At 68.8% G+C, this 56,131-nt stretch carries 54 protein-coding genes, 3 pseudogenes and 1 riboswitch (1 of these 58 cut by a window edge); of the genes and pseudogenes, 33 read left to right on the forward strand and 24 right to left on the reverse strand.

Annotation, left to right across the window (positions count from 1 at the left end; all coding sequences use genetic code 11):
• Window positions 1–173: pseudogene (locus AB0M48_RS22375) on the forward strand (IS630 family transposase); the annotation flags it as partial.
• Here the strand turns inward: AB0M48_RS22375 and AB0M48_RS22380 are convergent.
• The 5 genes from AB0M48_RS22380 to AB0M48_RS22400 all read right to left on the reverse strand — a co-directional run bounded on the left by AB0M48_RS22380 (window position 170) and on the right by AB0M48_RS22400 (window position 5,651).
• Window positions 170–766, reverse strand: a complete 597-nt coding sequence (locus AB0M48_RS22380) for an NAD(P)-binding oxidoreductase (protein WP_363845208.1) — start codon at window positions 764–766, stop codon at window positions 170–172. The pseudogene AB0M48_RS22375 and the gene AB0M48_RS22380 overlap by 4 nt on opposite strands.
• A gap of 73 nt (window positions 767–839) precedes the next feature.
• Window positions 840–1,724 carry an RluA family pseudouridine synthase gene (locus tag AB0M48_RS22385; RefSeq protein WP_363845965.1) on the reverse strand — a complete coding sequence of 295 codons (885 nt, stop codon included), beginning with the start codon at window positions 1,722–1,724 and terminating at the stop codon, window positions 840–842.
• A 99-nt stretch (window positions 1,725–1,823) separates the two neighbouring features.
• Window positions 1,824–2,573, reverse strand: a complete 750-nt coding sequence (gene lspA, locus AB0M48_RS22390) for a signal peptidase II (protein WP_363845211.1) — start codon at window positions 2,571–2,573, stop codon at window positions 1,824–1,826.
• A 23-nt stretch (window positions 2,574–2,596) separates the two neighbouring features.
• The gene (locus AB0M48_RS22395) at window positions 2,597–3,952 is read right to left on the reverse strand and encodes an aminotransferase class V-fold PLP-dependent enzyme (RefSeq protein WP_363845214.1); all 1,356 of its coding nucleotides are present in this window, start codon (window positions 3,950–3,952) and stop codon (window positions 2,597–2,599) included.
• Window positions 3,953–3,985: 33 nt separating this feature from the next.
• Window positions 3,986–4,100: riboswitch (SAM riboswitch) on the reverse strand.
• 72 nt (window positions 4,101–4,172) lie between these two features.
• Window positions 4,173–5,651, reverse strand: a complete 1,479-nt coding sequence (locus AB0M48_RS22400) for a potassium/proton antiporter (RefSeq protein ID WP_363845217.1) — start codon at window positions 5,649–5,651, stop codon at window positions 4,173–4,175.
• A gap of 122 nt (window positions 5,652–5,773) precedes the next feature.
• On the opposite strand from AB0M48_RS22400, the gene AB0M48_RS22405 reads away from it, so the two are divergent.
• Window positions 5,774–6,709 (forward strand): M28 family metallopeptidase, encoded by a 936-nt coding sequence (locus AB0M48_RS22405; RefSeq protein ID WP_363845220.1) that lies wholly within the window; start codon window positions 5,774–5,776, stop codon window positions 6,707–6,709.
• On the opposite strand, the gene AB0M48_RS22410 is transcribed toward AB0M48_RS22405, so the two are convergent.
• Complete coding sequence (locus AB0M48_RS22410; protein ID WP_363845223.1) at window positions 6,682–7,245, reverse strand: TetR/AcrR family transcriptional regulator; 564 nt, start codon at window positions 7,243–7,245, stop codon at window positions 6,682–6,684. The genes AB0M48_RS22405 and AB0M48_RS22410 overlap by 28 nt on opposite strands.
• A 61-nt stretch (window positions 7,246–7,306) precedes the next feature.
• On the opposite strand from AB0M48_RS22410, the gene AB0M48_RS22415 reads away from it, so the two are divergent.
• Window positions 7,307–7,801, forward strand: a complete 495-nt coding sequence (locus AB0M48_RS22415; protein ID WP_363845226.1) for an SRPBCC family protein — start codon at window positions 7,307–7,309, stop codon at window positions 7,799–7,801.
• Here the strand turns inward: AB0M48_RS22415 and AB0M48_RS22420 are convergent.
• The 4 genes from AB0M48_RS22420 to ileS all read right to left on the reverse strand — a co-directional run bounded on the left by AB0M48_RS22420 (window position 7,783) and on the right by ileS (window position 12,906).
• Window positions 7,783–8,226, reverse strand: coding sequence for a hypothetical protein (locus AB0M48_RS22420; RefSeq protein WP_363845229.1), 444 nt, complete (start codon window positions 8,224–8,226; stop codon window positions 7,783–7,785). The genes AB0M48_RS22415 and AB0M48_RS22420 overlap by 19 nt on opposite strands.
• Before the next feature lie 70 nt (window positions 8,227–8,296).
• Entirely contained in the window at window positions 8,297–8,737 is a 441-nt protein-coding gene (locus AB0M48_RS22425; RefSeq protein ID WP_363845232.1) for a hypothetical protein, read from the reverse strand.
• Window positions 8,737–9,681 (reverse strand): hypothetical protein, encoded by a 945-nt coding sequence (locus AB0M48_RS22430; protein ID WP_363845235.1) that lies wholly within the window; start codon window positions 9,679–9,681, stop codon window positions 8,737–8,739. The genes AB0M48_RS22425 and AB0M48_RS22430 overlap by 1 nt, the downstream gene beginning before the upstream one ends.
• Window positions 9,682–9,801: 120 nt before the next feature.
• A complete protein-coding gene (gene ileS, locus AB0M48_RS22435) occupies window positions 9,802–12,906 on the reverse strand; it encodes an isoleucine--tRNA ligase (protein ID WP_363845238.1) in 3,105 nt (1,034 codons plus the stop codon).
• A gap of 247 nt (window positions 12,907–13,153) precedes the next feature.
• On the opposite strand from ileS, the gene AB0M48_RS22440 reads away from it, so the two are divergent.
• The gene (locus AB0M48_RS22440) at window positions 13,154–13,498 is read left to right on the forward strand and encodes a DoxX family protein (protein WP_363845241.1); all 345 of its coding nucleotides are present in this window, start codon (window positions 13,154–13,156) and stop codon (window positions 13,496–13,498) included.
• Entirely contained in the window at window positions 13,495–15,177 is a 1,683-nt protein-coding gene (locus AB0M48_RS22445; protein WP_363845244.1) for a BTAD domain-containing putative transcriptional regulator, read from the forward strand. Before AB0M48_RS22440 ends, AB0M48_RS22445 begins: the two co-directional genes overlap by 4 nt.
• On the opposite strand, the gene AB0M48_RS22450 is transcribed toward AB0M48_RS22445, so the two are convergent.
• The 7 genes from AB0M48_RS22450 to pgeF all read right to left on the reverse strand — a co-directional run bounded on the left by AB0M48_RS22450 (window position 15,161) and on the right by pgeF (window position 19,823).
• Window positions 15,161–15,994 (reverse strand): hypothetical protein, encoded by an 834-nt coding sequence (locus tag AB0M48_RS22450; RefSeq protein ID WP_363845247.1) that lies wholly within the window; start codon window positions 15,992–15,994, stop codon window positions 15,161–15,163. The two genes, AB0M48_RS22445 and AB0M48_RS22450, sit on opposite strands and share 17 nt — an antisense overlap.
• A 46-nt stretch (window positions 15,995–16,040) precedes the next feature.
• Window positions 16,041–16,529 (reverse strand): hypothetical protein, encoded by a 489-nt coding sequence (locus AB0M48_RS22455; protein WP_363845250.1) that lies wholly within the window; start codon window positions 16,527–16,529, stop codon window positions 16,041–16,043.
• A gap of 15 nt (window positions 16,530–16,544) precedes the next feature.
• Complete coding sequence (locus AB0M48_RS22460) at window positions 16,545–17,360, reverse strand: DivIVA domain-containing protein (RefSeq protein ID WP_363845253.1); 816 nt, start codon at window positions 17,358–17,360, stop codon at window positions 16,545–16,547.
• 48 nt (window positions 17,361–17,408) lie between these two features.
• Window positions 17,409–17,684: a YggT family protein gene (locus AB0M48_RS22465; RefSeq protein WP_319977848.1), complete on the reverse strand. Its 276-nt coding sequence runs from the start codon at window positions 17,682–17,684 to the stop codon at window positions 17,409–17,411.
• 18 nt (window positions 17,685–17,702) lie between these two features.
• Window positions 17,703–18,356, reverse strand: coding sequence for a cell division protein SepF (locus AB0M48_RS22470; RefSeq protein ID WP_363845256.1), 654 nt, complete (start codon window positions 18,354–18,356; stop codon window positions 17,703–17,705).
• A gap of 67 nt (window positions 18,357–18,423) precedes the next feature.
• Window positions 18,424–19,122, reverse strand: a complete 699-nt coding sequence (locus AB0M48_RS22475) for a YggS family pyridoxal phosphate-dependent enzyme (protein WP_363845259.1) — start codon at window positions 19,120–19,122, stop codon at window positions 18,424–18,426.
• Window positions 19,119–19,823 carry a peptidoglycan editing factor PgeF gene (gene pgeF, locus AB0M48_RS22480; RefSeq protein WP_363845263.1) on the reverse strand — a complete coding sequence of 235 codons (705 nt, stop codon included), beginning with the start codon at window positions 19,821–19,823 and terminating at the stop codon, window positions 19,119–19,121. Before pgeF ends, AB0M48_RS22475 begins: the two co-directional genes overlap by 4 nt.
• Window positions 19,824–20,421: 598 nt before the next feature.
• Here pgeF and AB0M48_RS22485 point away from each other — a divergent pair.
• The 3 genes from AB0M48_RS22485 to AB0M48_RS22495 are packed head-to-tail and all read left to right on the forward strand — an operon-like array spanning window position 20,422 to window position 21,856.
• Entirely contained in the window at window positions 20,422–20,724 is a 303-nt protein-coding gene (locus AB0M48_RS22485) for a YbaB/EbfC family nucleoid-associated protein (protein WP_258947624.1), read from the forward strand.
• A gap of 5 nt (window positions 20,725–20,729) precedes the next feature.
• On the forward strand, window positions 20,730–21,338 hold the full coding sequence (recR, locus tag AB0M48_RS22490; protein ID WP_363845266.1) for a recombination mediator RecR: 609 nt from the start codon (window positions 20,730–20,732) through the stop codon (window positions 21,336–21,338).
• A 41-nt stretch (window positions 21,339–21,379) separates the two neighbouring features.
• Window positions 21,380–21,856: an AAA family ATPase gene (locus AB0M48_RS22495; RefSeq protein ID WP_363845270.1), complete on the forward strand. Its 477-nt coding sequence runs from the start codon at window positions 21,380–21,382 to the stop codon at window positions 21,854–21,856.
• Here AB0M48_RS22495 and AB0M48_RS22500 read toward each other — a convergent pair.
• Entirely contained in the window at window positions 21,832–25,110 is a 3,279-nt protein-coding gene (locus AB0M48_RS22500; protein WP_363845273.1) for a BTAD domain-containing putative transcriptional regulator, read from the reverse strand. The two genes, AB0M48_RS22495 and AB0M48_RS22500, sit on opposite strands and share 25 nt — an antisense overlap.
• Window positions 25,111–25,326: 216 nt before the next feature.
• On the opposite strand from AB0M48_RS22500, the gene AB0M48_RS22505 reads away from it, so the two are divergent.
• The 6 genes from AB0M48_RS22505 to AB0M48_RS22530 all read left to right on the forward strand — a co-directional run bounded on the left by AB0M48_RS22505 (window position 25,327) and on the right by AB0M48_RS22530 (window position 31,774).
• Complete coding sequence (locus AB0M48_RS22505) at window positions 25,327–27,006, forward strand: ABC transporter substrate-binding protein (protein WP_363845276.1); 1,680 nt, start codon at window positions 25,327–25,329, stop codon at window positions 27,004–27,006.
• Window positions 27,007–27,048: 42 nt separating this feature from the next.
• Window positions 27,049–28,053 carry an ABC transporter permease gene (locus tag AB0M48_RS22510; RefSeq protein WP_363845279.1) on the forward strand — a complete coding sequence of 335 codons (1,005 nt, stop codon included), beginning with the start codon at window positions 27,049–27,051 and terminating at the stop codon, window positions 28,051–28,053.
• Between the two features lie 5 nt (window positions 28,054–28,058).
• Complete coding sequence (locus tag AB0M48_RS22515; RefSeq protein ID WP_363845282.1) at window positions 28,059–28,982, forward strand: ABC transporter permease; 924 nt, start codon at window positions 28,059–28,061, stop codon at window positions 28,980–28,982.
• A gap of 6 nt (window positions 28,983–28,988) precedes the next feature.
• Window positions 28,989–29,987, forward strand: coding sequence for an ABC transporter ATP-binding protein (locus tag AB0M48_RS22520; RefSeq protein WP_363845285.1), 999 nt, complete (start codon window positions 28,989–28,991; stop codon window positions 29,985–29,987).
• Window positions 29,984–31,090 (forward strand): oligopeptide/dipeptide ABC transporter ATP-binding protein, encoded by a 1,107-nt coding sequence (locus tag AB0M48_RS22525; protein WP_363845288.1) that lies wholly within the window; start codon window positions 29,984–29,986, stop codon window positions 31,088–31,090. The genes AB0M48_RS22520 and AB0M48_RS22525 overlap by 4 nt, the downstream gene beginning before the upstream one ends.
• 102 nt (window positions 31,091–31,192) lie before the next feature.
• Window positions 31,193–31,774 carry a helix-turn-helix domain-containing protein gene (locus tag AB0M48_RS22530; RefSeq protein WP_363845291.1) on the forward strand — a complete coding sequence of 194 codons (582 nt, stop codon included), beginning with the start codon at window positions 31,193–31,195 and terminating at the stop codon, window positions 31,772–31,774.
• A gap of 20 nt (window positions 31,775–31,794) precedes the next feature.
• Here the strand turns inward: AB0M48_RS22530 and AB0M48_RS22535 are convergent.
• Window positions 31,795–32,214, reverse strand: a pseudogene (locus tag AB0M48_RS22535) (VTT domain-containing protein); the annotation flags it as partial.
• A 329-nt stretch (window positions 32,215–32,543) separates the two neighbouring features.
• Here AB0M48_RS22535 and AB0M48_RS22540 point away from each other — a divergent pair.
• From AB0M48_RS22540 to AB0M48_RS22550, 3 genes and pseudogenes are all read left to right on the forward strand, one after another.
• Window positions 32,544–34,112, forward strand: coding sequence for a discoidin domain-containing protein (locus AB0M48_RS22540; protein ID WP_363845294.1), 1,569 nt, complete (start codon window positions 32,544–32,546; stop codon window positions 34,110–34,112).
• Window positions 34,113–34,141: 29 nt separating this feature from the next.
• Window positions 34,142–35,301: pseudogene (locus tag AB0M48_RS22545) on the forward strand (MFS transporter); the annotation flags it as partial.
• Entirely contained in the window at window positions 35,278–36,219 is a 942-nt protein-coding gene (locus AB0M48_RS22550) for a hypothetical protein (protein WP_363845968.1), read from the forward strand. The pseudogene AB0M48_RS22545 and the gene AB0M48_RS22550, both read left to right, overlap by 24 nt.
• On the opposite strand, the gene leuA is transcribed toward AB0M48_RS22550, so the two are convergent.
• Entirely contained in the window at window positions 36,220–38,043 is a 1,824-nt protein-coding gene (gene leuA / locus AB0M48_RS22555) for a 2-isopropylmalate synthase (protein ID WP_363845297.1), read from the reverse strand.
• A gap of 288 nt (window positions 38,044–38,331) precedes the next feature.
• Here leuA and AB0M48_RS22560 point away from each other — a divergent pair, with 288 nt between their 5' ends.
• From AB0M48_RS22560 to AB0M48_RS22570, 3 genes are read left to right on the forward strand one after another with little or no spacing between them, the layout of a single operon-like run.
• Window positions 38,332–38,628, forward strand: coding sequence for a hypothetical protein (locus AB0M48_RS22560; RefSeq protein ID WP_363845300.1), 297 nt, complete (start codon window positions 38,332–38,334; stop codon window positions 38,626–38,628).
• A gap of 18 nt (window positions 38,629–38,646) precedes the next feature.
• A complete protein-coding gene (locus tag AB0M48_RS22565) occupies window positions 38,647–38,934 on the forward strand; it encodes a hypothetical protein (protein WP_319985418.1) in 288 nt (95 codons plus the stop codon).
• Between the two features lie 10 nt (window positions 38,935–38,944).
• Complete coding sequence (locus AB0M48_RS22570; protein ID WP_266041173.1) at window positions 38,945–39,445, forward strand: NUDIX domain-containing protein; 501 nt, start codon at window positions 38,945–38,947, stop codon at window positions 39,443–39,445.
• Here the strand turns inward: AB0M48_RS22570 and AB0M48_RS22575 are convergent.
• Window positions 39,431–39,991, reverse strand: a complete 561-nt coding sequence (locus AB0M48_RS22575) for a nitroreductase family protein (protein WP_363845305.1) — start codon at window positions 39,989–39,991, stop codon at window positions 39,431–39,433. The two genes, AB0M48_RS22570 and AB0M48_RS22575, sit on opposite strands and share 15 nt — an antisense overlap.
• Window positions 39,991–41,175, reverse strand: coding sequence for a hypothetical protein (locus tag AB0M48_RS22580; protein ID WP_363845308.1), 1,185 nt, complete (start codon window positions 41,173–41,175; stop codon window positions 39,991–39,993). The genes AB0M48_RS22575 and AB0M48_RS22580 overlap by 1 nt, the downstream gene beginning before the upstream one ends.
• A 143-nt stretch (window positions 41,176–41,318) precedes the next feature.
• Between AB0M48_RS22580 and AB0M48_RS22585 the strand changes: the two genes are divergently transcribed.
• The 8 genes from AB0M48_RS22585 to AB0M48_RS22620 all read left to right on the forward strand — a co-directional run bounded on the left by AB0M48_RS22585 (window position 41,319) and on the right by AB0M48_RS22620 (window position 50,440).
• Window positions 41,319–42,584, forward strand: a complete 1,266-nt coding sequence (locus tag AB0M48_RS22585; RefSeq protein ID WP_090069762.1) for an aspartate kinase — start codon at window positions 41,319–41,321, stop codon at window positions 42,582–42,584.
• Window positions 42,581–43,645: an aspartate-semialdehyde dehydrogenase gene (locus AB0M48_RS22590; protein ID WP_363845312.1), complete on the forward strand. Its 1,065-nt coding sequence runs from the start codon at window positions 42,581–42,583 to the stop codon at window positions 43,643–43,645. Before AB0M48_RS22585 ends, AB0M48_RS22590 begins: the two co-directional genes overlap by 4 nt.
• A gap of 43 nt (window positions 43,646–43,688) precedes the next feature.
• On the forward strand, window positions 43,689–44,252 hold the full coding sequence (locus AB0M48_RS22595; RefSeq protein WP_363845315.1) for a hypothetical protein: 564 nt from the start codon (window positions 43,689–43,691) through the stop codon (window positions 44,250–44,252).
• Window positions 44,249–45,721 carry an ADP-ribosylglycohydrolase family protein gene (locus tag AB0M48_RS22600; protein ID WP_363845318.1) on the forward strand — a complete coding sequence of 491 codons (1,473 nt, stop codon included), beginning with the start codon at window positions 44,249–44,251 and terminating at the stop codon, window positions 45,719–45,721. The genes AB0M48_RS22595 and AB0M48_RS22600 overlap by 4 nt, the downstream gene beginning before the upstream one ends.
• A 177-nt stretch (window positions 45,722–45,898) precedes the next feature.
• Window positions 45,899–46,636, forward strand: a complete 738-nt coding sequence (locus AB0M48_RS22605) for a class I SAM-dependent methyltransferase (RefSeq protein WP_363845322.1) — start codon at window positions 45,899–45,901, stop codon at window positions 46,634–46,636.
• Window positions 46,633–48,039 (forward strand): gluconokinase, encoded by a 1,407-nt coding sequence (locus AB0M48_RS22610; protein ID WP_363845325.1) that lies wholly within the window; start codon window positions 46,633–46,635, stop codon window positions 48,037–48,039. The genes AB0M48_RS22605 and AB0M48_RS22610 overlap by 4 nt, the downstream gene beginning before the upstream one ends.
• 38 nt (window positions 48,040–48,077) lie before the next feature.
• Window positions 48,078–49,268: an MFS transporter gene (locus AB0M48_RS22615; protein WP_363845328.1), complete on the forward strand. Its 1,191-nt coding sequence runs from the start codon at window positions 48,078–48,080 to the stop codon at window positions 49,266–49,268.
• Entirely contained in the window at window positions 49,265–50,440 is a 1,176-nt protein-coding gene (locus AB0M48_RS22620) for an MFS transporter (RefSeq protein WP_363845331.1), read from the forward strand. The genes AB0M48_RS22615 and AB0M48_RS22620 overlap by 4 nt, the downstream gene beginning before the upstream one ends.
• Here the strand turns inward: AB0M48_RS22620 and AB0M48_RS22625 are convergent.
• Window positions 50,416–51,468: an alpha/beta hydrolase gene (locus AB0M48_RS22625; protein WP_363845334.1), complete on the reverse strand. Its 1,053-nt coding sequence runs from the start codon at window positions 51,466–51,468 to the stop codon at window positions 50,416–50,418. The two genes, AB0M48_RS22620 and AB0M48_RS22625, sit on opposite strands and share 25 nt — an antisense overlap.
• Before the next feature lie 65 nt (window positions 51,469–51,533).
• Here AB0M48_RS22625 and AB0M48_RS22630 point away from each other — a divergent pair, with 65 nt between their 5' ends.
• From AB0M48_RS22630 to AB0M48_RS22640, 3 genes are all read left to right on the forward strand, one after another.
• A complete protein-coding gene (locus AB0M48_RS22630) occupies window positions 51,534–52,106 on the forward strand; it encodes an NADPH-dependent FMN reductase (RefSeq protein WP_319985405.1) in 573 nt (190 codons plus the stop codon).
• An 81-nt stretch (window positions 52,107–52,187) separates the two neighbouring features.
• On the forward strand, window positions 52,188–52,610 hold the full coding sequence (locus tag AB0M48_RS22635) for an organic hydroperoxide resistance protein (protein WP_319985404.1): 423 nt from the start codon (window positions 52,188–52,190) through the stop codon (window positions 52,608–52,610).
• A 16-nt stretch (window positions 52,611–52,626) separates the two neighbouring features.
• Window positions 52,627–53,103, forward strand: a complete 477-nt coding sequence (locus AB0M48_RS22640) for a DNA starvation/stationary phase protection protein (protein WP_363845339.1) — start codon at window positions 52,627–52,629, stop codon at window positions 53,101–53,103.
• Window positions 53,104–53,215: 112 nt separating this feature from the next.
• On the opposite strand, the gene AB0M48_RS22645 is transcribed toward AB0M48_RS22640, so the two are convergent.
• Window positions 53,216–55,030 carry a prolyl oligopeptidase family serine peptidase gene (locus tag AB0M48_RS22645; RefSeq protein ID WP_363845342.1) on the reverse strand — a complete coding sequence of 605 codons (1,815 nt, stop codon included), beginning with the start codon at window positions 55,028–55,030 and terminating at the stop codon, window positions 53,216–53,218.
• Window positions 55,031–55,073: 43 nt separating this feature from the next.
• On the opposite strand from AB0M48_RS22645, the gene AB0M48_RS22650 reads away from it, so the two are divergent.
• Together AB0M48_RS22650 and AB0M48_RS22655 are read left to right on the forward strand one after the other, a co-directional pair.
• On the forward strand, window positions 55,074–55,706 hold the full coding sequence (locus tag AB0M48_RS22650) for a hypothetical protein (protein ID WP_363845344.1): 633 nt from the start codon (window positions 55,074–55,076) through the stop codon (window positions 55,704–55,706).
• A gap of 59 nt (window positions 55,707–55,765) precedes the next feature.
• Window positions 55,766–56,131, forward strand: the 5' portion of a protein-coding gene (locus AB0M48_RS22655) for a GAF domain-containing protein (protein WP_363845347.1). It continues 114 nt past the right edge of the window; only the first 366 of its 480 coding nucleotides appear in the window; it begins with the start codon at window positions 55,766–55,768; its stop codon lies off the right edge, out of view.

The raw sequence follows: 56,131 nt of genomic DNA on the forward strand, positions 1-56,131 counted from the left end.
AGAAACTCCAACGCTCGAGCCACACCAGCGTTCGCATGCTCAACCGAGACATCCGCGCCTGGATCGAGACCTGGAACGACGACCCACGGCCCTATATCTGGACCAAGACCGCCGACCAGATCCTCGACTCCATCGCACGCTACTGCACACGAATTAACAACTCAGGACACTAGCCCGCTAGCGGCAGGGCGACCGCGCCGGCGAAGCGCGGTTGCTCGGCCTCGTCGAGCATCGCGGCGGCGACGGTCTCCCTGCTGACCTTGGCCCCGAGGTCGAACGGCGGTGCGGCGTCCAGGCCGACGGTGCGGCCGGGGCCTGCCGGTTCGTCGGTGAGCACCCCGGCGTGGAAGACGGTGCCCCCGGCGGCGAGCACGGCGTTGTCGGCCTCGACCTTGTCCGGGATGCGGTCGCCGAAGAACTTCCACAGCACGGCGGCGCCCTCACCCGCCGCCTCGGCCGAGGCGCCCGTTCCGTAGGTGCCGAGCCAGATGATCCGGCGCGGCCCGGCGGCGATCACCGCCTTGGCGCCGTCCGTGAGCACACCGGGGCGGTCCGCGCCCAGGCCGGACAGGACGACGGTGTCCGGGTCGACGGCGATCGAGGCCGGATCGCCCACGTCGCCCGAGACCTTGCGCAGGTTCGGGTGGTCGAGGGTGATCCGCAGCGGATCGCGGGCGATCGCGGTGACGGTGTGGCCGCGCTCCACCGCCTGGCGGGTGAGGGCGAGACCGGTCCGGCCGGAGGCCGCGAGAATTGTCAGGTGCATGCCGAAAACGCTATTGAGCACACCGGTTAACATCAAGTGCAACGTCGTCAACCGGTGATTTACCCAGACGCAATCAGCCTTCTTCGCGCAGCTTCTCCAGCGAGATGGCCAGGTCGTCCGGGTACTCCGCCGTGTACGAGACCCACTGCCCGTCCGCCGGGTGGTGGAACCCGAGCTGACGCGCGTGCAGCCACTGCCGCGTCACGCCGAGCCGCTTGGCCAGCGTCGGGTCGGCCCCGTACGTCAGGTCGCCCACGCACGGGTGGTGCAGCGCCGAGAAGTGCACACGGATCTGGTGCGTGCGCCCGGTCTCCAGGTGCACCTCGACGAACGACGCCGCGCGGAACGCCTCGATGACCTCGTAGTGGGTGATGGACGGCTTGCCGTCCTGCATCACGGCGAACTTGTAGTCGTGCTTGGGGTGACGGTCGATCGGCGCGTCGATGGTGCCCTTGATCGGGTCCGGGTGGCCCTGCACGATCGCGTGGTAGACCTTGTCGACGGTCCGCTCTTTGAAGGCGTGCTTCAGCGCCGAGTACGCGGACTCGGACTTCGCGACCACCATCACGCCGGTCGTGCCGACGTCGAGCCGGTGCACGACACCCTGACGCTCGGCGGCTCCGGACGTGGCGACGCGGTGGCCACCGGCGAGGAGCCCGCCGACCACGGTCGGCCCGGTCCAGCCCGGCGACGGGTGCACGGCGACCCCGACGGGCTTGTCGACGACGATGATGTCGTCGTCCTCGTGGATGATCTTCAGACCTTCGACGGGGATCGCCTGGACGGTGACCGGCTGCGGCGGCGCCGGCAGCGTGATCTCCAGCATCGACCCGGCCGTGAGCCGGTCGGACTTGCCGACGACCCGGCCGTCGACCAGCACGTCGTCGGCGTCGGCGATGGACGCGATGACGGTGCGGGACAAGCCGAGCAGCTTCGCGAGACCGGCGTCGACGCGCATGCCGTCCAGACCGTCGGGAATGGGCAGCGTTCGGTATCCGCTCACGCGGGGCCTCGACCTTCTTCTTCTTGCAGAACCTGCTGAAACTACCAGGAGCGGCTACTTCGACTCCTGCAGACCGTCCTGCTCCACGAGCGGCTCGGCGTTCTTGTGGACGGTGCCGTCGTAGTCGTGCTGCAGCAGCGACAGGACGATGATCGTCACGCCACCGCCGACGATCGCCATGTCGGCGACGTTGAACACCGGCCACACCTGGCCGTACGGGTCGAACAGCGACAGGAAGTCGACCACGTGGCCGCGCATCGGGCCCGGCTCGCGGAAGAGCCGGTCGGCGAGGTTGCCGACGGCACCGCCCAGCACCAGGCCGAGGCCGACGGCCCACTTCGGGGAGCGGAGGTTGCGCGAGATCCAGACGATGAACCCGGCGACGCCGAACGCGATCAGCGCGAGGATCCACGTCATGCTCTCCGCCATGCCGAACGCGGCGCCGGGGTTGCGGACGAACGTCAGGTAGAGCACGCCGCCGAACAGCTTGATCGGGTCGGCGCCCTCGAGGAACGCGACGGACACGACCTTGGTGAGCACGTCGAGGGCCAGCACGCCGGCCGCCAGGATCGCGAGGATCTTCGTCCTCGGTTCCGGCAGCGAGCCGGAGATCGAACCGGAGATCGAGAACTCGTCCTCGTCCTCCGCCTTCGCGGCGGAGGCCGCGGGTTTCTCCCCCGCGTCCGGCTCCTCGGCCACGATCGCGGGCGTCGCGACCGTCTCCGGGTCGCTGACCTGCGCTTCCGCCGGCTTGTCAGCGACCTTCCCGGAGGCTTTCTCCTCGGCCTTGGACTCGTCACTCACCAGGTCATTGTCCACTACAGGGACTACGCGAGGAACGGCGGCAGGGTTCGGTTGTCGTCCTGCGGCACCCAGCGGCCGTCTCGCTGCTCGTAGGTCCACTTCGGACCTTCGGTCACCAGGGTGCGCAGCGCCGCGATCAGACGATCGACGTGCTCCGCCGTCGTGCCGAGGCCGATCGACGCGCGCACGGCACGTTCCTCGTGCGATCCGGCCTGCTTGACCAGACGCCCCACGATCACGTGCGCGCAGAACGCGCCGTCGCGCACACCGATGCCGTACTCGGCGGACAGCGCCGCCGCGAGGAAGCCCGCGTCGAAGCCGGAGATCGTGAAGCTCACGACGCCGACCTTGTCCGCGTCGGCCAGGATCGCCAGCTCGCGGAAGCCGGGGATGGTGCGCAGGCCGTTCTGCAGGCGCGTCAGCAGTTCCTGCTCGTGCGCGACGGTCTGCTCCCAGTGCCGCGACAGGATCTCGCAGGCCGCGGCCAGCGCGTGCACGCCGACGACGTTCGGGCTGCCTGCCTCGTGCCGCTCGGGCACAGCGGACCAGGCCACGCCGAGACGGTCGCCGTGGTCTGTCACCTTCGACGTGGCACCGCCGCCGACCAGGTACGGCTGGGCCTGCTGCAGCCAGTCCGCGCGGCCGACCAGCACACCCGCGCCGAACGGCGCGTAGATCTTGTGACCGGAGAACGCGATGTAGTCGACGCCCAGCTCACGGGCGTTGATCGGGCGGTGCGGGGCGAGCTGCGCGGCGTCGAGCGCGATGCGCGCGCCGTGGCGGCGGGCGACCTTCGCGAGCTCGGCGACGGGCCACAGCTCCCCCGTGACGTTGGACGCCCCGGTGACGATCACGAGCCGAGGGCCGACCGGGGCGGCGGCCAGAGCCCGGTCCAGTGCGACAACAAAAGCGGCAGCAGCACCAGACGCAGTATTTGATTCTTCGGCGAGAGCGGAAACGCGCTGGACGTGGGGACCGCGCCACGGCAGCAGCGCCGCGTGGTGCTCGCTGTCGAACAGCACGACGGCGGTGTTCTTGGGAACGCTGCGCGCCAACAGGTTCAGCGAGTCCGTGGTGTTGCGGGTGAAGACGACGGCGTCGGAGGAGTGCGCGCCGACGAACCTGCGGATGCGGTCGCGGGCCTGCTCGTAGACGCGGGTCGAGACCTGCGAGGCGAACCCGGCGCCGCGGTGCACGCTGGCGTACCAGGGCAGCAGCTCGTCGACGGCGTCGCGGACCTCCTGAAGACAGGGCGCCGACGCCGCGTGGTCGAGGTTGGCGTAGGTGACGCGCTCTCCGGTGACCAGGGGAACACGCAGGTCGGTGCCGACGACAGCCGGAACGGAAGTGGTGGTTCCAGGGGTGATCGCGAGCGTCATCGAGCTGCCTCCGAGGCCAGGGGCCCCAGCGAAGGCCCGCGCTTGACCGGCGCCCCACGCGCCGGACCAGGTCCTCACCAAGGGCACCCCACCGCGGTTGGAGGGTTGCCGGCCAGCAAGCTTGGGCTTGACGCTGGCTCTCATGACCTGCCGACGACGTTAGCGGAGGGTGACACTTCCGTCGACACCCGATCACATGGTGAGAAGCCTCGGAGACCGACTAATCGCCGGTCTCGCCCTTCCACCTGGCGTAGCGGCCGGCCCTGTCGACGGCCCGTACACGCCGCTCAGCAGCGTCACGCGCCTCTTCGGTGGTGACGATGAGCAACTGGTCCTCCGTCTGCAGCCTGGTCGTTGGTTGTGGCGTGAAACTCTTCCCCGAGCGCACCACGAGGCTGACCGTGGCCCCGGTCGGCAGCCGCAGTTCGGACATGTAGACGCCGTGCAGCTTCGACCCGCGCTGGATGTGCACCTGCAGCAGTTCTGCCCCCAGCTCGTCGAGCGGCGAGGCGTCGACCTGGACCTCCTGCGCCTCCCCTGCCTTCACCAGCCCGAGCCGCCGCGCGAGGAACGGCAGCGTCGTGCCCTGCACCACCGTCAGCACGATGACCAGCAGGAACACCACGTCGACCAGCTCGCGGGCGCCCTCGACGCCCTGGATCAGCGGGATCAGCGCGAACACGATCGGCACCGCGCCGCGCAGCCCCGACCAGGAGAGGAACGCCTGTTCGCGCCAGGGCACCTTGAACGGCAGCGAGGCGAGGACCACCGACAGCGGCCGGGCCACGAACGTCAGCACCACGCCCGCGACCAGCGCGGGGAACAGCACGTCGAGCAGGCGCGACGGCGAGGCGTAGAGGCCGAGCAGGACGAAGAGCCCGATCTGGGCGAGCCAGCCCAGGCCTTCGGCGAACGAGAGGGTGTCGGCGCGGTGCGGCAGGCGGGCGTTGCCCAGGACCAGCGCGGCGACGTACGTGGCGAGGAATCCGGAGGCGTGCAGGAGGTCGCCGGCCGTGTAGGCCATGACGCACACCGCCACCGTGGCGAGCGGGTACAGACCGGTGGAGGGCAGCGCCGCGCGTCTGAGCCCGGCCCCGCCGAGATAGCCGAGGGCCACGCCGATGAGCGCGCCCGCGCCCAGTTCGTAGATCACCAGCAGTGGCGCGGTCCAGGAGATCTGGTCCGAGGAGGCCAGCAGCACCACGGCGATGTAGACCGGCGCGTCGTTGAGGCCGGACTCCAGTTCGAGTGCGCCCGTGAGCCGTGCGCCGACACCCAACGAGCGCAGGACGCTGAAGACGGCGGCCGCGTCGGTGGACGACAGGACCGCGCCCCACAGCAACGCCATCCGCCAGTCGAGGCCCAGCAGGAAGTGCAACGCCGTTCCGGTCACCGCCACGCTCACCGCGACGGCCACTGTGGACAGTGCGACGCCCAGCCGCAGCGAGGACTTCACCGCGCTCCAGCGGGTGGTGATGCCGCCCTCGGTCAGGATCAGCACCAGCGCCGCGATGCCGAGGGACTGGGTGAGGTCGGCGTCGTCGAACCTGATGCCGACGACGGACTCGCCGAGGACCACGCCGATGCCCAGGTACAGCAGAAGTGAGGGCAGCCCGAGCCGGGTCGACACCCGCACCGCGATCACGGAGATCAGCAGTACGGCCGCGCCGATGCCCAGAACGACCGTGACGTCACCCACCTGGACCATTCTGGTTGATCACCACCGATTCCGACGAATCCGACGATCGCCTCTACCGGGCTCATGCACGGAGGAGCATGTTGATCAGTGGCTCAATCCCTAACCCTGCACGGAGTTGAACCATGAGGATCCTGATCGCGCTGGCGGCCGCCTTGATGGTGACCGGAGCGACCACCGCACAGGCGGCGGCACCCGCGGCTCTCGTCGCACCGAACATCAACGTCGCGAACGTCCAAGCACACCTGAACCAGTTCCAGTCGATCGCCAACTCCAACGGCGGCAACCGCGCCCACGGACGACCGGGGTACCTGGCCTCGATCAACTGGGTGAAGAGCAAGCTCGACGCGGCCGGCTTCACGACGCGCGTCCAGTCGTTCACCTACAACGGCGCCACCGGCTACAACCTGATCGCGGACTACCCCGGCGGCGACCTGAACAACGTCGTCATGCTGGGCGGCCACCTCGACAGCGTCACGGCGGGCCCCGGCATCAACGACAACGGCACGGGCTCCGCGTCGATCCTGGAGGTCGCCCTCCAGATGAAGGCGACGAACTTCCAGCCGACCAAGCACGTGCGGTTCGGCTGGTGGGGTGCGGAGGAACTCGGGCTGCGCGGCTCGACGTTCTACGTGAAATCCCTGTCCACCAACGAGAAGTCGAGGATCAAGGCGTACCTGAACTTCGACATGACCGGTTCGCCGAACCCCGGCTACTTCGTCTACAACGGCTCCGACCGCCAGCCCCCCGGTTCGGTGGCATTGCAGCAGCGGCTGCAGGAGGGCTTCACCTCGATCGGCGTCCAGACCGAGCTGACCAACGTCGGCGGCCGCTCCGACCACGCGGCGTTCGCACAGGAGGGCATCGCGACCGGAGGCACGTTCACCGGCGCCGAGCAGACCAAGACCGCGGCCCAGGCTCGGAAGTGGGGCGGTACGGCCGGCCAGGCCTTCGACCGCTGCTACCACCGCTCCTGCGACACGACGTCCAACGTCAACGCCACGGCGCTCGACCGCAACGCGGACGTGATCGCCTACGCGTTGTGGGCGACCGCGGCCTGATCTGACTTCTGCGTGAGCACCTGCACGGCCTCGTCGAGCACCGGTTCGACGAGGCCGGGCAGGGTCGCCCACATCTGCACCTGCCCCAGGTAGAGGCTGAACGCGATGAGCGCACGCTTCTTCGCGTGCTCCTGGTCGAACCCGAGTTGCTCGAACAACTCGGTCAGGTAGCCGATCCTCTTCACGGTGACGCGCTGGAGGACCGGAGCGATCACCTCGTTGCCCGCGCCAGCCTGCAACGCCATCTCCACCGACCCCTTGCGGGTCTGGTCGAGCACCACGGTGAACAGCGTCCTGAGCTTCTCGTGCGGGGTCCTCCCGGACTCGGCCAGCTCGATGACCTTCTCGGTGTGCTCCCGCTCCCACCGCTCGACCGTCGCCTTCAGCAACGCCTCGCGGTTCGGGAAGTGGTGGTAGACGCTCCCCTTCGTGGCCCCGGCCCGCGCCGCCAAGGGCTCGATCGCGACGGCCTGAAGCCCGCCTTCGGCCAGCGCTCTCAGCGCTATCTCAGTCCAGTCGTCACGATTTCGCCGCACCACACTTCCGTACGCTAGCGTACGTTCCAGGAACATACGGCAGCGTATGGAGGGGATGCACATGATCAAGAACGTCCACACCCGCGACCTGGGCGTGCCCGCAGGCCCGTTCGTCGAGCGCATCCAGGAACTCTGGCCACCCGCCTGGGGCAAGCTGGCGTTCGACCGTCCGCTGGGCATCGGCGCGGACGGCGGGCACGGCCCGATCCGGTACCACTGCACGGAGTTCGTCCCCGGCGAGTCGGTCACCTTCGAGTTCTCCGACATGTCGGGCAGCCACACGCTCTCGGCGTCCGGCACGGTCCTGCGGCACGAGCTGATCGGCCGGTTCGGCCTCGAGGACCGGCTGCGCTGGGCGCTGGCGATCAGATGGCTGCACGACGCGTGCCTGGAGGACCTGTTCGACGCCTGCGAACGCGCGGCGGGCCGCGAGCCCGCCGCACCAGCCCGATGGTCGCCCTGGGTCAGGCTGGTGCGGCGGTTGTTCACTCCACGGGCACGGCCCGGTCGCTCACAGCCCGGTCACGCACATCAGGATCACTCGCAGCGCGCGTGAACCGGCGTGTAGGTGCCCTCGCTGTACGACCAGCCGTACAACGACCCGGTGTCCGCGAACTCCTCGTAGCCGGCGGTCACCGGAGGCTGGTCGAACTGGCCCGTGGAGCGCCAGATCGCGGCCGGGCCGGGGAAGTGCCCTTCTCCCACCGTGCGCCCCAGGACGTCACCGGACGAGGTGACGCGCGTGGCTTCGGCCGACCCTTCCAGGGTGCGGACGAGGCCACCCCGCAGGTCCCACTCCACGCCGATCGGGTTCGCCCAGTTCTCCTGCGCCGAGAAGCCGACCACCCGGCCGTTGCGGATGCCCTGGACCCTGGTCTCGCTGTGCCCGCGCAACGGTTGTAAGAGGGTGCGCTCGCCCCCCTCGTCCCAGACGTAGGACTGCGTGGGTTCCTCGGCCGAACCAGAGCGCCAGGCGGCCACGCGGCCCTGCTCGTCGATGCCGGCGACGGTCCAGTGCGCACCGTCGTCGGTGCCGGAGACGGAACGCGGGTCAGCCGAGTCCCCCGGGCCAGATCGCCACCGTGCGGCCGGAGTTGCCGACCGTGGTGCCGGAGTTGTTCAGCGCCACGGCGAAGGCGTAGCCGGCCCCTGGTAACGGGTTCAGGTCCACTCCCGCACGGCGGGCACGCCCCTGTGAGGAGTTGATCAGGACGGTGCCCGAGGAGTTGACGTCGGCCGCGAACTCGCCGGGCGCCAGCGGCTGTGACTCCACGGAACCGTTGTGCCACAGCAAGACCACGTCGCGCCACGGCGTGGCCACGCCAGTGCCCACCACGTGGCTGCCGTCGATCGCGGCGCCGGTGATCTGCGAGAAACTCGTCCCCTCGGGCAGAGGCAGAGCAGTCGACGTCCACGCGCAGCCGGCCGCGGACGCCGGTACGGGAGCCAGCAGGCTCAAGACGCTCACGGACGCGACCAGCAGAACCCTCATCACTCCCCTCCCGCACAGTCGAGCAGCAACGGGGACGTACCGGCCGTGCCGTAGATGTCGCCCTCGTCGGTCAACGAGGGATACGCGGGTACACCAGGCGTCGGACGCGAACCACTGGGATCCGCCCACAACTCCGTGTCGCCCCAGGTGGTCTTGCCGAGCAGGTGACCGTGCGAGTTCACCGCCAGGACCTCCGCGGCGAAGGCGTACGGCTCACTCACCGCGCCGGACACGTCCCACCGGACGACCTTCGACTCGGCCACGCCCACGGCGTTGTTCCCGCGCACGGCCTTCATCTCGGCGCTGCCGAGCGGGACGACGTCGCCGGACGGGCGGATCCAGTGCGCGACGCCGCCCGACGTGGCCAGCACCGAACCGTCGTCGGCGACGCCCACCGGCATCCACGACGCGTCCGTGCCCGGAACCCGTTGTGGCACAGCGGAATCCGCCGGCCACACCACGGGCTTGCCGTCCGAACGCCCGAGCACGTCGCCGCGCTCGTTGATGTCCAGAGCCTCGACCCGGTGCTCACCGGGCAGGCCCTGCAGACCCTGCACCGAGTCCGGCACACCCGCCCGCCACCGCGCGGCGGCCGGGAACAGCTGCGCGGTCAGGATCACCACGCCGGACGAGTTCACGTCCTGCGCCCACGACGGGTTGCGGAAGGACGACAGCTGGTCGACCAGCTGCCCGTCCTTCCACACCAGCGCCGTGCTGCCGGACATCGACCAGAACGACCCGGTGCCCACGGCGAACGAGCCGGCCGCCGACACCACGCCGTGACTCCGCACGGCAGGCGGCACCGGCAGTTCGACGTACTCCCACGATCTGCACGCGGCGACCGGATCGGCCGCCGGATCAGCCGACGCGGTGGCGGGCACCACCACACCGGCCGACAGGACCAGTGCGCCCACGAAGACGCGCCATCCCCCAGTCAGGACCATCGCAACCCCCTTGCTAGTTGGCCTGGTTCGACCGTAGCGAGGGTGTCCGACAATTTTTCCGGCGAGCACGACGCGGGGCCGCCATCCGAAGACAGCGGCCCCGCGGTTCACTCGAATGGATCAGGCCTTGGCGACAGCGACCTTCACCTTGGCGCCGTCACCGACGGTGCCCTCGGCCGTGCCCTCGCCGAACACCACCGACGTCGTCAGCGTCTCCGCCTGGACGAACTCCAGGTGCGGCTCCACCGCGGCACGCACCGCGTCCGGCAGCTCCAGCGTCAGCGTGATCCGGTCGGACACGTCGAGCTGGGCGTCCTTGCGCGCCTGCTGCACCACGCGCACCAGGTCGCGCGCGACACCCTCGGCCTCCAGTTCCGGCGACACCACCGTGTCGAGCACGACGACACCGGCACCGCCGGGCAGAGCGGCCGTGGCGGCGGGATCCGTTGCCACCAGGCGCTGTTCGTACTCACCCTCGAACAGCTCGACACCGGCGGCGACGATCCTGCCGTCCACCTCGGACCAGTCACCGGCCTTGACGGCCTTGATGACCTTCTGCACGTTCGGCCCGAGCCGCGGCCCGGCCGCCCGCGCGTTGACGACCAGCTGGAACTGCCCGTAGGCGTCGACGTCCGTGGACAGCGACACCTCCTTGACGTTGACCTCGTCGCGCACGATCCCGGCGAAGTCCTCCAGCGAGCCCGCCACCGGCGACGCCACCGTCAAACGCGCCAGCGGAAGCCGCACGCGCAGCTTGTTCGCCTTGCGCAGCGACAACGCCGTCGAGCAGACGTCGCGCACCTCGTCCATCGCCGCGACCAGCGCGTCGTCCGCCGGCAGGTCCGACACCGACGGGAAGTCCGTCAGGTGCACCGAACGGCCACCGGTCAGCCCGCGCCACACGACCTCGGAGGTGTACGGCAGCAACGGCGCGGTGACGCGCGTGACGACCTCCAGCACGGTGTGCAGGGTGTCGATCGCGTCCTGCTCGCCGTCCCAGAACCGCTGCCGCGACCGCCGCACGTACCAGTTCGTCAGCACCTCCAGGTACTCGCGCACCAGCTGGCACGCACCGGAGATGTCGTAGACGTCCATCGCCGTCTGGACGTCGCGCACCAGGTCGTGCGTCTTCGCCAGCGCGTACCGGTCGAGCACGTTCTTCGAGTCGACGCGCCACGTGCCCTCCTTCCCGGAAGCGTTGGAGTACAACGCGAGGAAGTACCAGGAGTTCCACAACGGCAGCACCGCCTGGCGCACCGCGTCCCGGATGCCGCGCTCGGTCACCACGAGGTCGCCACCGCGCAGGATCGGCGAGGCCATGAGGAACCAGCGCATGGCGTCGGAGCCGTCGCGGTCGAAGACCTCGTTGACGTCCGGGTAGTTCTTCAGCGACTTGGACATCTTCTGGCCGTCGTCACCGAGCACGATGCCGTGCGCCACGCAGTCGCGGAACGCGGGCCGGTCGAACAACGCCGTCGCGAGCACGTGCAGCGTGTAGAACCAGCCACGCGTCTGCCCGTTGTACTCGACGATGAAGTTGCCCGGGTAGTGGTTCTCGAACCAGTCCGCGTTCTCGAACGGGTAGTGCACCTGCGCGAACGACATCGAGCCCGACTCGAACCAGCAGTCGAGCACGTCCGGGATGCGCCGCATCGTCGACTGACCGCTCGGGTCGTCCGGGTTCGGCCGCGTCAGCTCGTCGATGAACGGCCGGTGCAGGTTGTCCGGGCGCACGCCGAAGTCGCGCTCCAGCTCGTCCAGCGACCCGTACACGTCCGTGCGCGGGAACTCGGGGTTGTCCGAGGTCCACACCGGCAGCGGCGAGCCCCAGTACCGGTTGCGCGAGATGTTCCAGTCGCGCGCGTTCTCGAGCCACTTGCCGAACTGGCCGTCCTTGATGTGGCCGGGCACCCAGTTGATCTGCTGGTTGAGCTCGACCATCCGGTCCTTGAACTGCGTGACCGCGACGAACCACGCCGACAGCGCGCGCTGGATCAGCGGGTTCGCACACCGCCAGCAGTGCGGGTACGGGTGGTCGTAGGTCTCGTGACGCAGCAGCAGGCCCGCTTCCTTGAGGTCGCGGATGATCAGCTTGTTCGCCTCGAAGACGTGCACGCCCTGGTACGGCGCCACCTCCGCGGTGAACTTGCCGTCCGGCCCGACCGGCACGACGACCTCGATGCCCGCCGCGTCCGTCACGACCTTGTCGTCCTCACCGAACGCCGGCGCGATGTGGACGATGCCCGTGCCGTCGTCGGTCGTCACGTAGTCGGCCGTCAGGACCTGGTGCGCGTTCTCGCGGCCCACGAAGAAGTCGAACGGCGGCAGGTACTTCTTGCCGACCAGGTCCGAGCCCTTGTAGCGCGCGACGACCTCGGGCTCCTCGCCCAGCTCACGCGCGTACGCCGCGACACGGGCCTCGGCGAGCAGGTACCTGTCACCGTCGGAGCCCACGACCGTCACGTAGTCGACGTCCGGGTGCACCGCGGCGGCGAGGTTGCTCGGCAGCGTCCACGGCGTCGTCGTCCAGACCAGGGCCTTCTCGCCGGACTCCAGGCGCAGCGCCACCGTGACGGCCGGATCCTGCCGGTCCCGGTAGGCGTCGTCCATCTTGGTCTCGGTGTTGGACAGCGGCGTCTGGCAACGCCAGCAGTACCAGAGCACCCGGAAGCCCTCGTAGATCAAGCCCTTGTCCCACAAGGCCTTGAACGCCCACATGACGCTTTCCATGTAGTCGAGGTCGAGCGTCTTGTAGTCGTTGTCGAAGTCGACCCAGCGAGCCTGCCGCGTCACGTAGTCGCGCCACTGGTCCGTGTACTGCAGCACGGAAGTGCGGCACGCCTCGTTGAACTTCTCGATGCCCAGCTCGTCGATCTCGTGCTTCTGCGTGATGCCGAGCTGCTTCTCCGCCTCGTACTCGGCGGGCATGCCGTGCGTGTCCCAGCCGAACCGGCGCTCGACGTGCTTGCCGCGCATCGTCTGGTAGCGCGGCACGACGTCCTTGACGTAGCCGGTCAGCAGGTGCCCGTAGTGCGGCAGGCCGTTGGCGAACGGCGGGCCGTCGTAGAAGACGAACTCGTTCTCGCCGTGCTCACCGGCCGGGTTGCGGTCGATGCTCGCCTGGAAGGTCTCGTCGTCCTTCCAGTACCCGAGCACGTCCTGCTCGAGGTTCGGAAAGGACGGCTGCGCCGGGACCTCGTTCGCTCCGGCCCTGGGGTAGGCCATCTTCACTGCTCCTCGCGGTCAGATGCGACACGCGAGGACGACACGCCGATGTGGCTCGGCCTGCCGCGGTACCACCCCGCTTGCCCGCCTGACGGCGAGCCTCTCGTTCTTCGGCTGTGACGGGCCGGTCCCGTCCGGTTCTACTGAGATGCTCGCGCATCCGTTCTTCCGGAGGCTCCCCGGTGATGGCCGGATCGGTGCCTGTGAGTTACAGGGTAACCGGAGGCGCAAACCGTATGCTCGGCCGATGACGTTGACCATCGCGTTGTCGATCGTGCTGGCCCTGCTGTTCGTGGCGACAGGCGCGGGCAAGCTGTTCGGTGCGAAGGCGTCACTCGAGGCACGCGACCACTTCCGGATGAACCCGGCGCTGTGGCGCACCATCGGCGCGCTGGAGTGGGCGGGCGCGGCGGGTCTCGTCGTCGGCCTGTTCACGTGGGAATGGGTGGCGCACGCGGCCGCCGTCGGCCTCGGGCTGCTGATGGTCGGTGCCACGATCACGCGGTTGCGGTACGACTCGAAGCCCACGGGTGTCGTCGTGGACCTCGCGCTGCTCGCGTTGCTGATCATGCTCCTGTTCTTGGACCGGTGAGGTTCCACCTCTTCGGCCCGCCCGAGGTCCGGCGGGGCACCGACCTCGTCGGCGTGGGCCACGCACGTCAGCTGAGCGTGCTGGCGGTGTTGCTGGTGGACGTCAACCAGGTCGTCGGTGTCGACAAGCTGCTGGCACGGGTGTGGGGCGATGTGCCGCCGCGGCAGGCCAAGGCCGCGCTCTACAGCTACGTGTCGCGGTTGCGGGCGGCGTTGGGCGGTATCCCGATCGTGCGCCGCTCTGGCGGGTACGTGCTGGAGGCCGACCCTGCGTCGATCGACCTGCATCACTTCCGCTCTCTCGTGGCGCTCGGACGGCCTGCCGAGGCCATGCCGCTCGTGCGCGGCGAACCGTTCGGGGGGCTGCACGGCGCGTGGTTCGACGGTCTGCGCGAAACGCTGGCGGGTGGGATCGCCGCGGCCGAACTGGACCACACCGACGCGCGCCTGGCCGCCGGCGAACATGTGTCGCTGGTTGCCGAGCTGACCGCGCGCACGTCCGAACGTCCGCTCGACGAACGCCCTGCGGTGCAACTGATGCGTGCGTTGATCGGCGCCGGACAACGCGCCGATGCGATCGCCTACTACTCGCGGCTCCGCGATCGGCTCGCGGACGAACTGGGCCTCGACCCCGGTCCCGCGTTGCGCGACCTGCACGCGTCGCTGGTCCAGCGTCCACAGTGGAGCCCGCGGCAACTTCCGCCGCCCCCGCGGATTTCACCGGCGTGGCGGCCGAACTCGCGGCCCTCGACCTGGACGGTCCGATCGTCGCGATCACCGGCCGGCCAGCGACCCGGCCGACGTCGTCCGCGAGTTCATCACCACGCTCGGCACAAGCCCGGACGGCATCCCGCCGGAGCCGCACGCGCAGACGGCGCTCTACCGCACGTTGCTGGCCGACCGGCGAATGCTGATCGTGCTCGACAACGCCGCGGACACCGCGCAAGTCGTGCCGCTGATACCGGGCACACCACGCTGCCGTGTCGTCGTGACGAGCCGCGAACGCCTGCCAGGCCTCGTCACCGCCCACGGCGCGCGCCCGGTCGTGCTCTGAGTAGATCCACTCATGGCGCGCCGAGTTCCACCTCCCCCAGACTTCTCGACGAGGTGATTGGGGGATCACGTGGAAGTTCTGGCACTCGCCCTGCGGCGACCAGCCGCTCACCGCGTTCCTGGTTCGGGTCGACTTCATCCGCTGACACCCTGGGGGTAACCATGATTCGCGCTGTTCTGACCACCACGGCCTTACTGCTCGCCACCGCCACACCGGCCTCGGCCGACGCCACCGGCTATCTCTTCTGGGACTCCGACCCGGAGGCACACCCGACTCAGGGCCGCTCCGGCAACTGGACGCCACCGGAGCTGTTCTCCGTGCGCGAGGACCCGGAGGAGGGCAACCTCATCCGGATCAAGGGCGAGTCCTCCGACGGGTGGGAGTACCTCATGATCCAGCTGTACCGCCACGACGGGCAGCGCATCACGGAGGGCCACTTCGAGAACCAGAAGGTCCTGGTCGTGAACCGCGGCCTCGGCTGGTACGACAACGGCGGCGACTTCGCCGTCGAGCACATCGCCTACAACGACGAGGGTCTGATCTCGGAGTTCGACGCCGCGATCGAGCACCACTACGAGGACCAGCCGAACACCACGTTCCGCGCGAAGGTCAGCTACCGGCGCTGAGGTCGGGAGGGGTGGTCGTGTTCCGTCTGCGGAGCACGACCACTCCGGCCACCACGAGTGCGAGCAGCACAACGCCGCTGATCGGCAACGTCCAGCGCTCGAGGAGAGTGCGCGGGGGCATGGCCTCGCGGACGAAGGCGCGCACCTCGTCCCGCATCGACGAGTCCGCGGTCAGCGCCGCCCCGGACGCCGCGCCCGGCGCGATCTTCAGCCTGCTGTCCGGCGCGGCCCCGGCGACCTCGCGTGCTTCGCCGGCCATGTCGTCGTTCTGCGCCGCGGCGACGAAGGCCGGCACGTCGACCGCCCTGACTCCTGCCACGGCGTCGAGTTCCGTGCCCTGCCTGGTGACCGCGAACGGGGAGAGCAGGACCAGCCCCTTCAGGCCGGAGATCTTCTCGGCTGTCGCGGCGACAGCGGTGGCACCGGTGCCGGCCCCGGCGGCCACGATCGAGGTCGCGTCACGACGCTGGAGCTCCCGCGCGGCGCCCATCACGTCCAAGCCGTACCGGTACTCGCCCCTCGGGACGACCCCGGCCCGCACCTGGTGGAGAAACACCTGGTAGCCGTCGTCCGCGAGTTGCCGGGCCAACGGCAGCCACGCGCAGAGAGACTCGCCAGTGCCGGGTGTGAGCAGCACGCCACTGGATCCGCTGCCCAGCACCAGTCCACGCAACACGACGTGGTCGTCGGCTCTGAAGCTGATCGCGTCATGACGCAGATCCGCGGGCACGCACTGATCCAGCTCGGGTTGTGCGGTCGCTGGGGCTGCACCGGCGAGGACGAACGCGGAAACGACGGCCAGGGCTCTCAGCCTCATGGCTCGTTCCTACCGCCAGACCGCACCGCTCGTCCGCGAAACGGACTCAGCCGCCGGTACGGCTCCTGCGGACCAGCACCGCATCAGGGGTGCACAGGGCGCAAGGCGTGAACTGCAGCTGCCGTGCCTCCTGCACCGGGAGGCCCAGCGTGGGCCTCCCGGCAAGCCAGGAGCACGAACTCAGGTGGTATCGGGGCCGTTCGTCCAGCACCCGCACCTCATCCACCAGATCGGCCACGACGAGCAGGTCCGCCGCGTCGGTGTCCTCTTCCGGTGGTTCCTCGTCAGCGGACGGCGTGTCGGCTACCGCCGGCTCCACCACCCGTTGATCATCAACTGCAGCTAGTTGATCTACACTCTGCGTGTCGGCAGCGGGGTCCCCCGGCCGTCTCCGCCACCAGTCCCAAGCAAGGACCAGGGCGGCGAGCACGCTCGCTCCCACGGACGACCACGCCCAGATCGTGTTGGACGTGGCCAGCGCAGGGACGAGCAACCCGAGGGCTGCCAGCACCAGAAGTAGAACTACGAAGAGCACCTAGCGAACAGTAGTTCAGCCCGCTTCGGCACGTGCGCCGAAGGAGTAGCCCTGGGAACGACCCTCGGACGGAGCGGCCGGGCCGCGGTCCTGGAGGTCGCGCAGGGACGACTCGAGCATCGTCTTCAGTCGCGTGCGGTACTCGCGCTCGAACGTCTGCAGCTTGTCGATCTGCTTCTCGAGCGTGTTCTTCTCCTGGGTGATGTTGCCCATCACCTCAGCGTGCTTGCGCTGCGCGTCACGGTCCAGCGCGGTGGCCTTCTCACGGGCCTGCCGCTCCAGCGTCTCGGAACGCGTCCGCGCGTCGTTGAGCATGGTCTCGGCACGCGTGCGCGCCTCGTTGACCATCGTGTCGGCCTTGGCACGGGCCTCGGACAACAGCTGCTCGGACTTCGTGCGCGCCTCGGACAGCATGCCGTCCGCTTCGGCCTTCGCCTCGCCCGTCAGCCGGTCCGCCATCTCCTGGGCAAGGCCCAGGACCTTCGCGGCCTGCACGTGGTGGTCTCCGCCACCACCGGGGGACGTCTGCTCCATGACCGAGGGCGGCGGGACCGGCGCCAGGCGGCGCGGCTCCTCCACCGGCATACGGCTCGTCATGGGGCTGGCAGCGGCCTTCGCTCGCGCGTCGTCGAGGTCGGCACGCGACGTCTCGAGCTGCTGGTCGAGCTGCTCGACCTGCTGACGGAGGTCGTTGTTCTCCTCGATCAAGCGGGCGAGCTCGCCCTCAACCAGGTCGAGGAACGCGTCCACCTCGTCCTCGTTGTAGCCCCGCTTGCCAATCGGCGGCTTGCTGAATGCAACATTGTGCACATCAGCGGGGGTCAACGGCATCGGATCACCTCTCGCACTCCTGGGCTGCGGTCATCCCACGGTTCCCCGTCACCTGGGATCTGCGAATCGCATCAGAATGATAACGACTAGCCACAGCACAATAATCGATAGGTCCAGCCCGACGCCCCCGATCCGCACCGTCGGGATCACCCGGCGGAGCCAACGGACCGGTGGGTCGGTGACCGTGTAGACGGTCTCAAGCGTCACGGCTACGCCGCCAGCTGGGCGCCATTCCCTCGCGAACGTCCGCACCATCTCGACCACGACACGCGCGGTCAGGAACAGGGAGAACGCGAACAGGACGTAGAAGATGACGAGACGGATGGGGTCCACGGCTCAACTCTAACCGTGGTTCCCGAACCCGCCCTCGGCCAGCTTCCTGCGGTCCTCCGCCGTGACGTCAACGTTCGGCGGTGAGAGAAGGAACACCCTGCTCGTGATCTTGTCCATGGACCCGCGCAGAGCGAACGCCAGTCCGGCCGAGAAGTCGACGAGACGCTTGGCGTCCGCGTCGTCCATGTCGGTCAGGTTCAAGATCACAGGGGTGCCGTCGCGGTAGTGCTCCCCGATCGTGCGCGCCTCGCTGTAGGTACGGGGGTGAAGCGTGGTGATGCGCGCCAACGGGTTGCCTGCCGGCTCGGCAACCGGGCGCAGCCTGCTCACGGGCTCGCGCTGCGGCTCGACAGCGAGTGCGCCGTGCACGGGTGCATCGGCACTCCAGCGCCGCGTGCCCGGAGGGTTGCCCCCGCGCCGCGGCTCTGGCTCGTAGTCGTCCGGCTCGTCGATGTCGGCCCGGTACCCGGAGCCCTGGAGCTCCGACCGGCCCGGCGTGAACACGCGGCTGCGCCGCGGATACGGGTCGTAGTCGTCGGCCTCGGCCGCGTACTCGGACCGGTAGTCGCCGTAGCGACCTCGGTCGTCGTCGTAGCCGGGGTCGTCTGCGTACTCGGCGGGGACCATCCCGAAGTAGGCCTTCAGCTTGTGCAAAGCGCTCATTCCAGCCCCTCCTCGGCGGTTCCCCACTCTTAGGGACGGTGCGGACGGTCCCGAGGTTCCCGACAACCTAAGGCGAGGTTAGTCGCCGGCCGCCGAGCAACGCCGTTCCGACACGCACACAGGTCGATCCGTGCGAGATGGCATCTTCCAGGTCACCACTCATTCCCGCTGACATGTGGATGGCAGTGGGATGATCATCACGTAGGCGTGATACCACCGAAGCCAACGCCTGAAACGCCTGCGACGGCTTCATCGTCCGCGGCGCGACAGTCATCGCACCTCGGAGAATAAGATCACCCGAACGAGTGATCACGCCAGCCAGTTCCGCCACATCCGCAACAGCAACCCCACCGCGCGACGTGTCCCCGTCGATGCTGACCTGCAACAACACGTCGAGCGTCCGCTCTTTCGCACGCGCGGCCTTCGCCAGCGCCTCGGCCAGCCGGACGCTGTCCACCGAGTCGACCTGACCGGCCCACTCGACGACGGACTTCGCCTTGTTCCGCTGCAACCGCCCGACCATGTGCCACCGCGCCTCGCTGAGATGTCTCAACTGGCCGACCTTCGCACCGGCCTCCTGATCGCGGTTCTCCGCGAAGTTCCGGAGCCCAAGCCCGTACAGGATCTCCACATCGCTCGCGGGCCAGGTTTTCGTCACCGCGAGCAAGGTCACCTCGTCCCGCCGACGCCCCGCCACCTCACACGCCTTGGCGATGCGCTCCTCGACCTCCGCGAGGTTCTCCTTCAACTCCTCGGCACGGTTCACGGCTCAATCCAAATCACCGAAGCAAGCCGCCCGGTAGGCGCCTGCCGCCGATGGCTGAACAGATCCTTCTCCTCGAACGTGCACCGAGGATCAACCCCGATCTTCCCCACTCCGGCACTGGCCAGCTGGTTCCACAGCCCGGCCCGCAAATCCAAGGCAGGCGTACCCTTCCGCGACTTGGAAGCGCTACCGGGCAAGTGCTTCTCGACGTCCTTCTGCATCTCAGCAGGCACCTCGTAACACTCACCGCACACCGAGGGCCCCAGCAACACCTCGATGCGCTCAAGCTCGGCTCCCAGCGCCATCATCGCCTTGAGAGCCTCGACAACCACCCCGACCCGAGCCCCGACACGCCCAGCGTGCACAGCCCCGACAACCCCGGCCTCCTGATCACCGAGCAACACCGGCACGCAGTCGGCAGTCAACACGACAAGCCCGAGACCAGCCCGTTTCGTCACAACGGCATCGGTAGCCTCCAGCGGCTCCCCCTGCGGCCCGTCAACGGTGGCGACAGTCCGCCCGTGCACCTGCTCCATCCAGACCAACCGGTCGGCCGCAAGCCCGATCCCCTCGGCAAGCCGCCCCCGGTTGGCCTCGACCGCCTGAGGGTCGTCCCCAACGTGATCGCCGAGGTTGAACGACTCGTAGGGCGCCTTGGACACGCCACCGGCACGGGTGGTGACAACACGACGAATGCGCACGCCTACACCCTAGTTCGCACGAACCCGCACCCCAGCCCTCCCCCGCGCACACCAAAGCGAGGGGCGAGCCGAGGCGCCCCCCTCCCCAAGCGAAGCCGAAGGCGAGCAGCCCTTCCCCAACGCGACGCCGAAGGCGAGCCGTCTTCACCCAAGCGATGCCGAAGGCGAGCCGTCCTTCCATACGGCAAGGGCGGTGGGGTCCCATCACGAGTCGCGCCATAGCACTTGCTGCAGGCAGGTAGGGGTGTCAACTCGACACGCTTTTCGTCGAGTTGACACCCCTACTCACATGTGGCCCGCTCTTGGCTCGACTCGTGACGAAGCCACCCCACCAACGCGCCCCCCAAAGCAACGCGCCTCCGCCCAACGCAACAGGCGTGCCATCTACCCGCGCACGGCGTGGCCCCCGGCTTTGGATCAGATTGGCGGGGTCTGGGGCGGAGCCCCAGGATCAAGCGGGGTCTGGGGCGGAGCCCCCAGGAATCAACGCAACGTCCGCACGCAACCGGGGGAACGCAACCAACGCGCCCACCCCCCGTACGCTGGACCACAACAAACCCCACCGAGAGGACCAGCGGTGCAACCCGGTCAGTTCGACATGCAGGCCCTTCTCCAGCAGGCCCAGAACATGCAGCAGCAGATGGCGGACGCCCAGCAGCAGCTGGCCGAAACGCAGGTCACCGGCAACGCGGGCAACGGCCTGGTCACCGCGACGGTCACCGGCGGCGGCGAACTGGTCAACCTCGCCATCGACCCGAAGATCGTGGACCCGGAGGACGTGGACACCCTCCAGGACCTGGTGATCGCCGCGATCAAGGACGCCAACGCCAAGGCGCAGGAGCTGGTGGAGCAGAAGCTCGGCCCGCTCGCCCAGGGCGGCCTCGGCGGATTGCTCGGCTAACACCGATGTACGAAGGCCCGGTACAGGACCTCATCGACGAACTGGGCAGACTCCCGGGCGTTGGTCCGAAGAGCGCCCAGCGCATCGCCTTCCACCTGCTGGCAACGGAACCCGCTGACATCGAGCGGCTCCAGCAGGCACTCCAGAAGGTCAAGGAAGGCGTCGTCTTCTGCGACGTCTGCGGCAACGTGAGTGCCGAGACCAGGTGCCGCATCTGCCGCGACCCCAGGCGGGACCTGAGCCTGGTCTGCGTGGTCGAGGAGCCCAAGGACGTCCAGGCGATCGAGCGCACCAGGGAGTTCAAGGGCCGCTACCACGTCCTGGGTGGCGCGCTCGACCCGCTGAGCGGTGTCGGGCCGGACCAGCTGCGGATCAGGCAGCTGCTCAACCGCATCGGCACCGCCGTCGACGGTGTCGACATCTCCGAGGTCATCATCGCCACGGACCCGAACACCGAGGGCGAGGCCACGGCCACCTACCTCGTCCGGATGCTCAGGGACTTCCCGGGCCTGACCGTCACGCGGCTCGCCAGCGGCCTGCCGATGGGCGGCGACCTGGAGTTCGCGGACGAGCTGACGCTGGGACGTGCGCTATCTGGTCGCCGGAGCATGTAGCCAGGACTCCACCGCGGCTGGGCGACACCCGCCTGGTCGCGGTGGACGGCCCGTCGGGTGCGGGCAAGTCGACGTTCGCGAGGAAGCTGGCGGACGAGCTCGACGCCCAGCTCATCAGCACCGACCACTTCGCCACGTGGGACGACCCGACGACGCAGTGGTGGCCGCGGCTGCAACGGGCGCTCGACGAAGTGGCGCGGAACCGCGAGGGTCGCTACCGGAAAACCGACTGGTCCCAGGGGTTTCCGTGCATCGGAGAAGGCGACGAGGTCGTCATCACTCCACAAAGGACCATCATCCTAGAAGGCTTTTCCTCGGCCAGGAAAGCGAACACCCGCCTGAGCCTCGCGATCTTCGTGGATTACGAGGACGAACGAGCACGGCTGGAACGCGCGGTGAAACGCGACGGCGAGCACCAACGCCCGCACTTCATCCGCTGGCAGCAGTACGAACGAGGCTGGTTCGCGGTCGACGAGACCAGGGCCAGGGCTGACTACGTTGTCACGTCAAGCAGTTGAGCCTGGACGACGGACGCCTCGGGCGTTCCGATCGCGCTGAGGACCTCCAGCGACGTCGACCAGTACGAGCGGGCAGCGGCGGCATCACCCAGCGCTGAGGACGCGTCGCCGGCCAGTTGCAGCGCGCGCCCGAACACCCAGCGGTGACCGGAGTCCGCGCCGACCGAGACGGCCCGCAGGGCGCATTCCAGGGCTTCGGCGGCGTCCAGGGTGTCCAGATGGGTGCGGCCCAGCACCAGCAACGCCTCCATCTCGGCCAGGCGGAACTGCGACTTGCCCGCCTCGACCAACGCCTCGGTGGCCGTCGACAGAGCCTCCTCGTAACGGCCGACCGCGCGGTAGGAGGACGCCAGGCCGCGGCGGGCCGAGCAGATGCCCCACGAGTAACCGGTCTCCAGGCCGATGGCCAGCGCGGACGAGAACTGCTCCAAGGCGTCCTCGTAACGGCCACCGCCTTCCAGCGCGCGGCCGAGCAGGTTCTGCGCGTCGCAGACGCTCTTGACGTTCTCCAGGTCCTGCGCGATCTGCATGGCGGCGGACGCTTCGACCGCGGCTTCCTCGTAACGGCCGCGCATGATCAGCGTGATGGCCATGCCCTCGTGCATGGTGTGGCCGAAGTTACGGGCGGCCGCACGTTCGTACAGCTCCCGTGCGCGCACGAAGTAGTCCTCGCCGAGGTCCGGCTTGCCGCGCCACGCCTGCACCTCGCCGAGTGCGCGCATCGAGTTCGCCTGCAGGATCCACGAGTCGAGGCGCTTGCCGTCCTCCAGCGCTTCCTCGAACGTCGACGCGGCGCGGTCGAGCTGGCCGAGCTGCATGTAGACGCCGCCGAGGTTGAACAGAGCGTTCGCGAGCAGCTGGGGCGCGCCCACCCGGCGGGCGATCACCAGGGCACGCTCGAGGTGGTCGGCGGCGTGTTCAAGTTCGCCGAGGTCGATGTAGACGCTGCCCGCGTTGGACAGGACGGCGGCTTCGGCCTGGGGCAGGTCGAGGTGCTCCTGCAGCGCGATGGCCTGCTGGTAGTAGCCGAGCGCGTTGCGGTGCTGCCCGGTCACCCAGTACAGCGTGCCCAGGGAGGACAGCATCGCGAGCTTGCCGAGCTCGTCCCGGGGCGCACGAGCACCCAGCAGGCCGGCCTTCGCGGTCTCGCGCCACTCGGCCGTCAACGACTGCGTGTAGAAGTAGCCGCGCAGGGCGTCGGCCAGCTGCCACGGCGAGTTCTCGGGATCGCGTTCGACGGAGTGCGCCACCAGCGCGACCAGGTTGGCGCGTTCGACGTCCAGCCAGGTCAGGGCCTCGGTGGAGGTGCTGAACGTCCGCGGCACCACGCCGTCGAGCGGGGCCGGGCGCGGGAAGCGGAACAGCGTCGACTTCATCGCCGAGGTGGCGTTGTCGACCGAGCGCACCGCCCAGTCCAGCAGCCGCCGCAACGCGAGCCGCGCGTCCGCACGGCCCTCCTCGAACGCCAGGCGCTCGGCCGCGTAGTCGCGCAGCAGGTCGTGGAACTGGTAGCGGGACGGCGCGTGGTTCGAGATCAGGTTCGCGGTGGCCAGGCGGTCCAGCCGCCGGCGGGCGTCCTGGGTGGTCAGCCCGCTCAGCGCGGCCGCCATCTCGGGCGTGAAGTCCGTGCCGGGAACCAGTGACAGCACCCGGAACATCTGCGCGAGCTCGGGCTTCAACGCCGTGTAGGAGAGGTCGAACGCCGCGTGCACCGCGACCCGTTCGTCGCCCTCGACGGCCAGCGCCGCGAGCCTGTTGCCCGCCCTCAGCTCCTCCACGTAGTCCGCAATGGACAGCTCCGGGCGCGACACGAGGTTCGCGGCTGCGATACGCAAAGCCAATGGCAGATGCGCGCAGAGGGCCGCCAGCTCCAGCGCGGCGTCCTCTTGGGACGCCACCTCGTCCGCACCCAGAATGCCTGCGAGGAGTGACTTCGTCTCGTGCCAGTCGAGCACGTCGAGCCGCACGTTCGACGCCGCGTGCGAGACGGCCAGTCCGCGCAACGTGTCGCGCGACGTCACCAGCACCGCGCACCCCGGCGAACCGGGAAGAAGCGGACGGATCTGCTCGGCGGAAGACGCGTTGTCCAGCAGCAGCAGAACCCGCTGACCGGTCAGCGTGGACCGGAACATCGCCTCCTGCTCGTCCTGGTCCAGCGGCACCTGGTCGGGCTCGGTGCCCAGCGCCCGCAGGAACCGGGGCAGCACGTCCACCGCGCTCAACGGCGGTCCGGGGGCGTATCCGCGCAGGTTGACGTACAGCTGGCCGTCCGCGAAGTCGGCGCGCATCCGGTGCGCCGCGTGCACGGCCAACGCCGTCTTGCCCACGCCCGGCGGCCCGGCCAGCGTCACGACCGGCACGCCCTGCGCGGTCCGCAGCAGGGCCACGATCAACGACACGGCCTCGTCGCGGCCGACGAAATCGGGGATGTCCGCGGGCAGCTGCGACGGGACGACCCGTTCCGGCTTCGCGGCGACCATCGGCGCACCGGCCGAGGCCGCCACCGCGTCGATCGACCCGGACAGCACCTGGCTGTGCACGCGCCGCAGCTCGTCGCCGGGATCGATGCCCAGCTCGTCGCCCAGCAACCGTGAAACGCGCTGGTAGGCGGCCAGCGCCTCGCTCTGCCGGCCCGACCGGTACAGCGCCACCATCAGCTGCGCCCAGAACCGCTCGCGCAGCGGGTGTTCGCTGGTCAGCCTGGACAGCTCCGCGACCAGCTCACCGTGGCGGCCCAGTTCGAGATCGATCTCGACCCGGCGTTCCAGCACGTGCAGGCGGCGCTCGTTGAGCCGCGGCACCTCGTCGCGGTGCAGGATCTCCGACGGCACGTCGACCAGGGCCGCACCCCGCCAGAGGCCCAGCGCGGCGGCGAACGCGGCCGACGCGGCCTGCAGGTTTCCCGCGGCGCGCTCCTGCTCGCCCTGTTCGATCAGGGGCTCGAAGCGCATCAGGTCGATGGTCTTCTCGTCGACGTCGATCAGATATCCGTCGGGCACCGTCTTGATCGGCACCGACGGTCCGAGCAGCTGTCTGAGACGCATCACATATGTCTGCAGCGTCGCGCGCGCACGAGCGGGTGGATCTTCACCCCACACGTTGGCGGCGAGTTCGTCCACGGACAAGGACGTGCCCGCACGCAGCAGCAGCGACACGAGCAGAGCGCGCTGCCGACCTGCCCTGACCAGCAGAGGTTCACCGTCGAGGAGGACTTGGAGAGGGCCGAGCACGCGGAACTCGACCATTCTGCTCATGTGACCTCCTCCGCGTGTCGGTGTTGTTTCTACAGCCTAAGAGAGCGTCCGACGCATCTGCCGTGCTCACGTTGGGTCAGCGGCCGTGCGCCGGACGTATCAGAATGCCTGGTCTAGTGGCCGGATCGTGACCTGAGTAACCCCGGGCGGGGTATCTACAACGGTTATGGTCGGCGACCACACCGTGAGATGTGCGGATTGTCCAAGGGGTGTTTGATGGTCCACTCAGTAACGGCTCGCCGCCGTTGGGTTGCCGCGATCGGCTTCCTCAGCGTCAGCGCGCTCGCCCTGTCCGGTTGCGCGCAATCCCAGCGCGACTCTGGCGGCGGCGGCAAGGAAGGCGGCACGCTGACCTTCGGCGCTGCCGGCGCGCCGAAGCTCTTCGACCCGTTCTACGCGACCGACGGTGAGACCTTCCGGGTCTCCCGCCAGATGTTCGAGGGTCTGGTCGGCTTCAAGCCGGGTACCGCCGAGGTCGAGCCCGCGCTGGCCACGAAGTACGAGCCGAGTGCCGATGGCAAGACGTGGACGTTCACCCTCAAGGAGGGCGTGAAGTTCCACGACGGCACGGACTTCAACGCCGAGGCCGTGTGCTTCAACTTCAACCGCTGGTACAACCAGAAGGGCGCCGGCCAGTCCGACGCCGTCTCGCAGTACTGGCTGGACAACTTCGGCGGGTTCGCGACGACGCCGGACAAGCCCTCGCTGTTCAAGGCCTGCACGGCCAAGGACGCCAAGACCGCCGTGGTCGAGCTGAACGAGGTCACCTCGCAGTTCCCGTCGGTCCTCGGCTTCACGTCGTTCTCGATCTCCAGCCCCGACGCGCTGAAGAAGTACGACGCGGACAACGTCCAGGCCGCCGGTGACGCGTTCACCTACCCGGCCTACGCGAACGAGCACCCGACCGGCACGGGCCCGTTCAAGTTCGGCAAGTACGACAAGGCCAACAACACCGTGGAGCTCGTGCGCAACGACGCCTACCACGGCTCCAAGGCCAAGCTGGACAAGATCATCTTCAAGATCATCCCGGACGAGACCGCCCGCAAGCAGGCGCTCAAGGCCGGCGACATCGACGGGTACGACCTGCCGAACGCGGCTGACTGGGCCGGCCTGAAGTCCGACGGCTTCAACGTCGCGATCCGCCCGGCGTTCAACGTGTTCTACCTGGGCATCAACCAGAAGAACAACCCGAAGCTCGCCGACCTCAAGGTCCGCCAGGCCCTGATGTACGCGATCAACCGCGAGCAGCTGGTCAAGTCGCAGCTGCCCGAGGGCGCCAAGGTCGCGACGCAGTTCATGCCGGACACCGTCAACGGCTACAACAAGGACATCAAGGCCGTCAGCTACGACGCCGCCAAGGCCAAGTCGCTGCTGGCCGAGGCCGGTGCCTCCGACCTGACGCTGAAGTTCTACTGGCCGTCCGAGGTCACGCGTCCGTACATGCCGTCCCCGAAGGACCTGTTCGGCGCCATCTCGACCGACCTGCAGGCCGCCGGCATCAAGATCGACGTCGTCACCAAGCCGTGGAACGGTGGCTACCTGACCGACGTCGACCAGGGCATCCCGGACCTGTTCCTGCTCGGCTGGACCGGTGACAACGGCACCGCGCACAACTGGGTCGGCACCTTCTTCGGCCGCACCGACAACCGCTTCAACACCGGTGTGTCGGCGTGGGGCAACACGCTGAAGGACGACCTGGCGAAGGCCAACTCCGAGCCGGACGAGGCCAAGCGCACCAAGCTGTACGAAGAGATCAACAAGAAGATCATGGACGAGTACCTGCCCGCGATCCCGATCTCGCACTCCCCGCCCGCTCTGGTGTTGAAGTCGGACATCAAGGGTGTCGTCCCGAGCCCGTTGACCGACGAGAAGTTCGGCCCGGCCTCCAAGGGCTGAGCTGACTAGCTCCCACCACAAGAGAACAACGGGGTAGCTCAAGTGCTCCGCTACACCATTCGACGGCTGGTCCAGCTGGTCGGCGTGGTGCTGGTGCTCTCGCTGCTGCTCTTCGCGTGGATGCGACTCCTCCCAGGAGGGCCGGTTTCGGCCCTCCTGGGAGAGCGCGCTACGCCGGAGTCGCGCGAAGCCCTCACCAAGCAGCTCGGCCTCGATCAGCCGATCATCGTGCAGTACTTCAAGTTCCTCGGTCGCGCCGCGAGCGGTGACTTCGGCGTCTCCACCGGTGTCCAGCCCGGTGACTCGGCGCTCGAGATCTTCATCCAGCGGTTCCCCGCGACCATCGAGCTCAGCTTCTTCGCGATCGTGATCGCGATCCTGATCGGTGTTCCGCTCGGGTACCTCGCCGCGAAGCGCCGCGGCGGCTGGTTCGACAACCTCAGCGTCATCGGCTCGCTCATCGGCGTCGCGGTGCCGGTGTTCTTCCTCGCCTACGTGCTCAAGGACGCGGCATCGGTCGGACTCGGCCTGCCGTCGCAGGGCAGGCAGGGCGACATCAACGCCACCCGCGTCACCGGCTTCTTCACGCTGGACGGCATCCTCACCGGTGAGTTCGACGCGACGCTCGACGCGCTGAAGCACCTGATCCTGCCGTCCATCGCGCTCGCCACGATCCCGTTCGCGGTGATCTTCCGCATCACCAGGGCGGCCGTGCTCGACGTGCTCGACGAGGACTTCGTGCGCACCGCCGAGTCGAAGGGCCTCACCGCTCCGTTGATCCGCCGCCGGCACGTGATGCGCAACGCGATGCTGCCGGTCGTCACGACGATCGGCCTGCAGACCGGTGCACTGCTCTCCGGCGCGGTGCTCACCGAGAAGGTGTTCTCGATCCCCGGTGTCGGTCAGGCGCTCGCCATCGGGTTCGAAAGGCGTGACTACCCGGTGCTGCTGCTGTTGATCATCATGGCCACGATCGTCTACGTCGTGGTCAACCTGTTGGTCGACCTGTCGTACGCGCTCATCGACCCGCGCATCAGGACGAGGTGAGCGCAGTGGCACTCGGAGTCTCCAAGAAGGAAAAGATCGACGACCTCGCCGAGAGCGCGGGCGTCTCGCTCGCGGCGAGCGCGTGGAAGCGGCTCAAGCGCAGCCCGGTGTTCATCATCGGCGCCGTGATCATCGGCATCTTCATCGTGGTCTCGCTGCTCTCGCCGTGGCTCGCCCCGCACGACCCGTCCGACAAGATGCTGATCGACCAGGTCGTCAAGGCGCGCAACGAGATCCCGCCCGCCCAGCCCGGCCACCCGCTCGGTGGCGACCTGCAGGGCCGCGACTTCTTCTCGCGCCTGCTGGTCGGCTCGCAGCAGACGCTGATCGTCGGTGTCGGTGCGACGCTGATCGGACTCACCGGCGGCCTGATCCTCGGCACGCTCGCGGGCGCCATCGGCGGCTGGGTCGACTCGATGGTCATGCGTCTGGTCGACGTCATGCTGTCGCTGCCGTCGCTGCTGCTGGCGTTCTCGATCGCGGCGATGTTCGCGCGGCCGAGCCAGTTCACCGTGATCCTCGCGGTCGCGATCGTGCAGATCCCGGTGTTCGCCCGGTTGCTCAGAGGGTCGATGCTCGCGCAACGGCACAGCGATCACGTGCTCGCGGCGACGGCGCTCGGCGTGAAGAAGGGCGCGATCGTGTTCCGGCACATGCTGCCGAACTCGCTCAGCCCGGTGATCGTGCAGTCGACGCTCGTGCTCGCCACCGCGATCATCGAGGCGGCGGCGCTGTCGTTCCTCGGCCTCGGCAACCCGGACGACCGGATCCCGGAGTGGGGGCAGATGCTCGGCGACGTGCAGAACGTCTTCGACACGCATCCGCACCTCGCCGCGTGGCCCGCGGTCTGCATCATCATCGTCGCGCTCGGTTTCACGCTCATGGGCGAGACCCTGCGTGAAGCCCTCGACCCGAAGAACAGGCGGTGAGTCGTCGTGGCACTGCTCGAAGTTCGTGACCTCACCGTCGTGTTCCAGCGTCGTGGCGAGGAACCGTTCCGCGCGGTCGACGGCGTCAGCTTCGACGTCGAGCCGGGCCAGACCGTCGGCCTCGTCGGCGAGTCGGGCTGCGGCAAGTCGGTGACATCGTTGGCGATCATGGGTCTGCTGCCCAAGCGCGGCGCCACGGTCACCGGCACCGTCACCTACGACGGCACGGATCTGCTGAAGCTGTCGGACAAGCAGATGCGCGACAAGCGCGGCAGCGAGCTCGGCATGGTCTTCCAGGACCCGCTGTCGTCGCTCAACCCGGTCATCCCGATCGGCATCCAGGTCACCGAGGTGCTCGAACGGCACCGCGGCCTGGCCCGCAAGGAAGCCATGATCGAGGCGAAGAACCTGCTCGACAAGGTCGGCATCCCGGACCCGAACCGCCGGCTCAAGGAGTACCCGCACCAGCTCTCCGGCGGTATGCGGCAGCGCGCGCTCATCGCGATCGCGCTGGCGTGCCGGCCGAAGCTGCTGATCGCGGACGAGCCGACGACGGCGCTGGACGTGACCATCCAGGCCCAGATCCTGTCGCTGATGAAGGAACTGGTGCAGGACCTCGGCACCGCGCTCGTGATGATCACCCACGACCTGGGTGTCGTCGCGGGCCTGTGCGACGAGGTCAACGTGCTGTACGGCGGCAAGGTGGTCGAGAAGGCCAACCGGCACCCGCTCTTCGCGGAGCCGCGCCACCCGTACACGCACGGCCTGCTGGCCTCGATCCCGCGCCTCGACGCGGCGCCCGGCGAGAAGCTGACGCCGATCAAGGGGTCCGTCGCGGACAACATCCCGTGGGCGCAGGGCTGCGCGTTCGCACCCCGGTGCCCGAACGCGCTGGACGTCTGCGTCCAGGTCACGCCCGCGGAAGAAGACCAGCTGGGTCGCCTGCTCCGCTGCCACAACCCGGTGGTGCCGGGAACTCCCGCCGCCGAGGAGGTGCCGGTATGAGCGAGACCCTGGTTTCCGTGCAGGACATGAAGGTGCACTTCCCGATCAAGCGGGGCGTGTTCATGGACCGCACCGTCGGCTACGTCTACGCGGTCGACGGCGTCGACCTGGAGATCAAGCGCGGCGAGACCTACGGCCTGGTCGGCGAGTCCGGCTGCGGCAAGTCCACCCTCGGGCGGGCGATGCTGCGGCTCAACGAGCCGACCGCGGGCAAGATGGTGTTCGACGGTCAGGACTTCTCCGCCCTCAAGGGCGAGGAGCTCCGCAAGATGCGGCGCCGGATCCAGATGGTGTTCCAGGACCCGCTGTCGTCGCTCGACCCGCGCCAGTCCGTGGAGTCGATCCTGATCGAGGGCCTGCGGGCGCACGGCCTGGACAAGGGCAAGGAGTCGACCAACAAGCGGCTCCGCGAACTGCTCACGGCCGTCGGCCTGCCGACCACCGCGCTGCGCAAGTACCCGCACGAGTTCTCGGGTGGTCAGCGGCAGCGCATCGGCATCGCGCGGGCGCTGGCACTGGAGCCGGACCTGATCGTCGCCGACGAGCCGGTGTCCGCGCTGGACGTGTCGGTGCAGGCGCAGGTCGTGAACCTCATGGAGCAGCTCCAGGAGCAGTTCGGCCTGACCTACCTGGTGATCGCGCACGACCTCGCGGTCGTGAAGCACATCTCCGACCGCGTGGGAGTGATGTACCTCGGTGGCCTGGTCGAGGAGGCCTCCGCCGAGGACCTCTACGCCGAGCCGCTGCACCCGTACACGCGGGCGCTGCTGTCGGCGATCCCGGTGCCCGACCCCGTGGTCGAGGACCGGCGCGAACGGATCCTGCTCGCGGGCGACCTCCCGTCGCCGGCGAACCCGCCCAGCGGCTGCCGGTTCCACACCCGGTGCCCGTGGCGGCAGGAGACCAAGTGCGACACCGAGCGGCCGGCCCTGCGGGAGCTCAAGCCGGGCCACAAGGTGGCGTGCCACTGGGCCGAGCAGATCCAGTCCGGCCAGATCCAGCCGCACGAGGTGAAGCCGATCCTGGTGGAGGAGGGCGACGGCCTGTCGCCCGACGTCCCCCTCGTGGGCCCAGCCTCGGTGACCGAAGCGCTCAACCCCTAGTTTCAACGGCACGCGGGGACCTTTCGTACTCCAAGTGAGTACGAAAGGTCCCCGCGTGCGGTTTGATAGGCGGGCTTGAGGGGCTGGTGGTCCAGTTCTGGGATGGACAGTCGTGGGTCGATCCTGCTGAGAGCTGCGGAGATCGCGTCCGTCGACGGGCTCGAAGGAGTCACGATCGGGCGGCTCGCGGTCGAGCTCGGCATGAGCAAGAGCGGGGTGTTCTCGCACTTCGGCGCCAAGGAAGAACTGCAGATCTGCACCGTGCACACGGCCGCGGAGATCTTCGCGCGCGAGGTCGTGATGGCGGGGGGAACGCTCCTGGACCTGAGCGAACGCTGGCTCGACTACTCGAAGCGCCGCGTGTTCCCCGGCGGCTGCTTCTTCGTCGTGACCCGCTCGGAGTTCGCCGCCAGGCCGGGCCGCGTGCGCGACGCGTTGATGCTCTTCAACCTGCGCTGGACCTCACTGCTGGAACGGCTGTGCGGCGACGCGCAGATGGCGTTCGAGGTGGACGCCCTGCTGACGGCAGCGGACCGGTTCGCGGTGCTCTACGACGACGCCTCGGCGTACGAGAGAGTGCGGTTGGCGTTGCGCGCACGGATCGCCATGCCGACCGGGATGGAGATGAGCGTGGCCACGCCGAACGACAACAGCATCGCGAGCCACGCCTCGTCGACGAGCTGACCGCCGATGTACCCCACGGTGGCGGGGTAGAGGCTCCACAGCGCCGACCCGAGCGCCGCGACCGGCAAGAACCGGCGCAGCGGCCACTTCAGCGCCCCCGTCAGCAGCGCCCCGACGATGCCGCCCGCGGGCAGGAACCGCGCCGCGATGAGGATCGTCTCGCCCTTGGTCGCGAGCTGGTCGGCCGTCCACACGACCATCGACCGCGCCTTGGCGTTCTTGTTGACCTTGTCGAGGGCCCGCATGCCCATCCGGCGGCCTGCGCTAAAGTTGATCATGTCGCTGAGCAGGCAGCCGGCCGCGGCGACGAGCACGACCAGGTAGAGCGGCACCTCGCCGGCCGCGGCCAGGACGCCGGCGCCGATGAGCACGGCCTCCGTCGGTGCCAGCGGCACGACGGCGACCAGGAACAGCACTACGAGGCTCGCTGCTGTGCTCATGATCGGTGAACGTACGTGACCCAGGTGAACAATCCCGACCTGGGTGTTTCTTCAGCGTGCCCACAGGTAGCGGGTCCGGCTCGTCCGAACGGCCCCGCTCGTTGTCCGAAAGTGCATGACTGGGCATGACAGCTGGCGTTCGCGTGCCCACCCGCGACACCACCTGCCTGGTGTGATCCATGTCATCCGCGCTTCGGTGATCCCGTTCTGGGTCTGCGCCCTCGTTCTCTTCGTTGACCTGCGAGTTCGGCCGTAGTTAACGTCCGAACTCAATTGGAAATCTTGTTTACCAATCCTTCGAGCCGCCGCCTTTGCCCAGGAGGAACGAAGTGATCAAAAAGCACACCAGAGCCGGTGTCGCGATAGCCCTGTTCGCGTTGGTGATCCCCCAGATCGCCGCGTCGGGCACGGCCAACGCGGCTGACTCCCTGCTGTCCGCCGACAAACCCACCACCGTCTCGTCCGTCGAGGCCGAGACCTTCGGCGGCGCCAACGCCGTGGACGGGAACTCGACCACCCGGTGGGCGAGCCTCGAGGGCGTCGATCCGCAGTGGATCGCCGTCGACCTCGGTGGCGCCGCCACCATCTCCAGGGTCAAGCTCAACTGGGAGGTCGCGTACGCCTCCGAGTACAAGATCCAGACCTCGAGCGACGGCTCGTCGTGGAGCACCAAGAAGACCCTCACCGGTCAGAACGGTGGCATCGACGACATCGCCATCTCGACGAGTGGCCGCTACGTGCGGATCTACGGCACCAAGCGCGGCACGACCTACGGCTACTCGCTGTGGGACCTCGAGGTCTGGGGCAGCGTCTCCAACGGCGACACCGTCGCGCCGACCGCGCCGACCGGTCTCGCCAGCACGGGGACCACGTCGAGCTCGGTCGGTCTGCAGTGGACGGCCTCGACCGACAACGTCGGCGTCACCGGCTACGAGGTCCTGCGCAACGGCAACGTCGTCGGCACCCCGACCGGCACCACGTTCACCGACTCGGGCCTCGCGTCCGGCACCGCGTTCACCTACACGGTCCGTGCGCGTGACCTGGCGGGCAACGTGTCGGCCGTCAGCAACGCGGTGCAGGCGACGACCCTGCCCGCCGGACCCGGCGACAGCATCACGGTCGTCGCCGCCGGCGACATCGCGTCGCTGACGAACACCGAGCACTACGAGACCGCGAAGCTCATCGACCAGATCAAGCCGAACCACATCCTCACGGTCGGCGACAACCAGTACGACAGCGGCACGCTCACGGAGTTCAGGAACCACTACGACAAGTCGTGGGGCAGGTACAAGAGCATCACCCACCCGGCGACCGGCAACCACGAGTGGGAGGACAACCTCAACGGCTACAAGTCGTACTTCGGCGCGCAGGCCTACCCGGCCGGCAAGCCGTACTACAGCTGGGAAGCCGGCGAGTTCCACTTCGTCTCGTTCGACTCCCAGCTCATGTACGACACGGGCAGCGACTCGACGCAGCTGAACTGGCTGAAGGCCGACCTGGCCGCGAACACCAAGCCGTGCGTCGTCGGTTACTGGCACCACCCGCGGTTCAACTCCGGCAACTACGGCGACAAGTCGAAGATGGCGCCGCTGTGGAACGTGTTCGCGGACGCCAAGGCCGACCTGGTCCTCTCGGGTCACGACCACCACTACGAGCGCCTGAAGCCGCTGAACAAGAGCGGTTCGGTCGACGAGGCCAACGGTCTGCGCTCGGCGATCATCGGCATCGGCGGTGACTACCTCTACAAGGACGTCAAGCCGCGTGCGGGCGTCGAGAACTGGTTCGCGGACACCCACGGCGTCGTGAAGTTCACGCTGTCCGGTCGCTCCTACTCGTGGGAGGTCATCGACACGGCGGGCCGCGTGCGCGACAAGGCCGGTCCTTACACCTGTCGTTAGCCGGTTCTGGCTGTTGATCGGAGGCCGTCGTGTACATCGCAACCGCTAGGCAAGCTCCGGCTTCTGGTGGCACCGGCAGGATCGCGGGGAACGTTCTCGCGTTGGGCGCGGTGTCCCTGCTCACGGACGTCTCGTCCGAGATGGTCACCGCCATCCTGCCGCTGTACCTGGTGCTGGGGCTGGGGTTCTCCCCGCTGCAGTTCGGTGTGCTCGACGGCATCTACACCGGCGTGACGGCACTGGTCCGCGTTGCGGGCGGTCACGCCGCGGACCGCTGGCAACGGCGCAAGTTCGTGGCCGGACTCGGGTACGGGATCTCGGCGCTGGGCAAGCTCGGCCTGCTCGCCGCCGGGACCTCGGCCACCGCGATGGGGCTCGTGCTGGCCGGTGACCGGACCGGCAAGGGCCTGCGCACCGCGCCGAGGGACGCGCTGATCACGTTGAGCAGCGAACCCTCGGCGCTCGGCCGGGCCTTCGGTGTCCACCGCGCGATGGACACCGTGGGCGCGTTCCTCGGCCCGTTGCTCGCGTTCTGTCTCCTGTGGACGTTGCCTGCTCGCTACGACGTGGTGTTCGTCGTGAGCTTCTGCTTCGCCGCATTGGGTTTTCTGGTTCTCGTGCTGTTCGTGCGTGATCACCGGGACGTGCTGCCACGCGTCGCGGTGTCGCTGCGATCGGCATTCGGGTTGTTGCGCTCCAGGCCGTTCCGGCGGGTTTGCCTGGTCGCGTGCGGGCTCGGGTTCCTGACACTGGGCGACGGGTTCATCTACCTGTTGCTGCAGAAGAAGCTCGACGTCGAGCTCGCCTACATCGCGTTGCTGCCCCTCGGCACGGCCGGCGTGTACCTGCTCGCCGCCGTGCCGCTGGGGTCGCTGGCCGACCGCGTGGGCCGGTGGAAGATCTTCCTCTTCGGCCACCTCGCGCTGCTCGGCGCGTACGTCCTGCTCGCCGGTGTTTCCGGGATCTCGCTGCTGGTCGGCGTTCTGGTGCTGCACGGGTTGTTCTACGCGTGCACCGACGGCGTGCTGATGGCCGTCGCCGGGCCGATGATCCCCGACGAGCTGCGCACGTCCGGTCTGGCGTTGCTCCAGACCGGGCAGGTGCTCGCCCGTGCTGCTTCTTCTGTTCTCTTCGGTGCTCTTTGGACGTGGTTCGCTTGGTGAGGATCCTGATCGTCATCGCCGCCGTGCTCGCGCTGGGCGCGGGCGCCACCGCCTACGCCCTGCGCGCTCCGGAGCAGGTATCCGTTGCCACCGAGGCAGGTCCGGTCGAGCTGACGTCAGGCCGGCTGATGTTCGTGGACGACGCGAGCGGCAGGGTGGCCTCGGTGCCGCTGTCGGACACCTCGCGGCCCAGGCGGGTGAGTTCGTTGTCCTGCAAGCGCTTCTACGCCGCAGGGGGACAGGGGCTGTGCCTTGCGGACGCCTCGGGACCGCTGCCGGGCTCAACGGCCGTCTTCGTCGACCGGGGCCTTCAGGAACGCCGGCGCGTGGAGGTGGCGGGCGTGCCGAACCGCGCCAAGCTGTCGGCGGACGGGCGGATGGCGTCGTGGACGACGTTCGTCACGGGTGACTCGTACGCGCAGGCGGGCACGTTCTCCACCCGCACCGCGATCTTCGACCAGCAGACCGAGGTCTACGCCAGCAACATCGAGGGCACCCACGTCGAGGGCATGAAGACGGTCAACGACATGAACTTCTGGGGTGTCACGTTCGCCTCGGACGACCGCACGTACTACGCCACTCTGAGCACGGCCGGGAAGACGTACCTGATCCAGGGTGACGCGGTCGACGAGTCGGCGAAGACGCTGCGGGAGAACGCCGAATGCCCGTCGCTCTCCCCGGACGGCAAGCGCGTGGCGTTCAAGAAGCGCGTGCCCGGCGACGGCGCACGACCGTGGCGCCAGCACGTGCTGGACCTGACCACGATGGTGGAGACACCTCTGGCCGAGACCCGCGGGATCGACGACCAGGTCGTGTGGCTCGACGACGACACCATCGCCTACGGCCTGCCGGGTGAGGGCATCTGGGCCGTGCAAGCGAACGGGGAGGGCGCGCCGCGGCAACTGGTGCCGCACGCGTCCTCCCCGTCGGTTGTTCTCGGTTAGCTAGCGGTTCGCGCGGTTGATCGCCGACACGATCGCGCGGAACGACGCCGCGACCGTGGAGGAGTCGATGCCCACGCCCCACAGCACGCGGTCGCCCACGGCGCATTCGACGTAGGCGGCCGCGCGGGCGTCGTCACCGGCGGACAGCGCGTGCTCGGCGTAGTCCAGGACCCGCACGTCGTAGCCCACCGAGGCGAGCGCGTCAACGAACGCGGCGATCGGGCCGTTGCCCGAGCCCGTGATCTCCTGCTCGTCGCCGTCGATCAGCAGGGTCGCGGTGATCTCCTCGCGGCCACTGCCGTCCGACGACGCCCTGTGCTTCAGCAGGTACAGCGGCACCCGGCCGTGCAGGTACTCCTCGGCGAAGGCGTCCCACATCTCCTTCGGGCCGATCTCGCCGCCCTGCGTGTCGGTGACCTCCTGGATCACCTTCGAGAACTCGATCTGCAGGCGCCGCGGCAGGTCCAGGTGGTGCTCCTGCTTCATCAGGTACGCCACACCGCCCTTGCCGGACTGCGAGTTGACCCGGATGACGGCCTCGTAGTTGCGGCCGACGTCCTTCGGGTCGATCGGCAGGTACGGGACCTCCCACAGGAAGTCGTCGACGTGCTGGCCGGCCTCCTTGGCGTCGGCCTCCAGGGCCTCGAAGCCCTTCTTGATCGCGTCCTGGTGCGAGCCGGAGAACGCGGTGAAGACCAGGTCACCGCCGTACGGGTGGCGCTCGGGCACCGGCAGCTGGTTGCAGTACTCGACGGTGCGGCGGACCTCGTCGATGTCGCTGAAGTCGATCTGCGGGTCGATGCCCTGGCTGAACATGTTCATCGCCAGCGTGACCAGGCAGACGTTGCCGGTGCGCTCACCGTTGCCGAACAGGCAGCCCTCGATGCGGTCCGCACCGGCCAGGTAGCCCAGCTCGGCGGCGGCGACACCGGTGCCGCGGTCGTTGTGCGGGTGCAGGCTCAGGATGATCGCCTCGCGGTTGGCGAGGTTGCGCGACATCCACTCGATCGAGTCGGCGTAGACGTTCGGCGTGGCCATCTCGACGGTCGCCGGCAGGTTGATGATCAGCGGCTTCTCGGGGGTCGGCTGGATGACGTCCTGGACGGCGTTGCAGACCTCCAGCGCGTACGACAGCTCGGTGCCCGTGTAGGACTCGGGGCTGTACTCGTAGCGGAAGTCGGTCTCCGGGTAGTCCTTCTCCTGCTCCTTGGCGAACTTCGCGGCGTCCACGGCGATCTTCTTGATGCCGTCCCTGTCGCTGCGGAACACCACGCGGCGCTGCAGGATCGACGTCGAGTTGTAGAAGTGGACGATCGCCTTGTTCGCGCCCCTGAGGGACTCGAACGTGCGGGCGATCAGTTCCTCGCGGCACTGGGTCAGCACCTGGATCGTGACGTCGTCCGGAACGGCGCCGTCCTCGATGATCTCGCGCACGAAGTCGAAGTCGGTCTGGCTCGCGGCCGGGAAGCCGACCTCGATCTCCTTGAAGCCCATCCGGACCAGCAGGTCGAACATCTTGCGCTTGCGCGCCGGCGACATCGGGTCGATCAGGGCCTGGTTGCCGTCGCGCAGGTCCACCGCGCACCAGAGGGGGGCCTTCGTGATCTTCTTCGTCGGCCAGGTGCGGTCCGGTACGTCGATGACCTCTACCAGCTCGTGGAACGGGCGGTAGCGGTGGAACGGCATGCTGCTGCCCAGTTGGCGGTTCCAGGACTGCTGGTTTTCCGGAGCCGGGCGGGAGGGCTTGCGGATCCGGCTGGTGCCCGAGGTGTAGGCGTCTGCCGAGTCGGGGCTCGTGGTGGTGAAGGCCTCGTTCGAGGTCATGGTCCTTGTGCTCCTGCGGGTCGTTTGCTGGAACGACCGGCGGCAACGCTCAGTCCCGCGACGGGGGGCCGGTCTGATCAGACCCCGTCACGGCAGCGAAGCAGGAGGGAACGCCACACGTCGGACAGAGTAGCCACAGATCTGGGGTTGATGGAACTTGGCGACCGGATCGTGGGACGTGTCGCGGCTTCTACGGGGTGGCCGCCTTGCGTGCGGGCGCGTGGGGCTAGGCGCGATATAGGTCATCTTGCAAGTTTTGGCGAGGTCAGACCTGGGAATCGTTCATGTATGTCCAGATTACGTACCTCCAGCAGCCGCGGCACGGCTTCACGCGTGATCAGCGGCATCGGTGCGCTCTTCGCCTTCATCGAAGTGCTGTACATCCTGATGATCGTGTTGGGCGCGAACCAGGGGAACGCGTTCTTCAAGTTCATCCAGTCCCTCGCCGAGCCTCTCGCCCTGTTCTTCCGAGGTCTCTTCGCGACCGGCAACTACAACCTCGACGTCTTCCTCAACTACGGTCTCGCCGCCGTGTTCTGGCTGGTCGTGACCGGTTTGCTTGCGCGTGCGGTATCGCGCTACTGAGTAGTAGATTCCGGCGGTATGCGGACGCGTGTGGTCGGTATCGCCGCCGGAGTCATCAGTTGGGTCGGCCTCGCGCTGGCGGTCGTGCTCGTCGTTCACGTCGTGCTCACCGTCGGCGGGGCCAACCCCGGAAACCCCATCACCAGCACGGTCAAGTCTGTGGCCGAGCCGGTGGCTTTGGCGTTCAAGGACCTCTTCGGGCCCGAGGACGCCAAGTTGCGCGTGATCGTCAACTTCGGGTTGGCCGCGTTGTTCTGGCTCGGCGTTCGAGCGATCGTCCTTAAGCTCGTTAGGCGGCTGAACTAGGTTCCTGTTCATGGCGCGCGACGACTTCTGCAGCAGCTGTGGCACTCAGTACTCCGACACGTCCGCGTACCCGCGCAGGTGCGTCGGTTGCGGGCACATGGTGTGGGCCAACCCCTCGCCGGTCGTGGTGTTGCTCGTGCCGGTGAAGGACGGGCCCCGGACCGGGTTGTTGACCGTGCGCCGGGCGATTCCGCCTGTTGGCGAGCTGGCCTTTGTCAGCGGGTTCATGGACCGTGGTGAGTCCTGGCAGCAGAGTGCCGTGCGGGAGCTCGAGGAAGAAGCGAACGTGCGCATCGCGCCGGAGGACCTGCGGCCGTTGCACTTCGTGTCCACGCCGGACGGTGGGACGGTGCTGATGTTCGCCACCGCGCCCGCGATCAACGCCGAGGACATGCCGCCGTTCGTGCCCAACGACGAGGCTTCTGAGCGCAAGGTCATCTTCGACTGCGTGCCGTTGGCGTTCCCGCTGCACAACGACGTTGCGACGAAGTACTTCTCAACTGAACTGTGACTGGCCCCAGGTGCCGGTGAAGACGGTCTCGGAGAGCGGCAGGCGCTTGCGTTCGCGCTGCTCACGGGCCTGAAGGTCCTCGGGGAGGTCCGCCACGTCGCCCTGCCTGCCCAGCGCCATGGCCACCAGTGGGCGGACGTCGGCGGGCATCGCGAACGTGCTGTGGGCCGCTTCCTTGTCGAAGCCGCCCATCATGTGTGCGATCAGGCCCAGGTCGACGGCTTGCAGGGCCATGTTCTCCATCGCGAGGCCCAGGCCGAACTCGACGTTCGGGATGTCGCCCCGGTCGTCGGTGGTGAGCACGCAGCCGATCAGCAGGACCGAGGCGCGGAAGGCCCATGTCTTGTTGCCGCGGGTCAGGGTTTCGAAGATCGCGTCGAACGTCCCGGTGCCCCGGTGACCCGCGATGAAGCGGGCCGGTTGGCTGTTGCCGTGGGACGGGGCCCAGCGGCCCGCCTCCAGGACGGTGCGGAGTTCGTCGTCCGACACCGTCGCGTCAGCGGAGAAGGCGCGAGGGCTCCAGCGCTTCGAGATCAGCTCGTTCATCAGATCGCATACTGCCAAACGGCCAGCGAGTAGGCGCCGAACCACGCGCTGAACAGCGTCACCATGCCCAGGATCATGAGGACGGTGGACGGGCGGCGGCGTGCGAGGACCAGGGCCAGGGGGAGCAGCAGCGTGAAGGCCGGGAGCAGCAGGCGGGCCTTCGAGTTCATCAAGCCGTTCGAGCCCAGGTCCATGACGAGGACGCCGAGGCCGTAGACGACCAGCGGCCACTCCAGGCGGCGCTGGAAGGCGTAGAAGACCAGGACGACCGCGAGGGCCAGGAGCCAGACGGTGCCGGTCTCCAGCACCGAGCGCGGGTTGCCGAGGTGCTCCCCGGCGAACTCCCAGGTGGCCGCGCCGCCGTCGAACTTCGAGCCCCAGCCCCGTTGCTGCACGCCGAACCAGCCCATGAGGTCGCCGGTGCGGACGGCCACCCAGCCCAGGTAGCCGAGCAGGCCGAGCGGGGCGAGGGCGCCGCCCACCCAGGCCCGCCAGTCCTTGCTGTCGGCCAGCACGGCGACCAGCGCGGCCAGGCCGACCGCCACGATCAGGGCGGCCGCGGTCGGGCGGACCAGGCCTGCCGCCGCGCAGCAGACGCCGGCGAGGATCCAGCGCTTCTTCACCACGCCGACCAGCGCCCAGACGGCGAACGCGCAGAACGTGGCCTCGGAGTAGGTCATCGAGAGCACGACGGCCATCGGGGACGCGGCGAACAGCGTCACGAAGATCAGGCCCGCGCGGTTCGAGCCGTCGCGGACGACCCGGCCGAGGACGAACAGGCCGTACGCGCAGAAGATGCCGCTGATCAGGCTGACAGCGAAGGCCGCGCCGACCACGTCCACGCCCGGCAGGCCGTCGACCCAGCGGATCAGGGCGGGATAGCCGGGGAAGAAGGCCAGCGGGGTCTCGGCCGTGCGGCGGCCGAACGCGTCGTACGGGGGTGACGGGACGCCGTTGTAGCCGCCCGACGCGATGCCGAGGAACCAGTCGCCGTCCCACGACCTCAGGTTGTCGACCGAGGTGTCGGCCTTGCCGGTCAGCTTGTTCTGGTACTCCACGACGAGCTGCAGGACGAGGAGACCGACCTGCCGGACGATCAGGTAGACGAGCGCGGGAGCGGTCCAGAGCGCGGCCGGGTGTCTGAGCGCTTCGGCCATCCGCGAGCGCGCACTGCTCTCATGCACGGCTGCTGGGGCCTCCACGACATCGGCGCTCGACGACACCCGGACAGAGTAGTCACGCGCATCACGGCTCCAGAGTCTCACCAGGTGGTCCGGGTAGGCTGCCTTCGACGTGGGGTTTTAGTCGCGCGAAGGAGGTCAGGTCGGTGGCGCTCGTCGTCCAGAAGTACGGCGGTTCATCGGTGGGAAGCGCCGAGCGGATCAAACGCGTGGCCGAGCGCATCGTCGCGACCAAAAAGGCGGGGAACGACGTCGTCGTCGTGGTGTCCGCCATGGGTGACACGACCGATGAGCTGCTCGATCTCGCGCGCCAGGTCTCGCCGGTGCCGCCCGCCCGTGAACTCGACATGCTCCTCACCTCCGGTGAGCGGATCTCCATGTCGCTGCTCGCGATGGCGATCAACTCGCTCGGCGCCGAAGCGCGCTCCTACACGGGCTCGCAGGCCGGCGTGATCACGACCTCGGCGCACGGCAAGGCCCGGATCATCGACGTGACGCCGAGCCGGATCCAGGACGCGATGTCCGAGGGAGCCATCGTGATCGTCGCGGGCTTCCAGGGCGTCTCCCAGGACTCGAAGGAGATCACCACGCTCGGCCGTGGCGGCAGCGACACCACCGCGGTGGCGCTCGCGGCCGCGACCAAAGCCGACGTGTGCGAGATCTACACCGACGTGGACGGCGTCTACACCGCCGACCCGCGCATCGTGCCGAACGCGAAGAAGCTCGACACGATCACGTATGAGGAAATGCTCGAGATGGCCGCGTGTGGCGCCAAGGTGCTGATGCTCCGCTGCGTGGAGTACGCCCGCCGCTACAACGTGCCCGTGCATGTCCGTTCGTCGTTCAGCAACAAGACCGGAACCATCGTGTCCGGTTCAGTGGAGGACCTTCACGTGGAACAGGCGATGATCACCGGCGTCGCGCACGACCGGTCCGAAGCCAAAATCACCGTTACCGCCGTCCCCGACCACCCCGGCATCGCGGCCAAGATCTTCCGCGTCGTCGCGCAGGCGGAGCTCGACATCGACATGGTCGTGCAGAACGTGTCGCAGGCGGCGTCCGGCCGCACGGACATCACGTTCACGCTGGCCAAGGTCGACGGCCCGCGCGCGGTGGCGGCCCTGGAGAAGTCCCGCGGCGAGATCGGCTTCGACCAGGTGCTCTACGACGAGCACGTCGGCAAGGTGTCGCTGATCGGCGCGGGCATGCGCTCGCACCCCGGTGTCACGGCGACGTTCTGCGAGGCGCTGGCCACGGCCGGCGTCAACATCGACATCATCTCCACCTCGGAGATCCGCATCTCGGTCATCTGCCGCGACACCCAGCTCGACGACGCCGTCCGTGCCCTGCACGACGCGTTCGACCTGGGTACCGACGAAGAGGCCGTCGTTTACGCAGGGACTGGACGATGACCGCCCCCGTTCTCGCGCTGGTCGGCGCGACCGGTGCCGTCGGCACCGTGATGATCGACATCATCAACACCCGCTCGTCCGTGCCGTGGGGCGAGATCAGGCTGATCGCGTCGCCGCGCTCGGCGGGCAAGAAGATCAACGTGCGCGGCCAGGACGTCACGGTCGTCGCGCTCTCGGCCGAGGCGTTCGACGGCGTCGACATCGCGATGTTCGACGTGCCGGACGAGGTCAGCGCCGAGTGGGCGCCGATCGCCGTCGAGCGCGGTGCCGTCGCGATCGACAACTCCGGTGCGTTCCGCATGGACGCCGACGTGCCGCTGGTCGTGCCCGAGGTGAACGCGGACAAGATCAACGAGCGTCCGCGCGGCATCATCTCGAACCCGAACTGCACGACGCTGTCGATGATGGCGTCGCTGGGCGCGCTGCACCGCGAGTTCGAGCTCAAGGAACTCGTCGTGGCCTCCTACCAGGCCGCTTCCGGTGCCGGCCAGTCCGGCATCGACCGCCTGTACGCCGAGATCGCGGCGCTGGCGGGCAAGGAGGCGGGTGTGTCGGCGGGCGACGTGGCCGAGGCGCTGGCCGCGGCCGGTCTGTCCGCCGAGGACTCGCCGTTCCCGGCTCCGCTGGTGCTGAACGTGGTGCCGTGGGCCGGATCGCTCAAGGACGGCGGCTGGTCGTCCGAGGAGCTGAAGGTCCGCAACGAGGCCCGCAAGATCCTTGGCATCCCGGACCTGAAGGTCTCCGCGACGTGCGTCCGCGTCCCGGTCGTCACGACCCACTCGCTGTCGGTCCACGCGACGTTCGCCCGCGAGATCACGGTCGAGGCCGCGCACAAGATCTTCGAGTCGCAGCCGACGATCGTGCTCGTCGACGACCCGGCGGCGCAGAAGTTCCCGACGCCCGCGGACACCGTGGGCGAGGACCCGACGTACGTCGGCCGCGTGCGCCAGGCGCTGGACTTCCCGAACACGCTGGACTTCTTCGTGTGCGGCGACAACCTGCGCAAGGGTGCCGCGCTGAACACCTACGAGGTCGCGGAAGAGCTCGCGAAGCGCCTCTGATCGTCACTTCCGTCGCCGTCAGGCCCGGTAGGGTCTGACGGCGATGGGGGAGATCGAGTGGATCAGGCCGCCCCGCCTCAGCGAGGTCGTGGCGGCCTATCAGGGTTTCGCTTTCGGCGCGGGTGTCCGAACAGGACTGGTCGGCCAGTTGGCCGCGTGTTCGGCGGAGGACCCGGCCGCCGCACTGGCGCAGTGGGCGTCGGAGCCCGGCGTTCAGCCCGACCTGGTGTCCTGGCAGAGCGCCCGTGACCTGGTCAAGAACAGGTATCGCGGCAAGATCAGGTCGCAGGGGTCCGGCGCGTTGATCTGGGCGCTGCCCGCCGCCGTGCGACGGCTCGACGCCGATCGGATCCGTGAGCTCGTCGCGCTCACCCACGGCCCGGACTCCGCGGCCGCCGAGGTCGTGATCATGCTGGCCTCGCACCTCTTCACGCCGTCGAAGCTCGAGCCACCGGACGCTGACGTCTTCACCGCCGCGGGTGCGCTGGCGCAGGCCGTGCGCGGTGAGGGTCGTGGTGTCGCGCGGGCCATCGCGGGTGCGCTGGAGGGCGGGCCGGAGCACGACGTCCGGCTCGTGGCCGAAGAGCTGTACCGGAGGTCGTGGTGAGGGCGTTGGCTCCCGTGGAGCAACTCCTGCACGAGCACGAAGACGACGTGAACGGCTTCGGGCACCACGCCGCGCATGCTGAGCTGCTCATCCCCGGCGAGGTCCAAATGACCGAGGCCGACGTCCTCCTCCTCTACACCGAGGAGTCGCGGCTGCCGGCGGGCGTCGAGCAGTGGATCCGCGTCCCGCTGCACACCGTGCTGAGCAGGCTCGCCTCCACTAAGCCGCGGCTGCACGTCAACCCCGGCCTGCCGTACGAGGCCGAGTTCGACTTCGTGGAACTGGCCGAAGCCGCCGCGGAGCACATGCGGAGCTGCGGGTGCGGCGAGCGGCCGTCCGCCACGCGCGAGGCCGGCCGGTGGGTCGACTCCGAGGGCCGCCGGTTCTTCGTGGTGCCCCACAAGGACAGCTCGCGGCTGCGGGGGTGCCTGATCGGAGGCGCGATCGGCGACGCGCTCGGGGCGAACACCGAGAACCTGCCGATGGAGGTCGTCTACGAACGCCACGGGCCGGACGGCATCACCGACCTGCCCGAGAAGCCGGACATCACCGACGACACCCAGATGACGCTGTTCACGTTCGAGGCGATCATCCGGGCGCACGTCCGGGAACGGATCAGCGGCGAGCGCGACATCACCGGCATCACGCAGAACGCGTACCAGCGCTGGCTGCACACCCAGAAAACGCCGTGGGACAAGGCACGCGGCATCCACTCCACTCTGGACGAACCGGACGGCTGGCTGGTCACCCACCGCGACCTCTTCCGGATGCGGGCACCCGGCCTCACGTGCACGAGCGCGTTGCAGGAGTACGCCCGCACCGGCGAGCAGGCGACGATCACCAAGCCCGTCAACAACTCCAAGGGCTGCGGCGGCGCCATGCGGGTCGCGCCGGTCGCCCTCGCCGACGACGATCCGGCCGAGGTGTTCGCGCTGGCGGCGGCCAACGCGGCACTGACGCACGGCCACCCGAGCGGCTACCTCTCGGCGGGCGTGTTCGCCGTGCTGGTGCACCAACTGTTGCGCGGCAAGGACGTGCCCGACGCGCTGGACGTCGCCGTCGACTCCCTGGTCCGGCGCGAGGGCCACGAGGAGGTCGTCGCGGGCATCGAGCACGCCCTCGAACTCGCGGCGCTCGGCGACCCGAGCGTCGCGCGGGTCGAGGAACTGGGCCGCGGCGGCGTCGGCGACACGGCGCTCGCCATCGCGCTGTACTCGGTGCTGGCCACCGACGACCCGAACGAGGCGCTGCTGGTCTCGGTCAACCACGGCGGCGACAACGACTCGACGGCGTCCATGGCCGGCAACCTCGCCGGTGCCCTGCACGGCGTCGAGAAGATCCGCCCGGACTGGGTCGAGCGCGTGCAGTTCCGGCCCGTCATCGACCGCATGGTGGCGGACTGGGAACTGGAGAAGAGCGAGGCCGCGCCGGTGGATCAGGAGTGGTTTGCCCGGTATCCGCCGTCTTAGGGCCTGTTTCACAGGTCCGTGTTCGCGATAGTCGGGCCTGAGGCGGCCCCTGGCGGCACGGCCGAACGGACCACATACAACACCGGTATGCGGCCCGTTCGGCCGCACCGCCAGGAACCACCTCAGGCTCGACTCTCATCGAACGAGACCTGTGAAACAGACCCTAAGGTGTGATCCATGGCGGAGAGCGATGATCAGTACGACGCGTTGGGCGCGATCTACGAACGCGCCAAGCACATCCCGACCGGACTGGCCGAGCGCGCGACGCTGCTGTCCGCGGTCGGTGACCTGCTGGGCCGCTCGGTGCTGGACGTGGCCTGCGGTACCGGGTTCTACGCCCGGCTCTTCCACGACCTCGGCGCGACGAGGGTCGTGGGCGTCGACTCGGCCGGTGAGATGATCGGCTACGCCCGCCACGTGGAGGAACGCGAACCGCGCGGCATCACCTACGAGCAGCACGACGCGACGGACCTGCCGGTGCTCGGCGAGTTCGACGTCGTGACGGCCGTGTGGCTGCTGGGCTACGCGGACGACGAGTCCGCGCTCGACACCATGATCGCGAACCTGACCGCGAACCTCGCCCCCGGCGGCCGGCTCGTCGTGCTGGTGCCGAACCCGGACGCCGACTGGGACCTGCTCGGGCAGTACGGGCGCTACGGCTACGAGATCACCCGCACCGGCCCGATGAACGTGAAACAGCCGGTCAACGTGCACGTGCTGGGTGATCCGCCGTTCGACTTCGACTCGTTCTACTGGGAACGCGGTGTGTTCGACGCAGCGCTGACCCGAGCGGGTCTCGAAGTCACGCGGCAGCCCGCCGTGACGCCGGACGACGAACGCGGCGAGGAGTTCTGGGGACCGCTGCGGAAGTCCCCGAGCTTCGCCGTCTTCTCCGCCGTGCGAGGCGAGCGGTGATCGTTCTCGCCGTGGACCTCGGCACCACCGCGACCAAGGTCGTCGCGGTCGACGCGCAGGCTCGTGTCGTCGCCTCGACCGAACGCGGCTATCCCATGCGCACCAGCGGTCTCGAAGCCACGCACGACCCGCGGCAGGTGCTCGACGCCGCGCTCGACGCTCTCCGCGAACTGGCGAGCGAGGACGTGCGGGCCATCGCGCTGACCGGTGCGATGCACTCGATCATGGGCCTGGACGCGGACCTGAGCCCGGTCACGGACGCCCTGAGCTGGGCCGACAACCGTGCGATCGAGCAGACCGAACGGCTGCGGGGCACCGAGGAAGGCCGTGCGCTGCACCAGGCGACCGGCACACCGATCCACTCGTTCACGCCGCTGATGAAGCTCGCCTGGTTCCACGAGAACGGTGTCCGCGCCGCGAAGTGGTGCGAGATCAAGGACTTCGTGCACCTGCACCTGACCGGCGCACTGATCAACGAGCACTCGTCCGGCTCCGGCACGGGCCTGATGAACGTCCACACCCTGCAGTGGCACGAGCCGTCGCTGGAGTTCGCCGGCGTCACCGCTGACCAGCTCCCGCCGCTGGTCGAGCCCACCCACTCGACGCCGCTGACGGCCTTGATCCCCGGGCTACGACCCGGCATCCCGGTGATCGTCGGCGGTGGCGACGGGCCGCTGGGCAACCTCGGCGTCGGCGCGGCCAGTCCCGGTGCGGGCGCGGTCTCGCTCGGCACGTCGGGCGCACTCCGCGTGGCGCAGCTGGGGCCAGGGGTCGACGACGAAGGACGCACGTTCAGCTACGCCATCGGCGAGGGCCTCTGGGTGCGTGGCGGCGCGATCAGCAACGGCGGTGTGGTCGCCCAGTGGGCCGCGGAGACGTTCGGCATCCCGGTCGGCGACCTGCTCGCCCAGGCCGCTGTCGCCGACTCCGACGGGCTCGTGGCGCTGCCGTACCTGCTGGGCGAACGGGCACCGTGGTGGGACTCCACCGCGCACGCGGCGTTGCTCGGCCTCCGGCGCGAACACACCCCTCAGCAGATCACCAAAGCTCTGGTCGAGGGTGTGTGCCAGCAGCTGGCGCTCGTGCTGGACGCGGTGCCGCACGTCGAGTCGTTGCGGATCACCGGCGGTGCGTTCCGCGCTCCGATCTGGTCCCAGACCCTGGCGAACACGCTCGGCATGCCGTTGCACCTCGCCGAGGACAGCGGCGGTTCGGCCGTGGGTGCGGCGCTGCTGGCGTGGCGGGCGCTGGGCGAGATCGAGTCGCTGACCGTCGACCTCGTGCGGCCGACGCTGACGATCACGCCGGACGAGAAGCTGGTCGAGAGGTACGCGAACGCACGGCCGTTCGTCGTGAAGGCCTACCGCGCACTGGAAGATCTGTACGGCGAATCACATCGTTAGCAAAGAAAACCTTTTGCCATCCACGTGAGGATGGCGGTGTGGACCTCGCCCCCTTCAAACACGTCCTGATGCTGCCCGGAGTCCGTCCCTTCGCACTGTTGATGCTCTTCGCGAGGATGCCTCCGGCAGCCACGGGCGTGATCCTGACGCTGCACGTCGCGGTCACCCTGGACCGGGGTTACGGCGCGGCGGGGCTGGTCGGGGCGGCGGGCACGATCGGCATGGGGATCGGTGCCCCGCTGATGGGCAGGCTCGTCGACGCGCGCGGCCTGAGGCCGATGCTGGCCGTGAGCATCACGGCGTCAGCGGCGTTCTGGCTCACGGCGCCGCTGATGGGCTACTGGACGTTGCTGGTGACGTCGTTCCTGGTCGGGCTGCTCGGCGTGCCGATGATGTCGATCGGACGGCTGGTCATCACCGCGCTCGTGCCGGAGAGCCGGCGCCGCGTCGCGCTGTCCCTCGACTCGATCTCGGTCGAGCTGTCGTTCATGGGCGGGCCGGCGCTCGGCGTGTTCGTCGCGACGAAGTTCTCCACGAACGCCGCGCTGTGGTTCATCGGCGGCTCGATCCTGGTCGCCGGGGTGCTCCTGTACTGGGCGAACCCGCCGATGGTGCACGAGGACGAGGTGGTCGACGGGCCGCAGCCCCGCGTGTTCGAGTGGATGCGCGGACGGATCGTCGGCGTGCTGGTCGTGTGCGCCGGGGCGACGGTGTGCCTCGCGGGCATGGAGGTGTCGGCGATCGCCTCGCTGGAGCACATCGGCAAGCAGAGCTGGCTCGGCGCGGTGTTCTTCGCGATGTGTGCGGCGTCGATCGTCGGTGGCGTGGTCTACGGCGGGGTGAAGAGGGTGCCGAGCGTGCTGGTGCTGCTCGTCCTGATGGCCGCTCTGGAGATTCCGGTGGGGCTGGGCGACGGCAACGTGCTGCTGCTGTGCCTGCTTCTCGTGCCCATGAACCTCATGTGCGCGCCGTTGATCGCAGCCTCCGGTGAACACATCAGCAGGCTTGCGCCGCCCACCGCCCGTGGCCTGGCAATCGGCCTGCAGGGGTCGGCGTTCACCGTCGGCAACGCGATCGGCGCACCGATCGCCGGCGTCGCGATCGACCGGGCGGGAGCGCCTGCGGGATTCGCGATCGTCGGCGTGATCGGACTGCTCGTCGCGGGTGTCGCCTGGGTGCTCTCGCGGCAGAACAAACCCGTTGCCAGCCAGGTGACGATGTCCTCGTGAACCTCGCCCCGTTCAAGTCGGTCCTGGCACTGCCGGGGGTTCGTCCCCTGATGCTGCTGATGCTGTTCGCCAGGATTCCCCCGACGGCGGCGGGCGTCACGGTGACGCTGCACGTCGTCACCACGCTCGACAAGGGCTACGCGGCGGCCGGCACCGTCGGCTTCGCGACCATGATCGGCCTCGGGCTCGGGTCGCCGTTGATGGGCAAGCTGGTCGACAGCAAGGGCCTGCGGTTCGTGCTGGCACTGAGCCTGCTCGAAGGCGCCTTCTGGGTGACGGCGCCGCTGATGGACTACTACGTGCTGCTCGTGCTCGCGTTCGCCAACGGGCTCGTGGCGGTGCCGGTGATGTCGATCGGACGGCAGGCGCTCACCGCGATCGTGCCCGAACCGCAGCGCAGGCCCGCGTTCTCACTCGACTCGATCTCGGTCGAGCTGTCGTTCATGGTCGGCCCCGCGGCGGGCGTGCTGATCGCGACGAAGTTCTCGACCGGGACGGCGCTGATCACGATCGGCGTGGCGATCCTGACCGCGAGCGCGGTGCTGTTCCTCGTGAACCCGTTGCTGGTGCACGAGGACGACGTGGCCGAGGGCCCGCCACCTCCGTTGCGCGAGTGGCTGCGCGGGCCGATGATCGCGGCGTTGATCATCCCGTTCGGCGCCACGATGACGTTGTCGGGCATGGAGATCGCGTCGATCGCCTCGCTCGAGCGCTCGGGCCAGCAGAGCTGGCTCGGCCTGGTCTTCGTGGTGGTGTGCGCGGCCTCGGCCCTCGGCGGGCTCTTCTACGGCAGCCTCAAACGGGTGCCGAGCGGCGTGTTCCTGCTGGCGTGCATGGCTTTGCTGGAGATACCGGTCGGGCTCGGCGACGGCAACGTGTGGTTGCTGGCGCTCGCGTTGATCCCGATGAACCTCGCCTGCGCGCCGACGATCACGGCGTCGTCCGAGCAGATCGCCAAGAACGCCCCACCCACGGCCCGCGGGCTCGCGCTGGGACTGCAGGGCTCCGCCTTCACGTTCGGCGTCGCGGCCGGCCAGCCGCTCGCGGGGATCGCCGTGGACCACAGCGGACCCCCGCTCGGCTTCGTCGTCGCAGGTGTGGCCGGCCTGCTGGTCGCCGGCGTCGGCTGGGTGCTGTCACGCCAGCGTCAGGCGGTCTCCTCCACGTCCTGAGCGGAGTTGGCCAGCGCGAAACCGGTCCGCAGCGCACCGACGGCCTCGGACACGGCCTCGCGGAAGATCCCGCCGACGCCGAGCACGTTCGCGAAGCCGTGGAACAGGCCCTCGTGCCGGCGCAGCACGACCGGCACGCCGTCGGCGGCCAGGCGTTCCGCGAAGGCCTCGCCCTCGTCGCGCAACGGGTCGTAGCCCGCGGTCGCGATGTAGGTCGGTGGCAGGTTCGACAGGTCCTCGGCCAGCAGGATCGACAGACGCGGGTCGTGCCGGTCCTTGCCGCCGGGCGTGTACTGGTCGAGGAACCAGTCCATCTTCTCGTCGGTCAGGAAGAACCCGTTGCCGAAGATCTCACGCGACCGGCGGCGCACCGACGCGTCCACGCCGGGGTAGAACAGCAGCAGGAACGCGAGGTCGATCTCGGCGCCGTGAGCCGTGACGGCGGCCAGGTTGCCGCCCGCGCTGTCACCGCCGAGAGCGATCCGCTTCGGGTCGATGCCCAGGTCCTCGGCCTTCGCGATGGCGTAGCGCAGCACCTCGGCGGCGTCGTCGGCCGCGGTGGGGAACGGGGCTTCCGGGGCGAGCCGGTAGTCGGCCGCGAGAACCCGGACGCCGGCCTCCCTCGCGAGGAAGCGGCAGAGGTTGTCGTGGCTCTCCAAACTGCCGGTCACCCAGCCGCCACCGTGGTAGAAGATCAGCAGAGCGGAGCCTTCCGCGAGGCCCTCCGGCGTGTACAGGCGTCCGGCGAACTCCCCGATCGTGAGGTCGCGTGAACCCACTCCGGTGATCTTCGGACCGGAGACGAGCTTCGAACTCAACTCCAGGTCCAGTCGGCTCTCGGATGCTGACCTCGTGCGCCACTCCGTCCCGGTCAGCTGCTGCAGCCTGAGCAGCAACTGAGCCTCCGGATGCAGGTCCTGGCCGTCCAGGCGGATCGGGGCACCGGCGATGAGGCGGCGCACAGGGCCGGGGAGACCGAACGCGAAGCGCAGAGCACCGGCCATCACGGCCGCCTGGAAGTTCGACATGTGGTGCAGGTTACTCGCGAGTAGTGCTGGATCTCCAGGTAGCTGGAGGTGGAAGGATCGCTGGCATGACGGTGACGGTGGTGGGCATCGGGGGCTCGATCAGGTCCGACTCGCAGTCCGAAAGGGCGTTGCGAGTGGCACTGGAGGGCGCTCGTGAGCTCGGTGCGCAGACGATCCAGTACAGCGGCCCCGACCTGGTGCTCCCGTTCTACGACCCGTCGGTCCCGGACCGCACGGACGTGGCTCTGCGGATGGTCGAGGACCTGCGGCGGTGCGACGGCGTGATCGTCGTGTCGCCCGGCTACCACGGCACCGTGTCCGGCCTGGTCAAGAACGCCCTCGACTACATCGAGGACCTGCGCGACGACGACCGCCCGTACCTCGACGGGCGCGCGGTAGGCACCATCACCGCCGCGTACGGCTGGCAGGCCGCGGTCAACACGCTCGCGGCGGTTCGCTCGATCGTGCACGCGCTGCGCGGCTGGCCGACGCCGCTGGGCTCCGCGATCAACTCCGCGCAGGTCAAGTTCGACGGCGACGGCGCCTGCTCGGACGCCGACGTCGACCGCAACCTGCGGATGATCGGCCGCCAGGTGGCCGAGTTCGCGCTGCGCCGTCCCATCTCGGACGTGAACTGAGTCACGACGGGGCATTTAAGTCGCGCACGATGCGTTCTCCCTCAGTGAAAGGCTTTGATCACTGACTCAAGGGAGAGCGGAATGGAAGCGCTGTACACGGCTGAGGCGACTGCTTACGGCGAAGGCCGCAACGGCGAGGTGCGCTCCTCCGACGGTGTGATCGACGAGATCCTGTCGGTCCCGAAGGAGATGGGCGGCCCCGGCGGTGACGCGACCAACCCCGAGCAGCTCTTCGCAGCCGGTTACTCGGCGTGCTTCAACTCCGCTATCGCAGCAGTCGCGCGCGCAGGGAAGATTCAGGTCGCTTCTTCTGAGGTAACCGCCAAGGTGGGGATCGGCTCCAACGGCACCGGCGGCTTCCAGCTGGCCGTCGAGCTCGCGGTGAAGATCCCCGGACTCGACCAGGCGGTCGCGGAAAAGCTCGTCGAGCAGGCCCACCAGGTCTGCCCGTACTCGAACGCGACGCGCGGCAACATCGAGGTGGCGCTCACCGTCACCGTCTGAGGAGGCGCGTTTCACCATGGCCAAGAACCCGATCACCAGCCCGCTCGCTGACGCCGACCGCGACGCAGTCGGAGCCATCCTGCAGGCGACCCTGGTCGACCTCGTCGACCTCTCCCTGATCGGGAAGCAGGCGCACTGGAACGTGATCGGCAAGAACTTCCGCAGCGTCCACCTTCAGCTCGACGAACTGGTCGTCCTGGCGCGCAACGCCGCCGACCAGGTCGCCGAACGCGCGGCAGCTCTCGGAGTCACGCCGAACGGCACGGCGAAGACCGTCGCCGCGTCGTCCGGCGTGTCCGAGATCGAGACCGGCTGGCTGAAGGAGGAGCAGGTCGTCACGTCGATCACGGCTTCACTGGCGTCGCTGATCTCCCGCATGCGCTCCCGCATCGACGAGACCGACAAGCCCGACCTCGTCACCCAGGACCTGTTGATCGGCATCACGCAGGAGCTGGAGCAGGCGCACTGGATGTGGCAGGCCCAGGCGGCCTAGCCCGTCAGTTCGACTCCAGCAGACGGATGGCCCGTTCCTCGACGGAACGGGCCTCGTCCGCTTTCCGGGCAGGCTCGTCGTAGTCGAGCCTGCGGCAACTCGCGATCACGAGCTACTTCGCGGCCAGGTGCCGGCGAGCGAAGTCCACCTCGGCCGCCGTCTGCCGGATCGTCTCGGCGACGACCAGCGAGCCGTGGCCCGCGTCGTAGCGGTACATCTCGTAGGTGTGGCCGCGAGCCGCGAGGGCGTCGAGGTAGTTGTCGATCTGCCGGATCGGGCAGCGCGGGTCGTTCTCGCCGGCGAGGATCAGCACCGGAGCGGTGACCTGGTCCACGTACGTGAGCGGCGAGCACTCCTCGTACAGCTCGGGCAGCTCCTCCGGGGAGCCGCCGAACAACGCGCGGTCGAACGCGCGCAGCGGTTCCATCTCGTCCTCGTAGGCGGCGAGGTAGTCCGCGACGGGGACGCCCGCGACGCCGACGGCCCAGCGTTCCGGCTGGGTGCCGACGCCGAGCAGGGTCAGGTAGCCGCCCCACGAGGCGCCGTTGAGCACCGACTTCGCCGGGTCGGTGAGTCCGGACTCGACTGCCCAGTCGTGGACGGCGGCGATGTCCTCGAGTTCGGTCAGGCCCGGCCTGCCTTCGATGGCGTCGCGCCACTGCGAGCCGTAGCCGCTGGAACCGCGGTAGTTCACGTGCACGGTGGCGAACCCGGCGTCCAGCCAGACCGCGCGGTAGGCCGAGAAGCGGTCCTCGTCGGACGAGTGCGGGCCGCCGTGGATCAGGAAGACGGTCGGGAACGGGCCCTCGCCCTCGGGCTTCGAGACCAGCGCGTGCACGTCGCCGACGAACACGTCCTCCAGCTTGTGCGACGTCGCGGGCACGGCGCCCTGCGGCTCGACCAGCACGCGCTCGGTGCCGTCGGTGGCCAGCGCGCGGATGACCGTGGACCTCTCGGCGGACGACCAGGAGTACTCGATCGTGCCGTCCGGCCGCACGCCCGCCGAGCCGATCACGCCGGGCGCGGTGTCCAAAGTGGACAGCTCGCCGGTCGCGAGGTCGTAGCGGTGCACGGTGTTGCGGGCGTGGTGCGTGTGCACGACCAGCAGCGCGGACGCGTCCGGGTACCAGTCGGCGGCGACCTCGCCCGGCAGGTCGAGGACGATCTCCTGCTCGGTGCCGGCGGCGACGTCCCAGATCAGCAGTTCCTCGCGGCCGCGGCGCTCGTGCAGCACCAGCAGTCGCTGGTCGCCGCGCACCGGGCTGAACGAGATGGCGTCGAGGCCCTTGCCCTTGCCGTCCCACTTCTCGGCGATCGTCTCGCCGGTCTCCGCGTTGAGCGCGCGCAGCGCCATGTGCCGGTTGTCGCCGTGCTCGGAGTGCGCGATCACCACGATCGACTCGTCCTTGGCCAGCGCGGTGACGCCGGCGTCGTTGACGTGCTGGTAGATCACCTCGCTCCGGCCGTCACGCGTCAGCCAGACCGTGGTGCCGTCGTCCGTCGACGCGGCCACGGCCGTGACGGTGCGGCCGATCTCCAGACCCGCCGGGTAACCGGCCGTCACGTCCGCGACCGCGGGCTCGGCCTTGCTGCCGTCTGCCTCGAACGGCTCACGAACCCAGACGCCGAACTCGTCGCCGTCGTGGTCGTCGAACCACCAGATCTCGGTGCCGTCCGGGTTCAGCGTGGCGTGCGACGTGCCGTTCGGGCGGTCGGTGACCTTGCGGTGCTCGTCCGTCGCGCGGTCCCAGGCGTAGATCTCCCACACGCCACTGGCGTTGGAGACGTACAGGGTGCGGTCCGGGGCGTCGTCGGCCCAGCCGGGCAGGCTCATCCGGGGAGCGGTGAACCGCTCACGCCACCGGGTCTCGGCAGCCGGGTCTTCGAAGAGCTGTTCCGGAATGGTGGGAGAAGGGTGCGTGGTCACGGTTCAACACTAGAGTCAGAGTCTGCTTCTAGGGGGATCGCAGATGACACAACCACCACAGTGGGGTGCGCCACCACACCGTCCGGCACCTGGTCACGGGTACCAGCAGCCGCCGCAGCAGCACTGGCCCCAGCAGGGCCCGCCGCCGCAGCAGGGCCCGCACTTCCAGCCGCCTCAGCAGTGGCCGCAGCAAGGCCCGCCGTTCCAGCAGGGCCCGCCGCCCGGCTGGCTGCCGCCGAAGCCGTCACAGCTCACGCTGCTCGCGGTGCTGAACTGGATCCTGGCCGTCGGCATGCTGGTGATCGCGGCCTTCGTGATCATGAGCTTCCTGATGTCCGGCGGCACGCTGCTGGTCGGCATCCTGCTCGCCGCCGTGATCGCCGGCTTCGGCCTGCTGAACGCGCTGGGCGCGATGTCGATCAACCACCCGCACTTCCCGAACACGGTCGCCTCGCAGATGGCAGGCTGCTTCACGGGGCTGGTGCTGCTGGTGGCGCTGATCCGCTCGGTCCGCCGCGGCGTCGCCGAACTGGTGCCCTCGACCGCGTCGGCCATCCTGCTGGCGCTGTGCGTGCTGAGTCTCGTGCTGGCGACGCGCCCGGCGGTGAAGCGGTGGATCATCGCAAAGCACCAGCATTCTTTGTCACAAGGTCACAGACCGCGAAACCGCCGCTGATTAGTTGAATCAGGCCAGAAAATCTAGGTGCGCGGTCCGGCGAGAGTTAACGTGACGGCATGTCCGACACGATGGAGCGCCTCGCCGGAGCCGCGACGTTGGGGGAAGTGCAGCGGATCGTCCGCACGACGGCAAGGTCTTCGCTGGTAGCGCACGGTGCGACGCTGGTGCTGCTCGACGGCGACCTCTGCTACTACGCGGACGAGGACTCGATGAGCCCGCTGTGGAAGGGCCAGCGCTTCCCGGCCGTGAACTGCATCAGCGGGTGGGCGATGTTGAATCGTCAAACCGTGGCGATCAGGGACATCCGCGTCGATTCGAGGATTCCTCAAGAAGCGTATCGGCCGACCTTCGTGCGGAGCCTGTTGATGGCTCCGATCCTGCGCCCGGAACCGATCGGCGCCATCGGCTGTTACTGGGCCGTG

The sequence above is a fragment of the Lentzea sp. NPDC051208 genome (genome assembly GCF_040682435.1).
GTDB classification, from domain to species: Bacteria; Actinomycetota; Actinomycetes; order Mycobacteriales; family Pseudonocardiaceae; genus Lentzea; species Lentzea kristufekii.

Excerpts from the sequence above, each read along its gene's own strand:
- AB0M48_RS22380 (WP_363845208.1), bottom strand. The coding sequence starts at position 766 with ATGCACCTGACAATTCTCGCGGCCTCCGGCCGGACCGGTCTCGCCCTC.
- AB0M48_RS22385 (WP_363845965.1), bottom strand. The coding sequence starts at position 1,724 with ATGCGCGTCGACGCCGGTCTCGCGAAGCTGCTCGGCTTGTCCCGCACC.
- AB0M48_RS22395 (WP_363845214.1), bottom strand. The coding sequence starts at position 3,952 with ATGACGCTCGCGATCACCCCTGGAACCACCACTTCCGTTCCGGCTGTC.
- AB0M48_RS22405 (WP_363845220.1), top strand. The coding sequence starts at position 5,774 with ATGAGGATCCTGATCGCGCTGGCGGCCGCCTTGATGGTGACCGGAGCG.
- AB0M48_RS22415 (WP_363845226.1), top strand. The coding sequence starts at position 7,307 with ATGATCAAGAACGTCCACACCCGCGACCTGGGCGTGCCCGCAGGCCCG.
- AB0M48_RS22425 (WP_363845232.1), bottom strand. The coding sequence starts at position 8,737 with ATGAGGGTTCTGCTGGTCGCGTCCGTGAGCGTCTTGAGCCTGCTGGCT.
- AB0M48_RS22430 (WP_363845235.1), bottom strand. The coding sequence starts at position 9,681 with ATGGTCCTGACTGGGGGATGGCGCGTCTTCGTGGGCGCACTGGTCCTG.
- ileS (WP_363845238.1), bottom strand. The coding sequence starts at position 12,906 with ATGGCCTACCCCAGGGCCGGAGCGAACGAGGTCCCGGCGCAGCCGTCC.
- AB0M48_RS22440 (WP_363845241.1), top strand. The coding sequence starts at position 13,154 with ATGACGTTGACCATCGCGTTGTCGATCGTGCTGGCCCTGCTGTTCGTG.
- AB0M48_RS22450 (WP_363845247.1), bottom strand. The coding sequence starts at position 15,994 with ATGAGGCTGAGAGCCCTGGCCGTCGTTTCCGCGTTCGTCCTCGCCGGT.
- AB0M48_RS22460 (WP_363845253.1), bottom strand. The coding sequence starts at position 17,360 with ATGCCGTTGACCCCCGCTGATGTGCACAATGTTGCATTCAGCAAGCCG.
- AB0M48_RS22470 (WP_363845256.1), bottom strand. The coding sequence starts at position 18,356 with ATGAGCGCTTTGCACAAGCTGAAGGCCTACTTCGGGATGGTCCCCGCC.
- AB0M48_RS22485 (WP_258947624.1), top strand. The coding sequence starts at position 20,422 with ATGCAGGCCCTTCTCCAGCAGGCCCAGAACATGCAGCAGCAGATGGCG.
- recR (WP_363845266.1), top strand. The coding sequence starts at position 20,730 with ATGTACGAAGGCCCGGTACAGGACCTCATCGACGAACTGGGCAGACTC.
- AB0M48_RS22500 (WP_363845273.1), bottom strand. The coding sequence starts at position 25,110 with ATGAGCAGAATGGTCGAGTTCCGCGTGCTCGGCCCTCTCCAAGTCCTC.
- AB0M48_RS22505 (WP_363845276.1), top strand. The coding sequence starts at position 25,327 with ATGGTCCACTCAGTAACGGCTCGCCGCCGTTGGGTTGCCGCGATCGGC.
- AB0M48_RS22525 (WP_363845288.1), top strand. The coding sequence starts at position 29,984 with ATGAGCGAGACCCTGGTTTCCGTGCAGGACATGAAGGTGCACTTCCCG.
- AB0M48_RS22530 (WP_363845291.1), top strand. The coding sequence starts at position 31,193 with ATGGACAGTCGTGGGTCGATCCTGCTGAGAGCTGCGGAGATCGCGTCC.
- leuA (WP_363845297.1), bottom strand. The coding sequence starts at position 38,043 with ATGACCTCGAACGAGGCCTTCACCACCACGAGCCCCGACTCGGCAGAC.
- AB0M48_RS22560 (WP_363845300.1), top strand. The coding sequence starts at position 38,332 with ATGTCCAGATTACGTACCTCCAGCAGCCGCGGCACGGCTTCACGCGTG.
- AB0M48_RS22565 (WP_319985418.1), top strand. The coding sequence starts at position 38,647 with ATGCGGACGCGTGTGGTCGGTATCGCCGCCGGAGTCATCAGTTGGGTC.
- AB0M48_RS22570 (WP_266041173.1), top strand. The coding sequence starts at position 38,945 with ATGGCGCGCGACGACTTCTGCAGCAGCTGTGGCACTCAGTACTCCGAC.
- AB0M48_RS22575 (WP_363845305.1), bottom strand. The coding sequence starts at position 39,991 with ATGAACGAGCTGATCTCGAAGCGCTGGAGCCCTCGCGCCTTCTCCGCT.
- AB0M48_RS22590 (WP_363845312.1), top strand. The coding sequence starts at position 42,581 with ATGACCGCCCCCGTTCTCGCGCTGGTCGGCGCGACCGGTGCCGTCGGC.
- AB0M48_RS22595 (WP_363845315.1), top strand. The coding sequence starts at position 43,689 with ATGGGGGAGATCGAGTGGATCAGGCCGCCCCGCCTCAGCGAGGTCGTG.
- AB0M48_RS22605 (WP_363845322.1), top strand. The coding sequence starts at position 45,899 with ATGGCGGAGAGCGATGATCAGTACGACGCGTTGGGCGCGATCTACGAA.
- AB0M48_RS22625 (WP_363845334.1), bottom strand. The coding sequence starts at position 51,468 with ATGTCGAACTTCCAGGCGGCCGTGATGGCCGGTGCTCTGCGCTTCGCG.
- AB0M48_RS22630 (WP_319985405.1), top strand. The coding sequence starts at position 51,534 with ATGACGGTGACGGTGGTGGGCATCGGGGGCTCGATCAGGTCCGACTCG.
- AB0M48_RS22635 (WP_319985404.1), top strand. The coding sequence starts at position 52,188 with ATGGAAGCGCTGTACACGGCTGAGGCGACTGCTTACGGCGAAGGCCGC.
- AB0M48_RS22640 (WP_363845339.1), top strand. The coding sequence starts at position 52,627 with ATGGCCAAGAACCCGATCACCAGCCCGCTCGCTGACGCCGACCGCGAC.
- AB0M48_RS22650 (WP_363845344.1), top strand. The coding sequence starts at position 55,074 with ATGACACAACCACCACAGTGGGGTGCGCCACCACACCGTCCGGCACCT.